The sequence below is a fragment of the uncultured Sanguibacteroides sp. genome (genome assembly GCF_900543425.1).
Lineage (GTDB): Bacteria > Bacteroidota > Bacteroidia > Bacteroidales > Marinifilaceae > Gabonibacter.
The window spans coordinates 1-57,671 of sequence record NZ_UQRQ01000009.1; the positions used below are offsets into that span (position 1 = coordinate 1).

Below are 57,671 nucleotides of genomic sequence, written 5' to 3' on the forward strand. Positions count from 1 at the left end.
AAAATAAAAATATTTATAAATAAATTAAGATGAAAAGGAATAGTTACCATTAAAATAGGAAAACTGAAAAATTCATAAACGCAATCAATAATCATTTCTTATTAAAATATAAATTGCATTCATAAATAAAGAACTCAACTTTTTATATACTCTTGGAATCTTTTTACCCGGTCATTTATTTATAATATAAGAGAGAAAAAGATTTTACTGCCTTTTTCTAAGCAAAAAAAGGACTGCCTAAAACTTGTTAGACAGTCCATTTACATTATTTTAAAATCAGACTCGGAAAGTTTTCTACTTTCCGAAATACGGATTAATATCTCCTGTTCGAGTTATAACCGCCGCGATTGGAATTATATCCGCCACCGTTATTACTTCTTTCAACACGAGGTTTTGCAACGGCCACATTAATCACTTTACCGTCATATTCGGCCTGATTCAGTTCGTCGATAGCTTTTTGTCCTTCCGTATCGTCGCTCATTTCCACGAAACCGAAGCCTCTTGAACGACCGGAATCGCGATCCATAATAACTTTTGCAGATGAAATGGTTCCGAATTCTGCGAATAATTGATTTAAATCGGCATCATTAACGCCATAGCTTAAATTTGAAATGTAAATGTTCATAGTAAAATAAACTTTAAGATTAATAATAAATAAATGAGGATGAAAAAAAATTGAAAGGAAGTCTACTTAACAATAACATCTACTGCCGGGCAGGAATTCGAATACAAAAACTATTTCTTCTCAAATACGTGCCAAAGGTAATACAATAAATTAAACTAACGCTATAATTGCTATTTTATTTCTATTTATTTTTCAATACTTTAGAAATATACTATCAGGTTATAGGCAGAAAAGTATCATAAATTCGTCTATCGTAATACCAATATCTAAATCTTTTTATTTTTCCACTTTCCTCTCTTTATATACCAGTAAGCCAGACTTCCCATGGACAGTAAGTACACATATTCCGTCGTCCAGCAGACAGCGATATTCGCCCGTAGATAGATAACGATGTAAACGACCGACGATATATAAAATACGAGAGAGAGCAGCTCCATATACAAAGCCGGACGCGTATTACCGGTACCCGAAACCATATTGAAAAGGATATTGGCCGGGACACTGAACAGATACACGAATATCATCACGTAAAAAGAAGGAACCGCCGCTTCAATCAGGGAAGAATTATCCGTATATATCCTCATGATCGGTGTCGGGAATAGAGCCATTAACAAGATCAGAGGAAGAATAAACATATAACAAAGTTTACTTACCTTCTTAAAAATTTCCATAACTCTACCCTGTTCTCCGGATCCCAGTAAATTACTGACCAACGAGGAAGCTGTCGTGGCAAAGGCACTGACAATAATAAAAAACAAAGCGGAAATATTGCGTAATACATTCGTAATAGCCAAAGGACGTTCCCCCAAATGCTCGACGGCAATAAAAAATAAAAACCAGGTACTTAGAGAGATAAATGCCTGCATCATCGTCCAAACCGAGATATTAAGAATCCGGCCCAGCAATTTCTTTTCAACGTGCCGGAAATGAAACAGATTATATTTATTCCTATCAACTCTAAACCCCGTATAAATAATAAAGAAAAGTAAAGAGACCAATTCGGCAATCACGGAAGCGATCGCAGCCCCTGCAATACCCAATGCCGGAAAACCGAATTTACCGAAGATCAGAACATAATTCAGCATAATATTGGTCCCGACCATCACCAAAGAGTTAGCCGTAAGCGTGCGAGTGTCCGCTATCCCGATATAAAAAGCTCTAAAAATGAGTGCCGCAAACGAGAAAAAAAAGCCATAAACCCTCCAATTCAAATAACTAAGCGTAGCTTCATATACTTTTGGAGAATCGATAATGGCATCGAGCACCCGAGCCGAAAAAAGTCTGGAAAGCCCAAAAATCAGCGTCGCCCAAAATAGCTGAAATACCAAACCCTGATTAAAAATAGACCCGATCGAAGCATAATTACCCTCTCCGTTTCGACGTCCGATCAGGATCTGCACTCCCGTACTAAACCCGAACCCGAGCATAAAAATAGCCAAGTAATAAACTCCGGCCAAAGCGGAAGCCCCTAACTCGACCTCTCCGACACGACCTAAAAAAGCCGTATCCGTCATACCGATCAGGTGTTCCATTAAAACACTGATCAATATCGGACCCGCAATGTGCAGAATTTGCCGGTTGGAGAATCGCATAATTGGTCAAAATATTTTTAGATTGGTCGGCAAAGATAACCGAAAAATTAGATGTTTTCACTCATTTATCACGAAGAGATCATTTCTACTTCAAAAGAAAATTTTTTCAATGAATTTTCAAAATAAAAAGGCATGATATTAAAGTCCCGGAAAAAATAAAGAAGCATACGTGAAAATATCTCCTAAACGGATTCGAAGAAAAGATTTTGCCCGTTGTTTCTGAGTCTTAATCGTATTCAGGCTGATTTGTAAAGACTCGGCAATCTCCTTATCCGGCAACTCTTTAATATAAGACAAGGTAAAGATTTCTTTGCATTTTTCCGGTAATTCGTTAATGGCATCGAAAATTTCAGCCACGACTTCGGCCCGAATTTGCTGACAAAGGATATAATCTTCATCCGACTCAGGCGATTCTAATTTTTTATAATTCCGTTCTTGGATTTCCTTATCCCGAAGATAATTTAAACAACGGTTCTGTACGCTATTGTATAAAAAGATCCGTATCGTTTTTAAGTTCGGAAACTTTACAATATCCGTTTTCCAAAAAGCCAAAAAAACATCTTGGACGATATCTTCTGCCTCACAGGAATCTTTCACGATTTTCAAGGCAAAAAGACACAAGCGTTTATGAAAAAATTCAAACAAACACCGGAAAGAAGACGGTTCCCTATGGACTAATTCTTTTACAAATTCTTCGGATTGAATATTAACATCAGACATATTCCAGGTCATTATCTTTCCTTACGCACAACTATTGCTCACAAATATATTTATAATATATTATTTTTACAAAGAAGTACAAATAATAAACAAACATTTGAACACTTAAACAGACTTATCCTCCATTAGCGGATCAGAGATCAAATCATGCGATTACGGCAACAGGAATCACCAAAATACGGTATAGATAACCGCCAGTAAAATAAAAATCACGTAAGCGGCAACATTAAACGTCTTGTCTGTTTTAAACATATCCGCCGTAAGGACTATCGCCTTCGGATCATCGTCATCTTTATTCGTACTCAAACTCACCATGCCGATCGTTACCATGGTGATCAAAAAAGTATACAACATTTGATCCATAAAAGGCATCTCTATAGGCAAAAATTTCAGCAGCAAAGCTACTGGAATAGAGACCAAGGCTCCCCATATCGCCCCTTTGTTCGTCGTTTTTTTCCAAAACAACCCCATCATGAATACAGCCAATATTCCGGGACTCACCAAACCGGTGTATTCCTGTATGTAAATAAACATCTGGTCGAAGCTGGCCATAGCCGGAGCCACACATCCCGCAACGACCAAAGCGATTGCGGCTGTCAGACGCCCCACGTTCACCAGTTTCCGGGAAGAAGCATCCCGGTTTACATATTGCCGATAAATATCCATCGTGAATATAGTCGAGGTCGAGTTAAGCATAGAAGCCAACGAAGAGACGATGGCTGCCGCCAGAGCCGCCAATACCAATCCCTTTAATCCCGTCGGAATAAAAGTACTGATCAGCCACGGATATGCCTTATCGTTTCCCCCCGTCATTTCAAACATCCCCCGTACGGCCGGATCGGTAGATTCCGTGTACATCACGAAAGCGACAATTCCCGGAATCACCACGATCAACGGAACTATCAGTTTCAAAAAAGCTGCAAAGGCTATTCCCTTCTGGGACTCTTCCAAAGATTTAGCCGCCAGCGTACGTTGGATAATATATTGGTTAAAGCCCCAGTAATAAAGATTGGCCACCCATAATCCTCCTATTAACACGGCAATACCCGGCAAATTCATGAATTGGGGATTATCTTTCGATATAATCATATGGAATTTACTTTCCGCTACCTCCATAACATGGTTAAGCCCGTCAATGACGCCACCCCCGGGTAACACATTATCCAAAGCGATGATAGTTGTTATAACTCCCCCGACAATCAACAACGCAACCTGGATCACATCCGTCCAAGCTACAGCCGACAAACCTCCGTATATAGAATAGGCGGCCGCAACCACAGCCAAACCGACAATCGCCGGAATAAAAAGATCGCCGGTTCCGGTTCCGATGATCGTATCAATGGCCTTTGCTCCTAAAAACAAAACAGAAGTCAAATTCACGAACACAAATAACGCAATCCAAAAAACAGCCAGTATGGTTCTTAAATGGGTAGAAAAACGTTTCTCCACGAATTCCGGGATCGTATATATCCCCTGTTTAATGAACACCGGCAAAAAATACTTTCCAACAATAATCAATGTCAGTGCAGCCATAAATTCATAGGAAGCAATAGCTATTCCGACGGCAAAACCGGAACCCGACATCCCGATAAATTGTTCCGCAGATATATTGGCCGCTATCAATGAAGCACCTATCGCCCACCATGGCAAGGATTTACTGGCAAGAAAATAATCCTCCGTCGTCTTTTCGGTTCCCTTTTTCGTTCGGGAAACCCATAAACCGACGGCAACGATCATCACGGCATAGACGCCAAAAACCAAATAATCCCAGAATTCGAAACTCGCATTAAACATGACTCCTGTTTTTAATTTGATAATCAATACAGTTGATAAGCACCCTCTCCTATATCCACTATATAAAATTCCGGTTCCAAACCGATTTTATTTTTATAAATTACGGACAATCGTTCGACAAAAGAGGCGACAGCCTCCGTACTAACCAAGTTAACCGTGCAACCGCCGAAACCACCTCCGGTCATCCGTGCCCCCAGCACCCCCTCCAATTTCTGTCCCTCTTCGGCCATCGTATCCAACTCTTTACCGGTCACTTCATAATCCTCCTTTAACGAGCGATGAGAGGCATTCATCAATCGGCCGAAATAAGGCAAATTTCCCTCCTTTAAAGCTCTGATCGCTTCATTTACCCGTTCGTTTTCAGTCACCGCATGACGAGCCCTCCGACGTACTTTTTCATTTTTTATAAGATCGGCATATTTTTCAAACTCCTCCCGGTTTAACTCGCATAAATGATGAATCGGTAATTTTTGTTTTAAACAATTCAACGCCTCCTCACTCTCTTGCCGCCGTTCGTTATATTTTGAATCCACCAGACCGTGTTTCTTGTTCGTGTTAGCTATGACCAACTTATATCCGTCCATATGCAAGGGAACCCACTCGTAATCCAATGTAGCACAGTCCAACGCAATAGCATAATCCTGTTTCCCCATTCCGGACGCAAATTGATCCATGATACCGCAATTCATGCCTACAAAAATATTCTCCGCCCGTTGCGACATCTTTACCAACGCTACCCGGTCCAATCCGGCCTTCAATCGGTCATTCAGCATGATAGCCGTAACGACTTCAATGGATGCCGAAGAAGAGAGTCCTGCTCCACCGGGGATATCACCGTAATACAACAGATCGTATCCCCATACATCATACTCCTTATCGGTAAACTCCTTCATCACCCCCAGCGGATACCGTACCCACTCTTCCGGTTTGTTTGCATACGCATCTACTCCCAGTACTGCCCTGTATTCCTGATTCAAACTGATAAACTCCGTCTGATGATCCTCGCGTTTAGCTATTAAAAGATAAGTGCCAAAACTCAATGCACAAGGAAAAACACGACCACCGTTATAATCGATATGCTCCCCGATTAAATTCACCCGTCCCGGTGCAAAATAAGCATGTTCCGGTTTTTGACCGTAGATCTCTTCAAATTTCCTATTCAATGAATCGACATCCATAGCAAGTATTTTAAAAGTTGCAGCCTAACAAAGATAGACTATTTTTCAGATCCTAATTCATTTTTATTAACAATCTAAGAAATAAATCTCTTATTATTCCGCAAAAACAACGGTTCAATAAATATGTCTAATTTTGCGTTCCGCATCGACAGGGCTATCCGATACTCAATCGTTTCCAATAGGATCGATACCGATATTCTCTATCATCAGTACAATCGCCTTGTTCTTTGCTATCGGCCGATGCATAATTCCCTTGGGCACACATACCCCCTCAAACCGTCCCAGCTCAAAATTACCCTTCTCCGTTTCCAGGACAATGCTACCGTCAATGACAAAAAACAACTCATCATCGTGATCATGCTTATGCATATGGAATTCCCCCTCAAAGATACCCAATCTAAATACGGAAGAATTTACATTACATAAAGATTGGTTAAACCATTTGTCGGTACAACTCTTCACGATCTCCGGGACATTAATCTTTTCCAGGTAATTGTACTTAATGTCCATCTGCATTTTATAATCCATTTTCTGATCCATACGACTACTTTTTATTTATAACACGAAAGATATTAAAAATGTCCATTCATAACAACAAAAAACTATTTTCTTTAATTTTACCACAACAAAACAAAACGGCTATGCAAATCAGAGAATATATTTTAAAGAACGAAAGTCTGGAGGTTCATATCTGCAATTACGGTGGAATCATTAAAAATATATATACCCGTGACTGTGACTGGAAGCCGGTTGATATCGTATTGGGATTTGACGATCCGGAACAATACCGGTCTCCCGGATACCTGAATGCTTACCCTTGCCTTGGAGCTACAATCGGCCGTTACGCGAATCGGATCCACAGAGGAGAAATCGCATTAAACGGACAAAATTTTTCTTTGGAAAAAAACGATCATGGAAATTGCCTGCATAGCGGATCAACGGGTTTCGACCGTCAGTATTGGGAGGGAGAACAAATTGACGACCATCACTTAATTCTACGTTATACCAGTAACGACGGAGAAGGAGGTTTTCCCGGTAAATTGGAGGTCACCGTTCAGTATATACTGGTCAACAACACGTTGAAAATAACGTATGATGCCACGACCGACCGGGACACGTTTGTAAATATCACCCACCATCCCTATTTCAACCTGAATCCGGAGCAGGAAACCATTGCGGGACTGGAACTTCAATTATACTCCAATCGCTTACTGGAGACCAACCCGGAACTCATCCCTACGGGAAATATTCTAACCGCAGATACAGATCACACGTTTCATTTTCCGAAACGCCTCTCGGGGATTATTGAAAAAAGCGGTTTAGACGATTGTTATCTATTTCCCGATTTAGGTTCTATCCAACTGATGGCGGAACTCAGCTCTCCCCAGACAGGTATCTTACTTACTATTCTTTCGGATTATCCGGGTTTACAGGTATACACGGGCAAATTTCTGCAAGTCGAAAATGGTAAACAAGGTAAACATTACGGACCGTTTTCCGGTATTGCTTTGGAAGCCCAAATGTTCCCGGACAGTCCGCACCACCCCTCTTTCCCCTCTACTCTTTTACGACCGGGAGAAAAATACCATCACACGACTATTTATTCCTTAAATTGTTTCAGCAAGGAAGAAACCGATGATATTTGGTAAAAACGGGGAGTTTTCCCCGTTTTCGATTCAATTAAACCGATAAGCAGCCTTTCTCATCTCCGTATGAGACTTAAAAGGGTGTTCCGGTTTTAAATATTTCGCCAAAAACTGGTATATCGAATACCGAATTTCAGTAGATTGTTTCGTATCGATACGATCAAAAGAGTGTCCGCCGGGAATCTCTTCGAATATTCGATACTCGAATTTCTTTCCCTCGGCTTTCAGAGCCCGGATCATATGTTCCACTTCCAGCACACTCACATCGTCGTCGTTTGTATTCGTGTGAATCAACAAAGGTGTTTTTAATTTTTCGGCATGCCATACGGGAGAACGACGCTTGTATTCCTCCAAATTTTCTTTGGCCGTTTTTCCGATATGGTTCTTATCGGAAAAGATTTTTCGGTAGCTATCACTGGCATACCCCATCCTCATGACAATATCAGAGACCGGAACCCCTGCAAATCCACACACGTAAGCATCCGGATGCTGAAACAGATTCATCAGAGTAATCATCCCTCCGTGACTCCAACCGATTATCCCGATCCGGTTTTTATCCACGAAACTGTAATTCTCAATCATATGATTCCGGCTTTCGTACACATCTTCATTCTCTAATCCGCCGTAATCGATATTATCGTAGGTCTGTTTCCCATACCCGGTACTTCCCCTGTATTCGGCAGCAACCACAATATATCCCTGCGCCATTAATTCCCGTATGATATGGGCATAATAGGTCGAAAAATCCGAATGTACGCCACTATGGGCAAAAACGATTAAAGGATATTTTTTATCCGTATTTATCGTTTTGGGTATAAACACATAAGCCCAAAATTTCAACGGATTTTTAGCTCCCATCTCAGTCGGATTCCGTACGTTTGCACGGGGAGGACCACACACGAAGACCTTATCGATATAGGCTACATCCCCCACCTTGTTATACCACAGAACATCATCCATTTTTTTCATCAACTTATCGTTTTCGTGACGCAGGTTCCCGTTCTCCGTCCTCAACGCCTTCAACTCTTGCCGAAGCTCATCTTTTTCCTGAGCGTACAAAGTACACCCCACGAGGCACAATAATGCCCCCGTTACATACCTCATTATTTTCATAATCCACATCGTTAAGTTAAACATTGAAAACAAAGATATAAAATTAAACTAATATCGTACAAAAATGTTCCTCTACACTCTAAGCAGAATCGCTAACATAAAACAAGAAGTCCACCTTTAACTTCCCAAAATCCCCGATCTGTTCCGGCGTCGAAGAGGTCCGTGAGGCAACTAAAATGTAGAGCAGTATATCGATATAACGCAAAGCCCATCGAGTTCATTACCCAGCAACAAATTACGGGTAGGATTTTTCGTCCTACCCGTATAAACCACAACATAGACTTTCCCGCCACGTGATTCCCTGTCACTTATTGTCCGGAGAATCATCTTCGCGAGGAAAACAAACTAATAATAATACAAAGACACTACGCCACCATCAAATCTTTTATTATACCAATATTTTTTCTGAATTTCTCCGGGTTTCTGAGGATCGGCATACAGCTTGATGACCCGGCAATCGCCGTTATCAAAAGCAGCTGCAAATACCTGACCGTTAAAATAGCGTTGAGCGGCATTATATCCCTCTCCTCTCCAGGTTGCGGTAATAACAAAATCCGTCATGTTTCCCTCCTCTTCAAAAGCATAGATCTGCTTTATGGATGTACCTTCCATGCTCATCGAGTAGAGCGCTTTACCGGCTCCGACATACAAAAAGTCATTATACGAATCATCCATAGCCAGTTTCAAAAGCCCTTTGCCCTGTTCGATCAACCCGGCAGCATCCGCGGGTAGTTTAACATTAGAAACGGCCGTGTAAGTAATCCGATGAACGGATCCGTACACATCGGTTTTTATTCCTGCAGCCTGGATATAATAATCGCCTCCGTCTTTATACAAGACATAAACGTTATCATTCCAAAAACTTTCATGAAAAAGAATCGCTATCACCTCCTTGTCAAAATTATTCATATCGATATACCCTTTCGGAAGATTCCCGGCATTGGAGGGCCGAGACAAATCATAGATAACAGAATAATCGATACTTTGGTAAGATCCCGTGGAAGCCGTCATCGCCAGAAAGCGTTTTTTCTCTTTTTCATAAATAACAGCCAATTGATCCTTGGCCTCAATATACTGAGCTTTAATCACCTCGGACCCCTTATCGGGAACATCGTAAGGATCGTCAAACACCAACGGTTCCGTGATAAAACGTCCGGTATTGGGATTTCCATCGTCATAATTCACCCGGGTATAAATTTTCCCCGATTCATCCAACAACAAAGAAGTAGCTCCGACACGTACAAAATCCACAGGTTTCAAATTACCGGGATCTCCCACGAACTCGTCTTTCATGGAAACGATTTTTTTCATATCACTCGAATTAATTGCAACCGAACTCCGCCAGTCTTTATCCAATATCTGCAAAGCATAATATTGTTTTCCGTATCGGGTAATCATAATAGGATTCGCTCCCAGTTCTTCGTTATCATTGTATAACGGGTAGACGTTTTCATGAGGTATATACTCCGTTACCGAGAAATTATTATACACTCTTCCATCCAGTTCCACCGTTTTTTTCTCCCAATAGCGTTCAATGAAATCCAATTCGGTTTTTCCATCCTTTTTCCCAAGTACCACGACCCCGGTATTAAAAGGAGCCCGGATATTTACCATAAATTGATAAACAGTAGCATTCCCGGCCCTTTTCCGGTATATCAACAACATGGCCTGTGCCTCTTCGGTACATACATAGCGCAGGTTTTGTTCTCTCGATACCACTTTCCCGTCGAATCGCCACTCGTAAGTCAACTCATCATCCCCCCGGTACTTCACCTCTACATCCAGTTGTAACTCTTCGCCGGAAGTCACCTTAAAAGTCTTTGCGGACTCTTCGTCGAAGTAAAATTTTTGCTGGTTAGCCACATTCGTTACAATAACGGAATCCGGCAAAATAATATCTTTATAATCCAAATTCGTTTTATCATCCAGACAACCGACGAAAGACAAAACACTTAAGACCGATATAATTAAAATTCTATTTTTCATAATCTTAGATTTTTCTGCATAACTTAAAAATTCTCCCATCCGACACAGATCATCCCGTAATGGTCACATTCATCATACTACCATCCTCGTCCTGACGGGGATTCTTCTCCAATGCTCTTTTAAACAGAATTGCATAATACCTTTTTTCGGAAGGGTCCAATATGCCAAAATCCCGAATTCCCGTCTCTTTCACAAATTCTTCGTATTTGGTCTTCGAATATTTTCCCAAATAGGATTGTTCCACATTAAAATTCCACCATTCAAGCGTCATAAAAATATCTCCCACGGTAATCTCGACAAATAGAGAATCAGGCATATAAGTTTTAAAATCTTCATTGGAAACCAATTGTAATCTCAAGATTTTACTCCCCTCTTTCAAAACGGGTTTTCGCAACAATTGCACACGCATTGTATCGACACAACCGGAATCTGCCTGAAAAAGTTGTTCGCTTTCCAACAGATAACAATCTTCGGGTAAGGTCGTCTTTTCTTTATCCACGGCAACGGCAAAATGCAAAGCTTTTGTCAAATTGTATCCCCGAAATTCGACAGGTACTTTGATGATTTTATCTATCACATTATCCCCCTCGAAAGCAAAAGTATAATCGATCTCATAGTACACCTTCCCCGGAATATTCTCGAACTTAAATTTGATGTATCTTTCCCGAGTAAACATCTCGGGCTCTTCGGTTTGACAACCAAACAAACCTAATACGCTTAATAATATTGATAAATAGATAATCCGCATAATATTAAAATTAAAGTATTTCACGTCAGTTTATTGTAAACCGGCTTCCGAATCCGGTATAGGCATCACTAACTTCCCGTTATGAGGAACAGTCGTACCGTTCTCACGTAAAGGCAGGTTCAATCTCTTGTACACATACACCATTTGTCCTTCCCCTAAAAACTCCCGGCGATACTCCCGCACGATCGCTTCCATAAAATCGGCCTTATCCACGTTCATATCCAAGTCATAAACAGCATTATTCCGGGCTTCCACCACCTTATTGAACAACTCGATGGCTCTCGCCTTGTCTTTGTCAAAAATACTTTCAGCCGCTATATAATAGCATTCGGGAAATCGCAGTACGGGAATTAAGGATTTGGCCGCGACCATATTATCCTGCACCTTACCGTCCAAAGAGTATTTGGTTATGATATCCCGAGGTATTGCAGCCAACCTGACATCATTCGGATTCGTACTGAAAATATTCACCTTATCGTTTACTTTCAATGTATAATTCCCGGCTTTGGACCCGAAATACTTTTCCGTCAAATCCGACAATTTAGCATTGTAAGCCCCGAAAAGCATCTCTGTCTGTAACCGGGGTTCCACCGTTGTTAACGTCATCGGATCTCCGATATATCCCGGAGCGACAAAATTATAGGTCGTTTTTCGTTCCGCCATGGTTACAATCTCATTTGCATTTTCGTATGCTTTATCTTTCTCTCCGGCGTACAAACACACCCGGGCCAACAATTGTGTAATGGGAAAATAGCTTAATCGGTTGGCTCTATACCTGAAAAATTCATCATCTGCCTGAGGAGAATAACCCACACCATCGTCTAATTTTATTCTTACCCCCAAGGTCCCGTATTGGTAAGAAATATACCCGGGATATTCCGGATCCGTATCAAATGGTTTTACCCATTCCTTGGCTTTCTCCAAATCTGCAATCAAGTGCTGTAACAACTCTTTTGTCGGAATGGGGGGATTCAAACGGGAAGGATACTCTGTCACGTAAGGAACAAAAGAAGAGACTCCTCCCTCATCGTCGATCGGAGCCTTGGCGTAAATCCGAACCAGTTCAAAATGCATCATTGCCCGGATAGCGTATGCTTCAGCCAGAATCATGTTTTTCGTCGCATCGCCATATTTAAATTTTATCTCCTTATCCTGTTCCAAGTTTTGAATCAAGTTATTAGCTTCAGCGATCACCTTATAGCAACTCAACCAGATAGAGGCTCCGATTGATTTAGCTTCCGATTGGTCGTACTCAAATTTCATAATCTGGTTATAACCTTTATGGCCTGTTTCATGTAAGGTATAACTACGTCCCCAAGCTTCAATCGCTCCCCAGGACAACTCTTGCCCGTATAATTCGGCTTGCGCTATATCGATATACAAACCATTCAAAGCAACGTAATAGCCCTGTGTCTTTTCGAATAATGTCTCCTCGTATATATCTAACTCCGGCTTTACATCCAACCATTTATCACATGATACGGATACAAATGCCAGTAAAATCATACTTAGTATATATCTCTTTTTCATACTCTTATATTTTGTTAGAAACCTACATTGATTGAAAAACTATAATTTCTGGCAAACGGGTACGACAACCCTCTTTCCTGCTTTATCGATGACACCCTGAATACATCGTTCATATTAAAAGTAAACCTTACCCGAGTGAAACGGAATTTTTGGGTAATCCGATCGGGTAACTCGTAGCCGAAAGACAAAGACTGCAAGGTCAACGTATTGTCATCCTGCACAAAACGACTGGTAGGATTAGTCGGAACATTCCAATCTTTTAAACTCTTGAAACCCGCAACATCCCCCTCTTCCTTCCACCGATCGGTAAACACCCGTTTATCCACATTATTGGCGATATTTGCGTTTTCAATTTTTGTCTGTAACGTCTGATTATACTGTTGCCCTCCATAAGTATAGGTAAAGTACAGATCGAGCGTAAAACCATAAAGAAAAAGATTGGACGAGAAAGTTCCGTTGAGCTTAGGTTCCGTATTACCACAAGCCACATTTTCAGCCGCAATCCAAGCCGTTCCCGTGCTCCCGTCTTTATAGCGAAACATCTCTTCACCCGTCTGAGGATCGATCCCCAATGACTGCATGGCATAAATGGATGTTGTAGAAGCTCCTTCCACGTATTTCAAAAGAGGCTTCTTCGCTTCGCTATAATTTACACGGTCCTGGTATTTCTCCTCTATTTTTTGATTGTAGGACTTTAAAGATTCCGATATTTTCTTTATCTCGTTTTTATTGGATGCCATATTACCGGAAAAATAGAGTTGTGCATTTTTCTTTCCTAAAGCTTTCACTCGCAGACTCAACTCGTACCCGTTGTTGGTGATCTCCCCGATATTCTCTTTATAGGATAAAAAACCCGAAGAAGAAGGAATATACATATCGGCAATCAAATCTACCGTTTTTCTAAAATAGTAAGTTCCCGTGAAAACAATCGTTCCGTCGAACAAATTAATTGTTCCCCCCAAATCGGTAATTTTCGTTTTTTCCCACTTTAAATTTTTATTTCCCATGGCTGTAATGTTACCGCCGGCTCCCGTGGGATAGACGTATTCTCCATTGATCTTATAAACGGTTCTGGCCGTATTGGCCGGGAAATTTGCCTTTCCGGTCACGCCATACGAACCGCGGATCTTTAGTTCAGATAGCCAATCCACACCTTTCATAAAAGAATAGTTGTGAATATTCAATCCCAATCCTCCGGACCAAAAAGGAGCGAAACGTGTTTCACTTCCAAAAGCCGAATTTCCATCCAAACGCCAAGTCGCATCTGCCAAATAAATATTATTATAGGTATAGTTCATCGAAACCATGGCTCCGAAAAGTCTGGTTTTCTGCTGATAAACAGTAGGAGCATTCGGAAACTCACGGGCAAATTGCGGATTGGAAAAACCACCTGTCGGAATATCTCTTAAATAAACACTACGACTTTCATCCGAACTCTCTTTGACATTTATTCCGGCAACCAGATTAATATTATGAAATCCGATCATATCATTGTAATACCCGAAAACCCCACCGTCAATCGTCGTGGCGGAAGTATTTCCCAACGTTATCTCACCCTTATAACTTTTAGAGACGTATTTTCCGGACTCCGGAGAGGTATAGGCATCGGAGGTTCCCGTGGTATAGGTTAGGGCAATGTTTCCCTTAAAATGAATCTTATTGGTCAAATAGTATTGGATCGAAAAATTATCCAAAAACTCTTTCGTTTTGGTCTTATCATAACTCCCGTTATAGGCATCATATAAAGGATTAACAATGGTTCCGCCATTCCGTTCCCTGATCACCTTGGAAATAGTTCCGTCTTCATCTAAATAAGGGTAATAAGGATTCATTCCGGTGTATTGGGAAAAGGCCCCGAAAGGAGATTCTTCCGAATTCACAGCGGTGTAACCTGCCATATTTTTAAACATCAATTTACCGGTATTATACTGTACCTCAAAACTAATTCCAAACCTTTTTCTTTCAGAACCTTTCATTACCCCGTTATTCCCCTGATAATTTACATCGATACCATAACGTAATTCTTTCGTTCCTCCCTCCATTCTTAAGTAGTGTTTGCTACTTGTCGTGTTGCGTAAAGGCTGAAACAACCAATCCGTCTCGATTCCCTTTTCTATCAGCCTGAGTTTGTACTGATAATAAGCCTCCTCCCAAAAATTCTGATCAAAAAGTCCTGCCGCCTTCTCCGCTTGTACCTTTTCTCTCGCGTTCATTAAATTATAATCCCTCAAATCCGGAGTTTGTATGTTCAGGTCATAATTATAAGTAAACAAAACCTGTCCCTCCCGGGGAGCAACGGTAGTGATCACGACAACTCCGTTAGCGGCCCGAGAACCGTAAATAGCCGTAGCGGCAGCATCTTTCAGCAAGGTAATGGATTCAATTCGGTTAATATCCATATCGTAAACCTTACTTACATTCACCTCAAACCCATCCATAATAAAGGTCGGCAAGTTCGGATTATTCTGTAATGCCGTCTTAGAGACATTCGCCTCATCCAATTCCGTAATACCAATGCCCGAAGCTCCCCGAATACTGATTTCCGGTAAAACGTTCGGATTAGATCCCATGTCATTGTTCACCGCTATACGAAAAGAAGGATCTAATACTTGAATAGATTTCAGAATATTTGTCGGGGAAATCTTTTTCAATTCCGCTGCTGTCATCGTACGGGCATTTCCCGTAAAAGATTGCCTGGAGATATTGGCGTAACCCGTGATAACAACATCTTCCAATTTTACCTTCTCCTCTTTCATGACCACATGTATCTCTTCCCGATTTTTCAACGCAATTTCCTGAGACTCCATCCCGATAAAGGTGAACACGAGTATTAGGGTCGAATCCTTTTTAGACAAACTAAGCTTGAATCGTCCGTCATTATCTGTTGATACCCCTAAGGTCGAACCTTTTATACGAACCGTTACGCCAGGGAGGGGTAACCCCGCCTCATCTTTCACGGAGCCTTTTATAATAACACTCTTGACACTATCCTGTGCCGGAGCTCTCATCTTACGAACGATCACTACATTATTACTCAGCTCGTAAGTCAAACCGGTTCCTTCCAAACATTTATTCAAAATAGCCACGACATCCGCATTTTTCATTCGGATATCTTTCCTTTCTACATTTTTCACATCATCGTTACTAAACATAAAGCTGATACCGGATTTTTGTTTGATCTGTTCAAACACCTCCCGAAGGGATGCTTTTTTCAAATCGATATCCAACTTCACATTCTGGGCGAACGTACTCGCACTCAACTGACTGACTACGAGAAACAAGAATAAACATGTAATCTTCATAATTCGTAGAATTGGATAAAATCTCAGGTCTATAAACCTGAAACAGACTCTTTTTTTTCTCATAACATTTGTTTTTAGTTTTTACATTAGCACTACTTATCTTTGTTTGCGGCAAAGACAAAATCTCATCTGTTTCGAAACATTTTCATAGATTGATCTTTTTCATCATGTTATACTTTTATTTATCGACTAATCAAGGATAGATTCCTTCTCCTGTATCACAGTTTTTCAACAACTATTGTTTTGTTTTTTATCCGGAAGAAAATCTTATTCATCTTTTCCATTAACGATATAAACTCATCCAGATTACTGTATTTCTTTATGTCCATTGTAAACCGTAAATCCTTTAAATCCGGACTGCAATAAGAGACATTTACATCATACCAACGACTTAACTCATCCATAATCGTTTCAAGCCGCTCATTTTCAAAAACCATTCGCCCTTCCTTCCAAGCCAGATATCGATACACGTCCACCTGCCTTACCCCTATTTTCCCATCTTTACTTATTCGAGCCTGATAATCGGGAAATAACCGACAACTATCATGAACCCCGATAACATCAACAACACCTTTCACCAATGTCGTAACCATTTCCTTTTCATAACGATATGAACGGAGCACGAACTCCGTACCTAACACCCTAATATCCAATCCATTCACATGAACAATAAAAGGTCTGTTCGAATCCTGAGCTACCGAGAAATAACCTTCTCCACTAAAATAGACTTCTCTCGAGTCTGCATCAAAAACAGACGGAACACGAAGTTCCGATTCCGCATTCAGACAGACTACGGTACCTTCACTCAGCTTTGCCACATACTCCCCTCCGCGGGGAATCCGAATGGTATGATACTCGATAATGCTATTCTGTACAGATTCCCCGGATATATCCAAGGTATCCCTCCGGTTAACCATAACGGAACCAGCCGCCTCCAAACGAAAAACAGTATCGTTATTTAAAACGATCTTACGCCCTCCGGCCAGTTCGAGAATGGCCATGGATTTACCGGGCAATATCTTTTCTTCCGTTAATAAAGGAGCTTGTTTGGAGATGTCCTTCCGCATCATGTAATAGAAACCGACACCAAGAAATATTAAGACAACAGCCGCAACGCGAATAAGATGACGATACATTAAGATGCTTCTTTTTTTTGAAATTTGACGATCTATTTTCCGCCAAACATCACGTTTTATCGTCACATTATCATCCGTAATAGCCTGATTAATAAATTCTCCAAACGTTATTTTTTCAAAAAGCTTTTCATGTTCCTCCGATTGAAGCAGCCAAGTATCCAACTCCTGTTTTTCTACCTCACTGATACTCCCGATGATCTGTTTTACAATGATTTTCTTTATCTTATCTATCTTGCAAACTCTCATAATACCAACGTTTATTGAGAAACCAAACGTCAGCATATTTTAAGAAAAATGTTTTTATCAACATATTGATAATGAGCAAAAATAGCTCGCTAAAGGGGAAAGTATTTTTAATATAAATAAACGTTCATTTAATAAGCATACTATATTAGAGACGCCAAAAAGTTATTTTGGTGTTATAAGAAAATTATTTTTTTTAAGAAAAACGAAGAAAAGTTTAAATAGAAAGCGATTTTTCTCCCCAAAATATTTATTAAAAAATCAGACTTTTCACCATATCGAAATATCGTTGTATATCAAAGGCAGACTCTCTACCTCTATATATAAAATACGGGTAGAACAAAATGTCCTACCCGTAACCCATTACACAGGTCTTATTTACTCCTGTTTACTCTATTTATCTTGCGCATCCCGCACACACCTGACACTCATTCTTTTTATTTTTAATGTCGTCCCCCTGTAAACCTGAGGCGAATTATAAACAATTTTCCGATAAACAGCTTTTTCCGAATTTTCGTCGGCAGAGGCAGCCCAAAAGAAACCGTATACTCCTAAATAATCGCACTTCCCACGAGATTCGCTAAACCACCCGTAATAACCACCCAATTGCATATGTAATCCGGTCCCATCCGCTCCTTGTTGCATTAACTCACCTTGAATACTTCCACGAAATCCCAATTGATCCAACTCATTATCTTTCATTCCCAATGCTTTTTCCAATTGTTGCCAATCCTCGTCGGTCGCTACGCGCCATCCTTCGGGAGCTGCGGCCAATGCTTTTTCGTAAGTATACAGAAAACCGTATTTTTCCATATTCCCCATAATATCCTCCAACTGTTTATCATCCGACTCGTCCGTATTGTAATAAGGCTCCACGAAACCTAATTCAATATCATCAAAAGTTCCGCTCAGGTTCTGTACCATCCAGTCCAAATTACCGATACGGACCCAACTATACTCGATCCCGGTTCTATTATCCACGAAGACACCTTCCGCCTTCGGTTTCACGGTAAGTTCTTTCTCATCTTTCTCACAAGCAAACAGTAGCGTGAGAAATACAATACTTATCATAAAGGTCTTTATTCGCATCATATTCGTTTTATTTTACCGTACAACATTAAAACCTATTTTCTTTATAGCCTCTTTCAAAGCCCTATATTTTTCCTGCACTACCGGGTAATCTTTATTTTCAAGCATAAATTCCTCCTCTGTTTGGGAAAAAAAGGCATTCAAGTAAGCCTCCAGATCCACGGACTTCTTAGGAAATGTATATGTCGGCGAACTCAGGAAGCCGATTGTTTTCACGTCCGAGATACTCGGGAATTTACTTCTGGAAACCTCATAATAATTCTCACCGGGCTTATAAAATTCTGTCAGATAATTATTACCGAGAGCGTTCACTTTTTGGCGAACAATACCCTCCACGATTCTATCGGCAAGCACAGCTTGTTGTTTTTCCGTCATATTTTCAATTCCGGATAAAGCAATTGCCAAAGTCCTCATCCCCCAATAAAAATCGATATTACTGGTAGTCCACTCTCCATACTTTTGTACCGATTCTTTTACCAATTGGGTTACCAATACGGAGTAAGGACGAAGAGCTTCCGTGATAACCGGCATAATCCGATTTTCAAGAAATGTTACTGCTATTTTTTTCTCATCTATCGTTTTCAGGTAGTCATAGGCATAACGATTGGAAGAGATACTTGTCATCCCGTAACCGATATCCAAAAGTTCATAGGTATAAAGCGGATTTCCTTCTTCATCCGTCCCCTTTAATTCCCGATGAAGAGTATCGTTAAAAATCAAATAAGAACCGTTCTTCGTGAAAAACTCCCTTCTCAAAACCGATTCCGCATCGGTTGCATCCCCAGGTGCTTCAAAATAATTCTTATCCAGCCCGCTGGGTAACAGATGATCCTCCGATCCACAAGACAAACACAACAACCCTAAAACGAGTGTGCCAAATATTGTATGTATATAATCCATAATCTAAAAATTAAAATTTAATAATTGATTACCTCAACAACCGTCCGGTCTTCCCGCGGATTGTCCTTTACTCCGTCGAATTCGACAACTTCGGTCGGAATAGGCAATGTGTAAGCGGAGTCATTCTCCTTCAACTCGTATACCGTGCTTCTAATCGGAACTGTTCCGTCCCAATCCTCTTCAAAATAGGTAAACGTGTGACGAATGGTTTTCGTATAGGGTAATTTCTCGTTTACCGTGTAACGACGCAAGTCGAACCACCGATGTCCTTCGAAACACAACTCCCGAAAACGTTCATTTCGAATAAAGGTAATCAGTTCGTTTCCACTCAACGCAATTTTCACGTATCCCTCTCTTTTCATCCGCTTCTCCCGTAACGTATTTAATGCGGTCAATGCGGTCGCTTCATCTCCCCCACAAGCTGCCGCTTCTGCAAGGTTCAGATAAGCTTCTGAAGTTCTGAAAAGGAAATTATCCGAAACATCTATCCTGTCCGTTCTTCCGGGTTTTACTTTTCTGCTAATATAATTACCACCTTTTCGTTCCAAAAATACCGTTTGTCTCAGGTCTTCATTCTCTTTATAAGGTTCAAACTCCTTATACAATTCTTCCGAGATAATAAAATCCCGGGTATAACCGGTTACCGTATTCGGAATAACATTCGATCCCATAGAAAATATGGTTTCTACCGATTTCGAAGAGAGGAAGTAATTATCCGTCGAATTAAACGTATTTAAATTCACCAGGTCACTTTTCCGGTCTATCACTTTTTGAGCATAGATTTTAGCATTCTTATAGTCTTGCATATACAAGTATACCCGACTTTGCAACAAATTTGTAGCGGAGATATCTGCCCTGTAAATACTTTTTGTCGGAATCCCTTCCAAACAGGTTTCTGCTATTTCCAAATCGGCAATGACTTGGCGATATACACTTTCAACGCTATTTCTTTGATTAAATTTTACATCCTCCACGTAATCTGTCAACTTTAAGGGAACTCCCGGGTCTGAGGATGCCGTCGATTTAGAATAAGGTTTCCCGTACAGATTCACCAGGGTGAAGTAATAGGCAGCCCTCAGAAAATGGGCTTCTCCCTTTATACGCTGTATCGCCTGACGCCCCGCATCGGAGTCTGCCCCTTCTTTATCTATCGCCTTAATGACCATATTTGCGATATTAATATGCTTGTAGAGGCGATCCCAATCCCGGTCCTCCGCATTTCGGGCCGTTCCTTCCACATTCATTCCGACCCTCCGTTGCCAGGTATAATACCCGAAAATAGCCTCGCGACTGGTCCTGCCGTAGTCTAAAGTCGCCCAAATACACTCCTGTGTCTCATCCGACATGAAATGAATATACGGATAATAAAAACTATTTACTCTCTCGTCTCCTAACTGGCTGGAAGCGACAACCTCCATATAGCCATCACCCAAGAGCAGTTGATCCAAATCCTCGTATCCCCGGACATACGCCGTATCCTGTGAATACTCTTCCAAAAAATCAGAACATGAAGTTGTGATTAACAGCAATATCCCAATTATATATCGTACTTTCATCGTTTAAGCTTTAAAATGAAACATTAATACCCAAAGAATAAGTCGGACGGTCTGATAACTGAATTTCAGCAAAACCGCTTTGTGTCGGAGTCTGCCCTTTTAATTCGGAAGAACAAATCGTAAACAAATTAGTCGTAGCCAACGTAACCTCGAGACGACTCAAGCCCCACTTTTGTAACAAGTGGTCTGCAATAGCATACGTAAAACTCAGATTCGTACATTTCAAATAATTGGCACTTACGACCCGTTGGTTGCCATAATTATACATGTCCCAATAATTACGGGCAATCAATTGTCCCTCGTAGCCGTCTTTAGCCGACCAATGATCATTATAATAAGTATACGCGGCTGAAGTCGTATTGATAATAGCTGGAATATTAGTATGAGCCTCGTCTCCGGGCTGTCGCCAACGTCTACTGAACTCCCGGTTCACGTTTTTTTCCGGATCCCAGGTTGTCGTGTTATTGTATAATTTGAACAAACGAACTTTAGCCCCCAAGCTATAAGCTAAATTACAACTCAAACGCATGTTTTTATATTTCAATGTATTGGTAATACCGCCGGACATGGTCGGTTCGCGTGAACCGGAAGCCGTCAACACCTGAGTATAAGTATCGTATTTACTCAAATTTTTCAAATCTTCACTATGCTCCTGCATATCATCGAACACGGGCCCCCCGTCTATAGGATTCAAGCCGATGAATTTATAAGAATAGAATGTTCCCACGGATTTCCCTTTTACTAAAGCCGTACCATTCAAGAAATTGGAAAGTTCGTATTGCTCCGCTCCGGGTTTGGTTTTCAACTTATTGAAAGAATCGGAAAAATAGGTGGACAACGTCCATTTGAAATCCGACGTTTTGACCGGAGAGAGAGTTACCGCGATACTATACCCCTGATTCTCCACGTTACCGGAATTAACCACGTATTGATTCAATCCGTTCACCGAAGATATCGGTTTCGACAAGAAAGCATCTACCGTACGCTTATAGTAATAATCCACGCTCATCATCAAACGATTCCGAAACAAAGAAAACTCCAAACCGGCATTAAACGAACTTGTTTTTTCCCATTTTAACTTCGGATTGGGATAATTGACCACCTTAGAAACCAACTCATTGTAATAAGGATCGGTCGGTTTCTTATTGATAGTCATCACGGGAGATTGCCCCTCGAGCATATTTCCTTGGTAACCGTAAGACAATTTCAATGATAAATTATTGACAATATCCGACTCGCCTTGCCAATGTTCCGAAATATTATACACCCCGGAGACCGACCAAACAGGCAGCAACTTGTCATTACTCTGATCCCCGAATTTATTTGATCCGTCGATACGGGCATTGGCATTTAACGTGAAATAGGTAAAATAACTATAAGATACCGTCAGGAAACCGGCAAGCAGATTCGTAATATTATCTGTCAGCACCGGATAAGCATTGTTTTCCAGCCAACTTCTATAAGCAGAATACTCTTCCAAAGAGGTTCCTTGTGCAAATTGTTTTCCCCGATCCGGATAATATCCTCTCGTGGTGCTCATGTATCCGTTGTATTTTGAAGAATTCATCTCATAACCGAGAACCGCATTCAAATTATGCTGGTCTTCACTACCGAAATACTTATTAAAGTTAAGTTGCAATCGCAATGTATAATCATTATTACGAGTATAATCCTTGTTTAACTCTCCTCCAAACGGCAATTCCGATGTTGCCTTAACCGGTTCGACGCCATATTCCGACTTACGTAAATTCGCCACGTAATTGGTTTGTTCGTCATAATACCCCTCGATCTCCGTATTCGACGTGGAATAAGAGAACAACACTTGGGCATTCAGGTAGTTCGTAAACGTAAAGTTCAAGCGGGCATCAAACATTATATTCGAATTATTCTGTTTATAACCGCTATGTTCCAATTCATTCAGTATATTAAATTTATACGGAACCACCCCGTTGTATTTACCATAAAAGAAGTAACTGCCGTCCCCGGCATAAGCAGGTATAGTCCTACTCGTGTTATAAGCATAATCCATCGGAGCCAGCGAAGATTGATTATACTTCCGTTCCCCTACATTTCCTTTTATACTGAAGGAAGCCGCCAAGTACTTCGTTAAATTGGCATCCATATTCAACACCACGGTGTAACGTTCGTTCCGGTTTCCCTTTATCACGTCATTATCCCTGGCATATCCCACGGAAGAGTAGTAACGCAAATCCTTCGTTCCTCCCGTCAAACTCAGGGTATGCTGATGCGAAAAGGAGTCTTCCGTCAACAAATCGAACCAATCCGTATTCTCCGTCTCTAACTGGTCTACTCCCTCCTTGAACTGTTTATAACCGATCTCCCGGTCGTATAGCCGTTTTGCTAATCCTTCAAAACCGACCTCCGTCATATTGTTACTATATTTATAACGAGAGTTAAACAAATCCCGCGAAAAATCCATCCGCTCTTTCGAATTCATCACGTTGATTTTATTGTCGGAATACCGGGGACGGCGTTTCATGGTCGTAGTCATATTGTAACTCACCAACATTTTACCCTCATGCCCTTTCTTGGTCGTGATCAGGATAACCCCGTTAGCGGCTTTGGCCCCATATAGAGCAGTTGCCGAAGCATCCTTCAACACGTTTATGTTTTCAATATCCTGAGGATTCAGCCCGGCAATAGCGTTACCGATACGATTTACATAGTCAGGATCGTTCAGTTCATCGGGACTCACCGGAACAGGATCTTTCACCACAACACCGTCCACCACCCACAAGGGTTCGCGGTTACCGATCAAGGTAGAGGTCCCACGGATCCTGATCTTAGGCACAACCCCGACCTCTCCGGAATTCACCATAAACATCATATCCGGAATATGTCCTTCCAGCATTTGATCTATGGAAGACAAGCCCGAAACAATAATATCTTCGGCCTTAATACTCGTGATGGCACTCGTCAATCTCTTTTTCTTAATAGTTTCATATCCCGTTACCACGACCACCTCATCCATCTCCGTGGCTCTCTCCTTCAATACCACATTGATCTCTTTTTGTCCCGTGTACTTTCGTTCCACGGTCTGCATGCCTATAAACGTGAAAACAACCGTAGCCGTATCCTTGGGAAGCAATAATTTATAAACTCCGTTCTGATCCGTGGTTACCCCGATTGTTGTACCTTTTATTCTAATCGTTACCCCGGGTAAAGGAGAACCGGCTTCATCCTTCACGACACCTTTTAATATTAAATCTTTTACGCTATCTTTTTCAAAAGATTTTATTTTACGAATAATAGCCACATTATCCATTAATTCATAAGTCAGTCCCGTACCCTCCAGACACTTATTCAAAATAGCCTCAACATCCGCATTCTTCATTTGAATACTCTTACGCCCCACATGTTTTACATCGTCATTACTAAACATAAAACTAATACCGGATTTTTGTTTGATCTGCTCAAACACGTCCCGAAGCGATGCATTCTTCACATCAATATCCAACCGCACATTTTGAGCAAACGTACCTGCATTCAATTGACCGACAAACAACAATAAGAATAAGCATATAATCTTCATAATTCGTAAAATTGGGAGAAGCCTCAGGCCCAACGGCCTGAAACAGACATTTGTTTTTCTCATAACATTTGTTTTTAGTTTTTACATTAGCACCATTACCTCTGTTTGCGGCAGAGACAGAATTTCATTTGTTTCAAAGGATTTTCATTTGTTGATCTTTTTCCATAACTTTGTTTTTTAGTTTTTACTTAGCCCGTTACGGCTAATCGAGGATAGTATTTGCGGTACTATCCTCTTCTTTTTATTGTTTGCTCACGACCACAGTTCTATCTTTAATCCGGAAAGAAACCTTATCCGTTTTTTCCATCAAAGCCGTAAACTTATCCAGATCGCTATATTTCTTTACATCCATTGTAAATCGCAAATTCTTTAAGTCCTGACTGCTATAAAACACGTCCACATCATACCAACGGCTCAACTCATCCATAATCGTTTCAAGGCGTTCGTTTTCAAAAACCATACGACCTGTCGTCCAAGCCATATAGCGATACACGTCAACCTCTTTTACCGACATCTGTCCATCCCTATTCACCCGGGCCTGATGATTGGGTAGCAACCGGCAACTATCCCGGCCGTCGGTCACTTCTACCGCTCCCTTTACCAAGGTGGTGATAATCTCCTCCTCATTCCGATAAGAACGAAGCACAAATTCCGTCCCCAACACTTTAATACTCAAACCACCCGTATGAATAATAAAAGGTCTACCCGCATCTTTCGCCACAGAGAAATACCCCTCTCCATTGAAATACACTTCCCTTGTATTTGTATCGAAAACAACCGGAACCCGAAGTTCCGACTCCGCGTTCAAACAGACGACCGTACCCTCGCTCAGTCGGGCTACATATTCACCACCCCGGGGAATCCGTATCGTGTGATATTCGCCGGAGGTCTTATTCTCTCCCCCTTCCGCCATATCCAATGTATCGCTCCGATTAACCATAACAAGCCCCTCCTCCCCGAATCGGAATGTCGTATCGTTCTCCAAAACAATCTTATTTCCATTAGCCAACTCGAGTATAGCCTTGGATTTACCCGAAACTATTTTGTCTTTTACCAATACGGTACCCGGACATTCCTTTTTATCGGCCACCATATAATACAAGCCTACACCTATAAGTACCAAAACGACAGCAGCAACCCGGATAAGATTACGATATTTTCCACTCCATCGCCGACAAACCGTTTGACGTTCTATTTTCCGCCATACCTTCTGCCTATCGACCGTATGATCATCCGTAATCGCATGGCCGACAAACTCCCCGGAAGTCACCCTTTCAAAAAGTTTTCTATTTTCCTCCGACCGAAGCAACCACTCGTCCAACAAGCGTTTCTCGGGTTCGCTGATCTCCCCGATCAACTGTTTTACGATTATTTTTCTTATCCTTTTTATATGTATAATATCCATAACATCCGTTCATTAAATTCGGCACGCCACCGTTTTCACCCCATAAGGTTCTATTTCGTTTACAAATCTCCATTTTATAAACAGTATTATATAGACACCAGAATACATTCCAGGTGTCATAAAAAAATCATCTTTTTGACAAAAAAATCAGGAAAGGCTTAAAACGAGACTCAATATTTTCTCCAAACGTTCTCTTAAATAGTGATTTGCATTATTTTTATGACGTTTGATCGTATTAATAGCAATATGTAACTCTTCGGAAATTTCCTGGTGACTCTTACCTTCCAGGCTACGGGAATATACTTTTTTACAGGCGTCGGGCAACTCCTCAAATATTTCATTTATCAAAGCGTAAACCTCCGCTTCCATCACTTTAGTGACAAAAGACTCTTCCGTATCTTCTTCCTGGTGACCTTCCAGTCGTTTCTCCATACGTCTTTTGTCGCGTATATAGGTCAGGCAATTATTCCTTACCGCTCTGTACAAATAGGTTTTCAATACCTGATCGTTCTCGAAACTCTCTTTTCTCTCCCATAATTTCACAAACATGTCCTGAATCAAATCACAGGCCACCTCCTCGTCTCCCACGTAGCGCATAGCGAAAAACTTTAACGCGGTAAAATGAATCTCATACTGCGTCTTAAAATTTTGAGAGTTTCCTAAATATACACGGGCAAGTTCAACCATTGACACTAAAATCACTATACTACTGCAAACAAAGATATATTTTTATTTTAAATTTTAATCCGAACAAACAAACTGTTTATTTTTAATCATCGACAGAACTCCCGACCCGAGAAAACAAGCAAGAAAAGATCAAAAACGATCGTACCTATCCAAAGATTTTTGAATAAAAAGTAACAATACCTCAAGATCGATTTCCGATGTATTCTCTCTCAGTCTTTTTAATGAATTAACCAGCAATGTCTTAACCGTAGCAACAGATATATTCAATTCTTCTGCCGTCTCCTTATAACGCATCCCTTTTAAATAAATACATTTAACCACATTTCGACTTCGCGGAGGCAAATTCTCAATCTCCTGTTCGATCTTACAAAGCATCTTTTCATTCAGGTCATTATATTCCAGACTCGGAACATCTATTTTAGAAACATCATAAACCCCCTTTAGAGGATCGATCTTTTCTAACACATTTAACGATAGATTTTTTACTGCCGTAAAAAGATAAGATTTCAAAGTACGAGGATACAACTTACTCTCCACTTTTCGTTCCCACAATTTAATGAAGAAATCCTGTATTAAATCTTCTGCCTGACTCATGTTATTCAGAAAGGTGTCAGCCCATAAAACCAAAGGCCTGTAATATTCCTTGAAAAGAAGTTCCATTCCCTTTACATCCCGGTTTTTCAGTAATAGACATATATCATTATCAGAATCTTGCATAACGACACACACTCACGCTACGAATATTAAATCACCTTCTATTTACAACAAAAGTAATTAAAAGAGAGCAACAAAAAAATAATAAATCTTAATTTCCTCACGAATTAACATACTGACCTCAAATTTAGTTCTGCCTATAAAAAAAGCCTGACAGGCAATACACCTCTTACAACAAATTTTTATTTTATGTTTTTGTTATCATTATTAAGCAGATATTCAATTAATTAAAATTCACAGAACACCATAAACCACAACACCGGCATGTTACAAATAAAAGAAAGCAGGTCCGATAAACCGTAACCTGCTTCTTTTTTACACTGTTAAAACCACTTATTCGTACATCGCATCACCGATCTTCTGTATATCGAAATCATACTCCTTCAAAAAATAGTCCCGTAATATATTGTATTTCTTTTTCACTAAAGGATACTGAAGATCGGACTCCCACTGTTCCGAACTTTTCGATACCATACTTGTCAAGAACGCCCTCAAGTCATCCGTTTTCTCCAATACTTTGGTTTGCCAATTCACCCATCCGCACCATTCACCTCCATCGCTATTGGCAACAAATCCTCTTACCCTTGCATAATCCGGAGAAGAAGGATCATACAAGTCCGCTTCTTTCGAATAATCGCTTACGGTATAAAACTCCCTCGGAATATCGAACACCCCTCGGTCCACCCAATCTTTCCACAAGCTGATTTGTAAATCATTCTTATATTCCAACTTCATCTTTCCCGTCATTGCAAGCAAGGCTTTCGAACAGTAACCGACTGCAATCTGATTGGATATCTGGCGCAAGTAGCACTCCTTTCCGTCTTTGTTATTGATTAGCACGCTCGTTAAAAATACCCGGTAAGGCATATAACGCTGATGAAACTCTTTCGAGTAAAAACCGAACCAGATCTCATCCAACAAGTCTAACATATCACCCACATATTGCGGGTCACCTTCCGTGTAACTATACGCTTCTTTCGTCGAGCCGTCCGATGTCAATGTCCAAACGAAATCCCTTTCCGTAAACTCGTATAAAAAATAAGAACTATATTGATTATACAATGCCACGATACGGTCGTCTGCCGATGATTTTCCTTGCGGTAATTTGTAATCGGTAGATATCGGAACAATATCCGTGATCTCTTTATCCTTGCTACAAGAGACCAAAAGCAAGAGACTTATCAATATCAAATATATTTTCATAGTTAACTGTATTAAATGATTAATTTACTCTATACCCTTGTCGAATCGGCTCCAGAGCCGAGGCATTTTGTTCGAGTTTCCCGTTTCGCACGAATACTGTTCTCGGAAGCGGTATGGTATAAAGGGGATCCTTTTCCGTTAGAGTGTATTTCAGCCACGGGTCACTCTTGCGAGATTTATAAAGATGGGATATGGAAGGCATCCCATACCGTCGTAAGTCAAACCAACGTTGCTCGTCAAAACATAATTCCAAACGCCGTTCCAGACGCACTTCATCCAACAAAAGAGCCTGATTCGAAATATTTACACCTTGATACCCTCTGATCCGGTGCCGGCGTAATTCATTTAAATCAGCCAAAGCTTTTTCATGTTCTCCTTTTTGAATATAAGCTTCCGCCCGATTCAGATAGGCCTCTGAAATTCGAATCGTGTTGACAGGACCAGGGCCGATCTGATTTTTCTTATATATTCCTATTTTATCCGCCGCAAACCACATTTCCAAACGCACATCCCTTTCATGAAATTTAGAGATTAAATCCGTGGAAGGACGACACTCGTTCTGAATTGTAGCGGCATAATTAGCACGTCCGGCACCGTATAACCACTCCACCTCCTGATTTCCATAGCTCAAATAAGCGAAATCATCTGTAATTTTAGTATAGTCCGTTAATCCTTCGGCATATGCAATGGCTCTATCCGATCGCACGATCGCACTATCCCATTGTTCCATGTACAGATAAACCCGGGACAAAAGGATGTTTACCGCCGGACCGTTTATCCGATAATTTCCCCTTCGTTTGGGATACTTCTCGAACAGTTCCGACGAAGCTCTTAGATCCGTTACGATCTGATTGTAAACCTCTTCCACCGTATTACGCTTCAGACCGTTTTCCTTCAGGTCGGAAACGAGTTTCAACGGGACTCCCAAAGCTTTCTTATTATAATTATACGGCTCTCCGTACAAATTCACCAACATATAATACAGGTAACCCCTTAAACCTAAAGCTTCGGCTTTCACCTGATCTCTTTCCTCCGCGTCCCCGATCGCATCGTCAATATAATCCAGCGTTGCATTTATACCCATCAGATAGGCGTACATTTTCGAATAGGTTTCCGTTAATAACGAAGTTCTCTCCCACATATCCGGTTGCCACGTGAAGTGCCCGAAACGTTTCACGATAGAGGTATTCTCAGTTTCTCCCCTGAATACACTTTCATTAATCTCCACGTCATCATCCAGCAAATACAATTCGCTGGCCATGTAACTATAACTTTTAGGATAACCCGATCCTAACAACAGTTCGCTAAAATCCGTCACGGTCCGAACGATCACCTCGTCCTGTGATTCTTCTTCCAAGTAATCGGAACACGCACCTGTAACAAGCAAACCGACTATTATTATTAATTTAATTCTTTTCATAACTCATCATTAAATTAAATTTCTTATTTTCAATTTTTCTCGCTTAAAACGCCACTTGTAAAGACAAGGAGGTTACGCGACGGGCTGGCCAATTTCCCGTCTCCGGATCTAAACCGTCCCATTTCTTATCTGATACCCACATAAACGGATTCGTCATACTCAATTTTAATTGTACTCTCTTCACAAATAGAGACTTTAACAACTCGTCCCCGAATTCATACGCTAATGATAAAGAACGACAACGGATAAAATCGGTATTCGCCACACGCAGATCGGACTGATCATACATAACATAAGTATATTCACGGCCCTGGTATTTCTCGTTTACATACGGTAATGTCACGGATGTTTTCCCTCTTCCCGGCAAAGAAGGAATATTCGTATGCTTTTCATCTCCGGATTTCCGCCATCGGTTGGCCCATTTTCTGGAAACATTCGTCTCCGGAGTAGGAAGACCGGCCCAGGCATACGTAACCGCATTAGGATACAATTTCGGTAAACGATCATGTCCTCCCCACTGTACGGCAAACAAAGCATACAACGTAAAAGCTCTATACTTAAACATCATACTTAATCCTCCGGAGAAATCAGGAGTAAATTTACCGGACTCTTTCAAAAATTCAATGACATCTTTTGCTCCCTCCAAATCCATCTTTTTAAATTCAGGACTCCCGTCATCCGGATTGAGACCTCCAAACTCATAAGAGTAGAAAGTCGAATAAGGACGTCCGTCCACCACGGCACTACCATTCAAATATTCCCCCAGCGTGTTAAGACGGTTATTTTTCGTCACCTCGTTACGGGTAACAGAAGTATTTACCGAGAGTTGCCACGTAAAATCTTTTGTCCGTACCGGAATCACATTCACGACAAAATCATAACCGTGATTTTTTATCGTGGAACCGCTCACCACAGCATTCGCCATTCCGTTCTCGTATGGAATATCTCTGGAAGAAAGTACATCGCTTATTTTGTTAAAATAATTGAACGTGAAGTTCAATCGCCCGTTTAAAAAGGCCGCATCGACACCCCAATTATATGTTTTTGTCTTTTCCCATCCCAAATCCGAATAAGGTAACGATTGAATGTGTAACACGTAGGCACGAAAATCATCATCTACCCCCCCATCCCGGGCTATCAGGTAAGGAGAGACTGAAGTCACCGCATTTCCCTGATAACCGTAAGAAGCGTACAGGTCCAGATTGTTTAACCACCATGTATTTTGAGCAAAATGTTCGTTAGAAACCCGCCATTTTCCCCCCACCGACCAGGTCGGTTCAAAACGTTTGTTTTTATCCTGCCCGAAACGATTCGAAGCATCATATCGACCGCTGAAATTCAACACGTAACGGTCATCGTAAATATACACGGCAGTAGCATACTCGCTTAATTTATTATCCGTACAGTTCACCACGGAAACATTTCCCCTGGCATAGGCGTTATCTATATTCCACGTACCATTACTGTAAGTCATCGGAGGTGTCGCAAAAGTTTCTCCCCGTTCACGTAAATACCCGTACTGACAAAGAGTTTCTCCTTTTGTTTTTATAGAATTCGTTTCGATTCCCAATTGCAAAGTCAACCTATGCTTTTTAGCAAACAATCGATCATAGACCAAACTATTTCGAACCACGATCGTCGATGTATTCGTTAAATCGGTTTCAAGCACACCACCATTTGGCAAAGGGGTTGAAGCCGCCTCTTTGCTGTCTGCAGTGACACTACCATACTCGTAACCGCGAAATTGCGTAATATAAAACGAATGCTCCGTGGCATATTCCTTCGAATCGGAAGAAGAGGACGTATAAGAAAACATCCCCTGATACTCTAAACCGGGCAGTAAACGCCATTTCACATCGAAAGTAGACCCCCATGTTCTTGTATTATTATTACTACCCGTATTCTCCAGTTCATTTAAGATATTGTAATTACATATACTTTCCACGTAAGTATCGGGATTCATCTCTCCTAATTTCCTGTTGTAATAATAAGATCCGTCTTCATTATAGGCCGGAATAGCCCTGGAGGTATTGTAAGCGTAATTAAACGGATCCACTCCATACGCAAAACCTTTCACATTCCGGACAGATCCTTTCAGTAACATATTGACGGTCAATTGAGGAGAAAAATTCACCGTTGTGTTCGAAGTCGCTGTGAACGATGTCGAACTATTTCCTTTTGCTTCTCCATTTTCCTGCGTAAATCCGAAAGAGGTCCGATTCTGTATCTTGTCGGAACCGCCACTGATACTTAGATTATGAGAGTGATTGAAAGAATTTCTAAATAATAACTTAAACCAATCCGTATTCAGTTCTGACATTCGCTTGTATTCCCGGTTCATTTCGTCCAGCGTGATCTCTTTATTAATCATTTGCCGAACTAATTCCGAGTACCCCATCAGAATCGCATCGTCAGGATAACTCACCCGTTCGTCATAAATATCCTTAGACAATGTCATCAACTCCTGTGAGTTCATCTGATCGTACAAGCCATAGCGAGGACGCTGACCGATAGAAAAATCGCCGCTATAATTTACGGCCAGTTGACCGGATTTAGCTTTTTTTGTCGTAATCACAATAACACCATTCGCTGCTTTTGAACCGTAAATAGCCGTGGCGGAAGCATCCTTCAGAACGGTTATTGATTCTATATCATGGGGATTTAACCAAGAGATGGCATTTCCAGCCAATTGCTTGATATCATCCGCATCCATCGAGAATTTAGTATTATCCTCCGAATTAAAAGGCTGCGGATCCTGCTGGATTACCCCATCGACTACCCAAACGGGCTCCTGACTTCCCAAAAGCGTGGAAGTCCCCCGTACGCGTATTTTAGGAGAAGCACCTACTAAACCGGTCTTATTCATCACCAACATTCCCGGTACTACACCCTGTAACATCTGGTCAATAGAAGATACTCCCGCCATCATAATATCCTCGGCCTTTATCGTCGTTGCGGCCCCCGTGTAATTCCCCCTTGTCACATTACCGTAACCGGTTACAATGACCTCTTCCACAGCCTTCACATCTTCCTTCATCACCACATTAATCGTATCTTTCCCCACATACTTTACCTCCACGGTCTTCATGCCGATAAAAGAGAATGTGATGACAGGACTTTCAATTTTCGGAAAAACCAATTCATATTTTCCTTCTTTATCCGTGGCCGTACCCAAATTAACACCTTTCACCAGAACCGTTACTCCCGGTAAAGGAAGTTTTCTTTCGTCCTGTACCCATCCCCTAATCGTAATGGTTTGCTTCCCTGTTTTCTGATTCTCTTTAATTACATACACTCCTTCTATCTTCGTATACACGAAGACGGTTCCTCTCAACACCCGTTGCAATGCTTCCTCTACCGACACGGATTTCAAATCAATGTTCTTACAAATTACTCCACGTAATCCATCCACATTGTAAAGGAGCCTTACTCCCGTCTGATCCTTAATCAGAGCCAGCACTTCTGCTAAAGTGGACGATTCCACCTCCAGTGTCACTCTTGCATCTTGCGAATAAACGGATGCCGATACCGAAAAAGTCATCCACAACGTTAAAACAATACTTAGTTTCATCACCAGAAAAGTTTTTTTCCACTTTACCGACCACAATCTCCGGTCCGGTAATTTTTTTTTCATAAATTTGTCCATCATATTACATGTTTTTTTAGATATGTATAAAAGAGGATGCGAACCAGAGCTACCAACCTTGTATCGCATCCTTTATTTATTTCCACCCGATTTTTATGATATTCCCGTCCAATTCGAACCTCACGTCAATCCCCGCCTCAAAAACCCGAAAGAACTTTTCGATATGACTGTACTTATCCAAATTACCCGTAAACGACAACTTCTTTAAATCCGTATCTTCAAATACAACCTCTACATCATACCAACGGGACAATACTTTCATAATATTCTCCAAAGATTCGTTCTCAAACGATAAAATATTTTTCCTCCAGGAAACATAGTTCCGCACTTTCACCTTTTCCACCTTCACCTTTTGCTCCCCCTCTCTATATACCAACTGCTGATCAGGAATCAACGATGTCTCTCCGACCCAATCATTTACAAAAGCAACATTTCCCTCCACCAAGGTAGTCGCTATCTCCCCGTCTCCCGAATAACATTTCACATTAAACTGCGTCCCGTAAACCCGCACGTCACCTAACCCTGTTTTCACGACGAACGGACGTTCCCGGTTGGCTGTCACGTCAAAATAAGCCTCTCCCGTCAACTCCACTTCCCGTTTGGGGCCAATAAAATTCACGGGGTAACGAAGACGGGAATCCGCATTCATCCATACCTGAGTTCCGTCTGCTAATACAAGAAAATACTCTCCCCCCCGAGGTACCGATAAGGTATTATAAATAACGGTATCATTGGAAGAAACAGTATCGCTTGTTTCATAAACGATTCCCATGGAATCAATAGCTATCCCCGCTCCATTTTTTTCATGTAACTGATACAATTTTCCACCCAATGGAATATCAATCCCCCCATCCAGTGTCAACACGGCTTTTCTCTCTCCCGGTTTTATTGAAAAAGACTTTTGTTGCACCACCCGTAAAGATTGTTTTTCCTTGTTCGGATAAAACAATATAATACCCGTGACGAATAAACAGGCTGCGGCACACGCGACCATCGTCCTCCGTATAAGATTCCTCCTTTTGGCACGTTTTTTCAGCTTTTGATAAGCCGTTAAGTAATCATAACGTTCCCGAACTTGTCGTTCCTCTTCCAAACGTTCTCGAACTCTCGTTTTGGATATGATATCCTCCTTGGCTTTATCTTCTTGTAACGAACACACCCAATAACGAATAATTCGTCTTGAATCGTCATGTAAATTTTCCCATTTCATCTTGATCGGCTTAAAATGTACAAACAAACCCACCGATCTCAAAAACGGGTGACAAATTTTTCAAAAAAAATTATAAATTATTTCACTCCCTCGTGAAAAGTAAGAATAGTATAAATTTGAATAGCCCATCCAAACGCTCCCTCATCATCTGATAAGCCCTTTTCTTTTGTGTTTTTACCGTATTTTCACTAATAGACAACTTTTCAGCAATCTCCTTCACGGTCGCCCCCTCCAAACAACTCAAAAGGATTTCCCGCTGTTGAGCGGATAACTCCGACATGATATCATAAAAACGAGCTATCGTTTCTTCTTCCAAAGCCATCTCCACTCCTCTCTCCTCGTTCATCTGCTGATGAGCGGTCCATACCTGATGAATCGCACGAGAAGATTTTTTATCCCGGATAAAATTCAGGGCTCCGTTATAAGCAAACCGATACATATACGTCGTAATAGCCCTCATATTTGTGAATCGAGAAGAAGAATTCCACAACCGGACGAAACCGTTCTGAACGATATCCTCTGCTGCATCCTGATCCTTTGTAATCCTCGCCGCATAAGAACATAATGGGGCATAATAATACCTATACAACTCCTCCCAAGCCGTATCTTCTTTACGATTCACGCCGTCCAGAAATTGAGAATTATCAATCATTATATTCCATATTCAACCACAGCTGCAAAACTAAATAAAAAAGATGGCTCTACCAATAACATAGACTTTTCTTATCTTTCCTTCATATATCCCTTCGTGTTGATTTTAACAACAAACGATCGAACATACCATAAAGCACTCTATCAGCGAGTAACAAGAATAACGCAATCGGAAAAAATGCGATCACGGCACGATACGGTTTCATTTGTGTTTTATTTCTTAAATATTGATTATTTCTGTTTTAAATACAGAAACATAATGATCTGAAAGATATGCGTTTCTACTTTCGTTATATTTACGAATACTCCAAGTCAAGAAAAATCGCTTGTATACAGGAGATTATTATCGTAAAAAAATCGTGATACATAAAAATATCACGATTTTTCCTTAAAACACCCACGAAAGGTTATATCCCTCGTAAAAAACTCTTTCTACTCTTCCACCTTCGTGAAAAGATACCTCATTCGATAGAAATAGGCGATATCCTCTCCCCAGTCGGCATAAGTATCCTGCATAAAATCAACGGGTTCGAAATCCACGATATGTACTTCGAGCGTTTTACCGTTATCGAGCACGCGGAAACCGACTCTGGCAGGACGTATGTCCGTCTGATTATCGGAGAAAGTAACATTTACGTTGCTCAATTCCATGTAAGGTAATAAAATGGTCTCTTCCAAATCACTTACCTCATCCTCTATCTCCCCGAGGAAGGTCACCTCACTATCCCGGAAATACTTCCGCAGATCTCCGGTCATATGTACTTTTAACTCGTCTTTCTCTCCGGATATAAATTCCAGGATATCATCCGGACGGTTATCCAACGGCATATTATCCAAATCGTTCGGATATTCACACCATCCGACGATAAACTCGTAGCTGGCAAACTCCTTGAAAGCCCATTTTCCCAACATCCGCTCATAGAAAGAAGGACCTACGATTTTAATCGTCAATTTATTATAGTCTCCGACAAAAAAGCGGGCATCCGGGTCCAGCTCCAGTTCAATGACATCTTTTCCGGCTTCCAAAGCCAAAAACTCAATGCTGATTTTAGCTTTCTTCTGACCTGCAGGAATAACAAATTCATTCGCACCTCCTTCAATAGAAAAATGTTTTCCCAACTCGGCTGTTGTCGCTTCGGTAAATGTAAACGGCAAATGTAAGTCCACGGAAGGCACACTACTGCTATTCAATTCTCCACTAATTTGTACCTCCACATCTAATTTTTGCGTCAATTCGGCCTTTGCTTTCATAAAAGAACAACTAAACCGCTCCTTCAATTCTATCGGGATCATGGCAATTTTGTTATTCCACAGCCGGTATCCGGATACCGGTTTCAAGGTCAATTTGATCTCACGCCCTTCGTTGAGATTGTCTTTAGGTGTAATCACTATTTTCGCACTCGACTCCCCCGGTTTAAATTCAAATTGATTGGCTGAGATCGTGTAATCGTCATCCAACACGGCAGTTCCCGCAATATCAAAAGGAACAGAAAAAGCCTCGTTCGCCGGAACCGACGCTAAAAGGGTAACCTCTAACGGGGCTTCCGCTTGCAAAATATACACGGCCCGGTCAAAAGATAGGGTCGAATCTTTATCATCATCATCATTACACCCTGCCACCAAACAACCGAAAGTGAACAGAGCGAGTAGAAACAATATATTTTTCATATGCTTTCATTTTAATTATTAGAAGATTATTCGAACTACTCCACTTCCGTAGCCGCGGCATACTCGTCCCGTTCCGCCTGAATCGCATCCCGCTCCTCCTGGGTCAACACTTTTGCTTTAGGCAACACATAAGGATCCACATTTTTATAATCATCGGACTTTTTAGGATAATCCCCGACATCGCCACAACCGACAAAAGAGAACATCCCACCCATAACCAAAATATATATTAGCTTTTTCATAATTTCATCTGTTTTGTTTCGTTTGACACTCTTATTCATATCCTTTATTTTGAACCAATCCCGGCAACAAGGCTATATCATTTTTAGGCAGAGGGGCCGTGTACAAATAAGCACTTGTCTCGTACTTCAGACCGTTTCTTGCGACCCAGAATTCCGGTCGTCCGTTACGTTTTAGCTCAAACCAACGGTCTCCTTCCATATACAACTCTTTCCGGCGTTCGTCGAAAATGGCTGACATCAATTTAGTCAAAGAAGTCCCGGTAGCATCCACCCTGATTCGGGCATTCGGATTTACTTCCGGTAAAGTTTCAAGGGTATAAGGTACATAATCACTAATCCGTTTTTCCCGTAACTGGTTCAAATACGATAAGGCCTCCGATGCCCCATTACTTTGGTGAGCGTAGGATTCGGCCAGTATCAAGCACATCTCCGCACTACGTACTCCGGAAAAAATATTTTTCATATTCAACCTTTTATCATCAAAAGAAATAGCATAACGCACGTCTTTCCCTTTCTCGACAAACAGATCCACAAGCTCTTTTCTTACCGGACGATATTTGGCATCTCTCTTCGCGTCCGCGTAATCCGAATCGGAATAAAAATCCCCGGAAATCACATAAGATCTTAACAAAATATTTCCTTTCCGGGTATTCTGGCTCTGAATCATATCCGTATACTCTTGCCCTGATAACAAAGGATATTTTTCCAGAATCTCTTTCGCTACCGGAATAGCATTTCCCCAATCCTGACACCAGAAATAAAGCCGGGCTAAATAAGCCTTCGCTACATCTGCCGTAAAACGGTACATCTCTTCCCGTACATTATAGGCTATCGCCTTTTTCAAATCCTCTTCGATAAATTTAGCCGTAGTTTTCAAATCGGAACGTATGGGTTTTGCCTCCATATCGAAGGTACTGACAATCGGTAAACCTAACCTATCTTCAGCTGTTTGCGGGTCATAAGGTTCGCAAAAATTACGCATCAGGTTATAATAACAAACGGCTCTCAAAGCATAAGCTGTTCCTAAAACATTCTTTCCCAATTCAGACTCCCGTTGTTCCATGTTATCCAAAATCAGGTTGCAATCCCGGATTACAGCATATAACTCCTCGTAATCCGACTGGAAATCATTGATTTTTGAACCGACATAAATAGGTAATGAAATTCCTGCCGTTGATAAATTAGTATTCTGATTATCTCCATAACATTCATAGTTCAGAATGGTCCTCGCGTTTCCCAGAACAACCTCCTCGCTCCCGTAATCCATATCATTCAATCGGGCGTGAAGGATAGCCGAAAACTCTTCGGCACTTTTGGGAATAGCAACACCCTGCTCTTTTACATCCAAATAATCGTTACAAGAGCAACAAAGGCTAAATACCAATATTATATATAATTTCAAATTTTTCATATCCTGTCATTTTTAGAATCCAATGGTTACACCTAAAGTCACAGAGCGGGTTTTCGGATAGGTAGCTCCCGGTGTTTCCGGATCAAGCCCCGAATAATTCGTGATGGTAAAGAAATTATTCATCGTCAACATGAACCCCATAGAAGACAACTTCAATTTATTCAATGTCTCTGTTCCCAAATTATAAGCAATCGAGATATTCTGGATACGCAGGTAAGAGACATTTTCCAGCATAACTCCCCGCGTAATCACCGTTTCTGTCGGATTATAATAATCCAAATACAACCGGTCGCCGAAACTATCGATAATACGTCCGTACTTCACGCCCGTCGTGCGAGTCGGTGTCCACCGGTTCGTACGGTCACGCTGCACGTTCAGATGATTGGTATACAAATCGTTATAATCTGACTGAACAGGCTCATAATCTCCGGAAGAAGAACCTACCCGACTATAACTGGCCGGAGAGGCAAGATTGTTTATCACCTTCGCCCCGGACGAATAAGATCCACCTACATTCAAACTGATATTTTTATAAGAAAAATTCACATTAAATCCTCCGGTAACGGGAGCAACATTAGTTCCCAAATAAAAACGGTAGTTATCGCCTTTATGCAAATCCGTGGCCTGATTGATTTCAGCATCCGGACGCAATTCGAACAAATACATTCCGTTTTGCGGATCAATACCCGTTACCCTTCCGCCGAATATTCCGTTCAGAGGGAATCCCTCGTAAGAGTAATAAGTTGAGGCCGGAGGATTATATTTTTTCAGCTTATTTTGGTTCCAGGCCACATTTGCCGAAACTTTCAATTTAAAATCTTTTCCGTCCAGCACCTTTACATTCAATGTCCCTTCGACACCCTTGTTCTCGATCTCGGAAGTATTATATCCCTGATGATTAAATCCGGTTGTCGTCAATACTTTTACATCGGTTGCCACATCGGAACTCAATCGATAATACCATTCTACCAAACCGGAAATCCGGTCGTTCCATAAACCGAAATCCAACGCCAGTTTCATATCTTTTGTTTTCTCCCATCTTAAATTCGGATTAGGGGCATTGTAAATGGTAGCCATCCGCAAACCATTACCGAATTTACGATTTACCTTATCGTAGTTCATAATCAATTCCGGACTATAAGAAGTATTCACGTTACCCGTGTAACCGAAAGCAGCCCGTATGGCCACCCGGTTTAATACCGGCTTCAAGGAGGCCATAAAGCTCTCGTCGCCTAAATGCCATACGGCTCCCAATGACCAGGTCGGATTGAATTGTTCATCACTACCGAAATGATTCGAGCCGTCTGTCCTGAACGAAAAACTAAGGATATAACGCTCCATCAGATAGTAGTCTAACGAAGCATAGAAAGAGGCAAAACGATTTTCTATTACATTTTCTCCCGAAAGCTGATCCACGATTGCCGCAAAAGATTCCAGATCGGAATAACTGATATTATCTCCGCTTGCCGGTTTAGAAGGGATGGGGATAGATGAATTACCCGTTACCGGATCGTATCCATACCGTTTGGCATATATACTCTTAGCCTTCGTCCCCCGAATTTCGGCTCCGGCCAATACGGACAAACGATGAATTTCCCCGTACAGGTCGTCATACATGAAATGTCCTCTCAGGAAATAACTACTATTGTTCCCGGAAGTCTGTGTGATCGAACCGTATACCCTATCCGGATTTTTACGATCGAAACTAAACCGGTCGGCATAAGCGGCATAGGTATTGATCCCATTGATATTATCCGTTTTATTATTAGTAAAAGTGTATGAAGCCAAGCCTGCAAATTTCAATTTTTCGATAAAACGATACTCTACTCCCATTCTCAAGGTTGTTGAAAAATTATTTACCTTACTGGAAGTTTCATCGATCTCCCGCATAATATTAAATCCGTTGGGCGGTAACAAGGTCGTACTGGAAGCATCATTCATTTTAGGTAACGAATAGTAGGTCATATCCGCACGGTAGCTGCCGTCCTCATTATAGGGACGCTCATAAGGATTAGCAAAATAAGCATATTTAAACGGATCCACATTCAAAGAAGAACCTCCGGATTTTTGCTGGGCCAGATCAAAACCAAAATCCAACTTCAATTGGTCTATCGGCATCAGATTAACCTTAGCATTGAAATTATATCGGTCATAATCTGTCTTTTTCAACACCCCATTATCTTTTGAATATCCTAATGCAATATAATAAGTAGAACGCTCAGCACCTCCGGAAAGAGATAGGTGATGACTGGTCGAAACGGTGGTACGGAACAACTCGTCAAACCAATTCGTCGTATGCCCGCCCAACTCCCGGATATAAGCATCCTGTTCTTCCGCACTCATAGGCTCGTAACCGTCATCTCCTTTGAACTTTCCGTCCTTTCCCAACCGACCGGAACGTAACATACCGACAATACCCACGACCGGATAACGAAGGCCCTCATTGTACTTTTCTGCAGAGAACTCATCCCACAACTCCTGTTCCCAAGCCAGTTTTTCGGATGAATTCATTAAATTCCCATCCCGTTGCGGTTTTCCCACAATGGTAACATTACCCGCGTAATTAACCCGCATTTTTCCGGCTTTCCCTTTTTTGGTAGTCACGACAATAACACCTCCAGCAGCACGAGAACCGTAAATAGCTGCAGCCGCAGCATCTTTCAACACCGTCACATTCTCTATATCATTCGGGTTTACTCCCCCGATTCCGTTCAAAAAAAGTGTACTGAAATCACCGGATTTAATTTGGGTTGTCGAAATATTAGGAAAGGTTTGCTGCAACGGTACTCCGTCTATAACCCATAACGGATCGGCATCCCCGCTAAAGGTACTGGTTCCCCGTATCCGTATCCTGGCCGACTCTCCCGGACGTCCGGATATGGCCTGCACGCTCACGCCCGCAATCTGTCCCTGAAGCAAATTATCTACCGTCGGCTGGGCCTTATTGGCAAAACTCTCTCTGGTTAAAACAGCCACAGAGCCTGTAGCCTTTTGTCTTGTCGTTTGTCGAAATCCGGTAATAACCACATCGTCCAATGCCACCTGATCGTCCTTCATTACCACGTTGTACTCCGTTTTATTCGGATCGAATTTTACCTCTACGGTCTTCATCCCCACGAACGAGAAAACAAGTATTACCGTGTCTCTCACCGGAATATTTAAGGTAAACTTACCGTCGTTGCTCGTGGCAACACCGACCAATGTACCCTTTATCATAACCGAAACCCCAGGTAAAAGCAAACCGCCTTCATCGCGCACCGTTCCCTTTATATTCACCATCTTTACCGAATCCTGTGCAGGCTTGGCAGGCTCGTAATAAATAATTACATGTTCATTAACGATTTCGTACTTTAACGGCTTATTCGCTAATGCCCAATCCAGAATCTCAGAAACGGTTTTTTCCTTGACCTCTCCCTTCAATTGATATCCTTTTACATCAGCATGGTTAAAAACAAATCTGAAACTGGTCTGTTTCTGAATCTTTTCAAATAATTGAACAAGATCCCCATTCATCGTTAAACTCAATTTTTCCTGCTGTGACCAGACTTTTGCATTCACTCCCGAAATGCCCAAAGCCATGACGAGGCAAAACAATTTAAATTTAATCATAATCCAAATGAGTTTTTCTCTTAGATTTTTCATAGTTTTGTTGTTAATGATTAGACTTTAAAATTCCTTGTCTGAGGAATTTTACCGATCGGGAGATATTGACGTATCTCCCGATTTTTCAATTTTGACAATTTTTCGTAATTTTTAGTGTTTTTCCTTTTAGTTCGACTTTTATATTTTTTGTTTTTTCTAAAATAGATATGACTTCGTTTACCGGAGTACTGCGTTTAAAAGAAGCCGTGAAAACATACTCCTTCACTTCCGGATTTACAAAGAACAAGTTGAGATCGTACCATCTGGCTAACTCTTCGAACAACTCCGCCAGTCGACATTGCTTAAAGTTAAATTCCCCGTACCGCCAGGCAGCATAATCCATTGGATCCACTTCCCGGATGATCATAGAATCTTTCTCCCAAGAGACTTGTTGCCCGGGAGCCAGCCTCACCGTCTGTTTATCGTCCTTAACTTCAACGGAACCCTTCACCAGAGTGGTATGTTGATTCTCTTCAGGATACACCCTCATATTGAATTGAGTCCCCAATACCCGAACGTTCATCTTTTCCGAATTCACGATAAAAGGCTTTCCGTCTGCTTTTTTTACATCGAAAAAGCCCTCCCCCGTCAAAGTGACTTCACGCGTATCTCCCGTAAAAACGATCGGATAATAAAGCGAACTCTCCGAATTCAACCACACGACGGAACCATCGGATAAGGTCAGCACGTATTCGCCTCCTCGGGGTACCGTAATCCGATTATAGGTTCGTTTCGCCTCCCCTTCTACAATATCATACGCCAACATATTCCCGGAAAGTCCCCGAATAACCACCCCTTTCTCTTCCGTAACAGGCATAATTAAAGAGTCGCCAAGTACTATCTTTTTACCGTTGGACAACGTCAAAACAGCCTGTTTCTTACCGGGTACGACTACCGTATTATCCGAAGCCAGCTCCCTTCTTTCCTGATGATTCCACCATAAGATCCCCACCCCGAACAGAAGAATAAACACGGCAACGTATCGCAATCCTAACGAAACAGTTTGCTTTTTGCCTATTTTTTGATGAATCTTTTTCCACTCTTTCGCCAGAACAATTTTTCGTTCGCTCCCCACGGCATATATGGCGGATTTTATTCGTTCCAATTCATGATATTGTTTCTGATGTCCGGGTAAGGCATACCACTCCACGAACAAATTCTCCTCTTCCACGGAAAGAAGTTCGCCACACAACTTATCGTAAATAATTTCTTCTATTTCCTTTTTGGTTGTCATCTTCTATAAATCTGTTTCACATTTTTATATAGATGACAGGAATCTCTCCATATGGAGGGGCTCTAAAATGTTAAAATTTTATTTTTTTTTGAAGTAAGAAAAATAATATGGATTTCAATTTTTCTCCTGAGGTATTTTCCCTAATAAAAGCATAAGCTTTACGAATATGATCTTTAACCGTATTCACCATAACTCCTTGTTCTTGAGCAATCTCCGCGTAAGATTTAGACTCGACAATACTCAATTCCAGAATTTTCCGTCTTTTTTCAGGCAAACGTTCCAATAAGCGTTTTACGTTTTGAATCAGCTCCTCCGACTCTTCTTCACTCTCTTCTTCCACGTATGAACGCTGGTATTTATCCACGACCAAACTATGTTCCCGGTAATTCAGACAACGATTTCGCGTACTATTTCTTAAATATCCCTGCTCATTCTCCACTTTCTGCAAGGCTTTCCGATTTTCCCACAATTTAGTATAAAGCTCCTGTACAATATCCTTAGCGACCTCAAGATCACGCACGTAGTAGACAGCTACTCGCAATAAATCCCGATAATACAGATCAAAAAGAGTCTTAAACGCCACACGATCGCCCGCTTTTATTCTTTCAAACAAATCCATATTACTCTTTTTTTGATATTCTGTACACAAAAATTCATGCTTATTATCCTAAATCTACTCCAAAAGCCTTATTGGAGCGAACAAATATTTAATCCTAACAAACAAGTATTTAGGATCTCTCATTTATTGCGCTCGTGCCTGGAATCACTCTATTCTCCAACGGAGAATAAACATAATTTTATTGTATTCAAAAATAAGAATTTTTTATTACTATAAAAATCTTTATTTATTTTCTATCCGAAAGCTTTTTTACAGGCAACCTCAATACAGGCTATACTCCTGAATATTCCGCCCGATAGCCTGCATCAATTGATAATAGGTCACTTGATAATTCATCTTTTCCTGTTCGAATTGCAATTGAATGGCTGAAAGATTGGTCGCACTGGTCAATAACTCCAGATTTGTAATTGCCCCGGCAATATAATTGGTTTCAGCCTGCAAAAAGGCCTCCCGGGCTACTTGTATTTGCAATCGGGCCAGCTCCATTCTGGAGAGGGAAGCCTTTAATGTGTGGTAGAATGTAGTAATCTGATTTTTAATTTCGATCTCCATCAGACGGATCGCAGCCTCTTCCTGCACCAAACGAGAATGACTCAAAGCCTTTTCTCGTTTTCGGTTGCCTCCTTCATAAATCGGAATGCTTAACGTAGCCCCAACAGAATAATTTAATTTTAAACGATCCAAATGAGGATGAAAACCGTTTTTTCCTCCGGCCGTAGCTTTCAAGTCTAAAGACGGATTTGTAACCCTGCTACTGATTTTTTCTTCCTGAAAAGCGATCTCATACCGTTTTCGAGCCTCTCTGATTTCCGGTCGATTTTCCAGCCCTGTTGAGATCAATTCATCCAAAGACTCCGGGGGAAATGGAGAAATTTTCACCTCTTCCAGCACGACCCGGTCATCAATCAGCGTGTCCGCCAATAGAGAGAGATTCATATTTTGTGTGTATTTATTAGCCCGCAATGTAGCTAACTCCGATTCCGTTGAAGAGTATTTCACCTGAGTATTTAATACATCAAAATCCGTTACGGCTCCGGAAGCTTTTTTTACTTTTGTCTCATTCAAAAGACGGAGAATATCGGAAAGTTCATCCTGCTTTATCTGAATTGCTTTTCGAGCATAGCCTGTCAGGTAATAGGCCTGAATGGTCTGTAATGCCAAAGCTTGATACAATCCGTCCAACTGCAAACGGGCAAGCTCTTCCTGCAAACGAGCTGACTCGATTTTAGGACGATTCTTTCCAAAATCATACAAGACCTGAGAAAAGGAGAGACCGGCCTGATAACTATTTTTCATATCCAAATCAACCTCATGGCCGTCAAATTTCATCTTTGAAACCGGTGCTGTCCAAAGATACGAAGCCGAACCGGAAACCTGAGGCAAAAATACGGAACGGGCTTGTTCCACCTTCACTCTTGTACTCTTTAATACCTCCCAAGCCTGTTCCGTTGTCGGATAAGAAGCCAACACTCTTTGTACGACAAGAGTCAATTGCAATGTATCGTTTGGCTGTGCTTTCAAGGACAATACGCCTGCCCAAAAAATAAGAAGAGAGAATAAGCATTTCATATGATCCAGATTTTTAATTTTTCACTTTAAGAAGAAACACGGGGATAATCGCCAATAGAGTAATAACGAAGGCGATATAAAAAACATCGTTGATCCCGCTAATATAAGCTTCCATATCTATATGTTCCAATAAATACTGTTTGGCGTACGAAACGGCATTCGAATGGTTCAAACCTCCGGCAGAAGAAAAAAAACGAGTTAACCCGTCGATGACATCCGTGTACAATTGTCCCGTGTAAGCAATTGCTTCATGATAGCGCTCCGTATGGTAGGTCTGGCGTTGGCTCAACAAATGGCTGAACATGGCTACCCCAAAACTTCCTCCGATCTGCCGGATAATATTCGTAATACTCGATGCCTGTGCCATCTGTTCGTTTCGCATCATCTTTAGGGAAAGATTCAATAGAGGAGGATATAATATTCCTAAACCGACACCCCGAAGATAAAGGCTACTCATAATATACCATTTATCCGTTAAAAAAGAGAAAGAGTAATTCATGTAAAAACTGGCACACAGCAGAAGAAGCCCCAACACAATAATAATTTTCGGGTTAAACCGACGACTCAGGGCCCCGGCACTCGGAGAGGCTACCGCCTGAAGAAAGCCGACGGGCATGAAAAACATTCCGGTTTGATAAGCAGAATAGCCTAAGGAATTCTGCATATAAAGAGGTATTAAAAAAGTACTCCCGAACATCCCTATGCCAAAAATAAAAATAATCAGATTCGCAAATGAAAAATTGTGATCCCGAAATATCCGTAAGTTAACCAAGGGATGTTTTACGGTCAATTCCACGTAAAGAAAAAGGATAAAACTTACGACCGCGGTCCACATACAACCCAGGACCACGGGACTCGACCAGCCCTTCGTATTGGTACTCGATGTGACTTGAGAAAGTCCGTAAAGAAATACGGGCAGAAAAATTGCCGAGGTCAGGAAACCCCAAAAATCGAATTTCTCATGCGCTACGGTGTTACTCGGTTTTTGCACGATAAGAGTGAATATAATACTGAATATTCCGATCGGAACATTCACGTAAAAAATATAATTCCAATTCAAATTATCCACAAGATATCCTCCGATCAGAGGTCCGAAAGACACGGATGCCGCCGATGCTATCGCCCAGAATCCCAGGGCCATGCCCCGTTGATTCACGGGAAAAGCCGTCGTTACGATCGCCATGCCCGCCGGCATAAGCAATCCCCCGCCTATTCCCTGAAATACCCGCCAGAAAACCAACTCTTCTATTGCAGAAGAGTTTCCGCACATAAAAGACCCGAGAGTAAATACGATCAATGAAAAAATAAAAATATTTTTATACCCGAACCGATCGGATAACCAACCGGCAGCCGGCAAAATCGTCGCCATCGAAAGCATATATCCGGTTAATATCCATTCGGCCGAATTCATGGAAGCTCCTAAAGTTCCCATAATAACAGGCAAACCGGTATTTACCACCGTAGAGTCCAAAACAGCCATAAATGTAGTCAACATCACGTTGAACAACACAAGCCATTTATACCCCGAAGCATCCGCCACCCGATCCGTATCCATACATCTACTCTTTTATGATTTTTACCGTGGCAGACATGCCGGATACCAATTTTATCTGTTTTTTCTGAGCCTCATCCCCTTTTATCTTATCTATAGAGATTTTCAAAGGAATACGTTGTGTCACTTTCGTAAAATTACCGGAAGCATTGTTGGGTGGAACCAAAGCGAATTCAGAAGCGGTATTGTCACCGATGTAATAAATCTTTCCCTCAAAAGTCAACCCATCGTATGCATCCAACGTAAAAATTGCCGATTGTCCCACACGAATCTGTTTAAACTTGGTCTCTTCCAGGTAAACGGCCACCCATATCTCGTTTCCCCGGTTCAAGGTAAAAATAGTCTGTCCCGCCTCTATCATATCTCCGGGCAGGCTCCACCTTTTCCCGATAACCCCATCGGCTGGAGCTACGATCCGATAATATCCTAACTCAACCCGGGCCGACCGCAGAGCAGCATCCGTAGCCCGGATCGCCGACTCCACCGCCTTTATATCCGCCTTTATTCCGGCAAGACGATTCTGTGCGATCTCGGTTTGTAAATGTGCTGTTTTCCAATTCTGCTCTACCTCCTGAAATTTTTCCAACGGAATTACCCGGTTCTCATACTGCAATTTTGCCCGATTATAATTTTCGGTATTCCATTGCTCCGTAAGGCTTGCAACCTCCTCTTGTTTCTCCGCCGTTGCTAAATTTATCCGATCAGCCTCCAATTGAGCAAGCTGTTGTTCCCGCTGGGCTATCGTTTGTTGCAAACGGGCCTCCGCAATACTATCGTCCAACAAAGCCAAAAGCATTCCCGCCTTTACGGTATCCCCTTCCATCACATAAAGCTGACGAATCTCTCCCGATACCTGCGTGGATACATTTACCCGATAGGTATCCAGATTCGCATCGTCGGTACTGATATATTTACGGTAGTTAAGCCACCAGAGCAAAACGACAACGATAGCAATAACAATGAAAATAATTAAAAACACAATTTTCTTCCGCTCATTCTTGTGAATCGTAGATTGTAATGGCTCTGTCATAATCAAAATCTTTAAATTACAAATAAATAACCCGTCTGTCTCTATAAACGAAACAAACTTATTTCCGGTTTCGGAAGAAAGAATTTTTATAGAAGAAGAAAAAAATAACAACTACGACAAGGCCATCCCTTCTATCCTGTCCGGTTAATCTTTAATCTTTGTTACATACTTGACTTTCGCTTCGTTTTTTCGTAACTTAGCGGCGGATTAAATTAAAATAATATGTTCCCAAAAGATGAATTTAGAAAATATGCCACGAAACATAAAGGCATCAGCAGTTTGAATCTGGAACGGTTCGAATCTGCCACGGCAAGCTATATATCTCCGACCATCATCGAAGAGCGTCAATTAAATATCGCCACGATGGACGTTTTTTCCCGTTTGATGATGGACCGGATTATCTTTTTAGGTACACCTATCGATGACGATGTGGCTAATATCATTATGGCTCAACTTCTTTTTCTGGAATCCACGGATCCCGGAAAAGACATCCAGATCTATTTCAATACACCGGGAGGTTCCGTGTATGCCGGTTTGGGAATATACGACACCATGCAATATATAAAATGTGACGTGGCTACCATTTGTACCGGTATGGCCGCTTCCATGGGAGCGGTTCTTTTGACAGCCGGAACAAAAGGGAAACGTTCTGCATTACAACACTCGCGAGTGATGATCCATCAACCCATGGGAGGAGCCTCAGGACAGGCATCCGACATCGAAATTACAGCACGCGAAATTATTAAGTTGAAAAAAGAACTCTACACGATTATTGCCGACCATTCCGGAAATCCGTTTAAAAAAGTGGAAAAAGATTCCGATCGGGATTACTGGATGACCGCCGAAGAAGCTAAAAACTACGGTATGATCGATGTAGTATTAACCAGAGAAAAATAAATGATACAGGACAAATGTTCTTTTTGCGGAAGATCCAGGGATGAAGTGGATCTTCTTATATCAGGTGTGGACGGTTTTATCTGTGATATGTGTGCGACGCAAGCGTATGATATCGTACAGGAAGAACAAAAAAGCCATCCATCCTCGTTAAATCTGGATCAGATCGAGGTAAAAAAGCCGATCGAGATCAAAGAATTTATGGATCAATACGTGATCGGCCAGGATGAAGCTAAAAAGCACCTGGCAGTAGCCGTATATAATCATTACAAACGTCTGGCCCAAAAAGAGAACCAGGATGACGTCGAAATCGAAAAGTCGAACATCATTATGGTCGGCAGGACAGGAACGGGAAAAACCCTGTTAGCACGCACCATCGCTAAAATGCTACACGTGCCTTTCACCATCGTGGATGCCACGGTTCTGACGGAAGCCGGTTACGTGGGAGAAGATATCGAATCTATCCTGACCCGACTGTTGCAAGCTGCCGATTACGACGTGGAAGCCGCCGAAAAAGGGATCGTGTTTATTGACGAGATCGATAAAATTGCCCGTAAGGGAGATAATCCTTCCATCACCCGGGATGTTAGCGGAGAGGGAGTACAACAAGGGCTGTTAAAACTACTGGAAGGCTCGATCGTAAATGTCCCGCCCCAAGGAGGACGCAAACACCCGGAACAAAAATTGATACCGGTAAATACGAAAAATATTCTATTTATCTGCGGTGGGGCATTCGATGGTATTGAGAAAAAAATTGCCCAACGGATGAACACCCAGGTGGTAGGCTTTACTGCCAGCAAAGAGACGGAAACCATCGACCGGGACAATATGCTTCAATACATTGCCCCTCAAGATTTAAAATCATTCGGACTTATTCCGGAAATCATCGGGCGTCTACCGGTATTAACTTATTTGGAACCGTTAGACAGACAAGCTCTAAGGAATATCCTCACGGAACCCAAGAATGCCATTATCCGCCAATACGTGAAATTATTCGATCTGGATCATATACAATTGAATTTCGATGAAGAGGTATTTGAATACATTGTCGATAAAGCGATCGAATTCAAATTAGGAGCCCGCGGACTCCGTTCCATTTGTGAAGCGATTATGACAGACTTAATGTTCGAGATTCCTTCGCAGAAATGTGAAACCATCACGATCACCAAGGAGTATGCCGAAAGCAGGTTACAAAAATTAAGCGCCCAGAAACTTCGGGCTTAATCATAAAAAAACGGTCATTGACCGTTTTTTTACCTTCCTATCAGATCACGGATCACCACCGAGGCACAAAAACAACCGAAAGCAGGCGGCATATAAGAGATCGTTCCTACATTAGATTTTTTATTTTCACCCTCGCTTAGAACCACCGCTTCTGGATCGACCTCCTCCGGGGAAAACACGACCTTCACTCCTTTATATACGCCTAATTTATGTAATCTCTTTCTCAACATCCTCGCCAGATTACAATTATAGGATTTAGAAATATCCGCAATTCGTATTTGCGCAGGATCAAATTTTCCCCCGGCTCCCATCGAACTCACGATAGAATAACCGTTCTGCAAACTATGATATATCAAGAAAATTTTGGGTGCTAACGTGTCTATTGCATCCACAATATAATCATAGGGAGCCATCTTCAACACCTCTATCATCCGGTCGTCCCGAATATAATCATTAATAACATGTAATCGTATATCCGGGTTTATATCCCGAAAACGAGCTGCCATAACTTCGGCCTTAGGCTTACCCATATTACAATCTAAAGCGGGTAATTGACGATTCTTGTTGGTCTCTTCCACACAATCTCCATCAATAATAGTCATCTCCCCTATTCCCGCACGACATAACTGCTCCGCCGCATAGGCACCTACACCTCCTAACCCCGCGACCAAGACGTGAGCTTCCTGTAATCTTTTTAACGCCTCTTTTCCGACTAACAATTCCGTCCGGCTTAACCACTCTGTCATCATACCTTATATCTTAATCACTCTTTGATAATTATCCCAAATAACTCGTTTTAACTCTTCCTCCCCGATTCCTAATACAGAAGCCGCAGCTTCGTATATGGTCTCTATCCGTATCTCCCGATCATCACTCTCCAAAAAAAGCGCATATAACGGAATCTTCCTTAACAAACGAAATATGTTAGAATAAGGATTCAAAACCTGGGGACCCGCCGAAATATAAAAACCATGTTCTAATAATTGATTAAGAATCTGTTCATTATTATTAAAACCATGAATAATCCAAGGAATCGTTGTCTTCACCCCTTTATGTATTCTGATCAAATCGGAATAAGCCTTAACGCAATGAATAATTAAAGGTTTTTGTACACATTCCGCCAACTCGACCTGTCCCAACAACAGCGGAATTTGTTCCGAAAATAACACGGTAGACCTCCGATCCAAGCCACACTCTCCCATCGCAACCACCTCTTTTAACGCAATCATCCGCTTCAACTCCTCCAAAATTTCCTCCCGCTTTCTCGTGAGTTCTTTCATCGGATGCCAGCCCGCAGAATAGAAAAACTCGGTTCCCTCCGAACGGCTTTTCTCCAGTTCGGCTTTCAAATCGGCATAACACTCTCCGACGTCCAATATATTGACCCCGCCTCCTCCGCAATGCGTATGTATATTTACACAGGAAATCATTTTTCTTTGCTTGCAAGACAAACTCCTTTACACAAAGATATGAAAAAGGGAGACTACTTTGTCCCCTTATGACACATAATATTCAATATCGTCTTATCCGTCTCTTCCATTCCGGCCGTTCCGATCAACCCGACATTTCGAATCGTCTTTTCTATATCATCTTCTATGATTCCATCGTCATTGGTTCGGATTCCCCGCATAGCCAACAAAGCAGCCTGTACGGCTGCCGAAACTCCGGAATACACTTTTAAAGCGCATCCTTGCTTTGCCCCGTCACACATCATTCCCGTCAAATTGGAACACATCGTTTTTATAGCGTTCACTACCTGATCGTAATTTCCTCCCATCAGATAGGTTATGGCTGATGCCGCCCCGGTCCCGGCAATTAAAATACCGCAAAGAGCCGATAAATGCCCCATATAGGAGTGAATATGGGCTGCAATCAAATTACTCATAGCCAAAGCCCGCACCAACTGATCTCTGGAAGACCCGAATTTTTCAGCCGCAACAATGACCGGCATATATACCGTGATCCCCTGATTTCCGCTGCCGGAATTAGTCATCACGGGTTTCGGACACCCGTCCATACGAGCATCGGAAGCTGCTGTCGCCTGAATCAAGGCATTATTCAACAAATCATTTTCTAATAGCCCCCTATCGATATTTTCCTGCAAAGTTTTACCAATTTGCAGTCCGTACTCTTTTCTCAATCCCTCCGAGGCAATCTCCTTATTCATCTCGGCACCTTCCAATACAAATTCGATATCTTTCAACTCCACCTCATGGACAAAATCCCATATTCTTCTGACACTCAACTCAGGACAACTCTCTTTTGACAGTTTTGAAGCATCCACCCGATACTCTTTTTCAAAAATGACCTCCCCGTTTTTCTCCACATACACGATGTTCGTGTGGTCATTTACGATAATCACTTTTACCGTATCATCCCCTTTCCGGGCATCCACTTCCGCGTATAACTTATCGGGAGCATCTTCTTTCATGGAAACAATTACATTCGATACCAACTCCTTTGCAACTTGCAAATTATCTCCTTCGTTCACTTCTTTCAGTACCTCTAATCCATACCTACTTTTACCACAGACGGCACCTAAAGCGGCAGCTATCGACAAACCAACCATTCCCGTACCCGGAATTCCAACGCCCATTCCGTTCTTGTAAATATTCCCACTTACTTGCACCTCCAGATACTCGGGAATATCCCCTAAAACCTCTTTACATTTAGCACAAGCAAGAGCACAAGCCACGGGTTCCGTACATCCTAAGGCAGCTTTAGCTTCTTTTCTTAATATGTCAACAATTTGATTATTTGATACTTGAGTCATTCCATATAATTTTTACACGTGAACTTCAAACGATTCCCCCTATCCGTACAAAAATAATGTTATTTATCTATTTTTCTATCATTTCAATACAATTTATGCTATCTTTGTTCACTCCATGAAAGATCATGGTATCATGTTGTTACAACACGAACGATTAAATACATCTTATAAAAATGAGAGCACTTTTAGTCACAGTATTATTATTTATAGCGAATTACGGCTGGGGGCAAAACGACACGATCCCTTCTGTCGAAAAAGAGTTTGATTTCATACGTGAATTACTGGAACCCAATCGCTTGGGTGGAGTAAACATTCGAATTTCCGGCGATCCCAGGATCGAAAAATTAGTCAGGTTGAATATAACCAATAATAAAAAAGGATATTCGTTCAAAGGCTATCGAATTCAGATTCTATCTACAAGCTCCTCCAATTCGAACGTCGATAGTTTAAAAAAATACACGGAAAATTTCGAAAAGCTTTTTCCCGATATTCCGGCTTATTTACAATATTTTGATCCTGATTTCAAAATCAGAGTCGGCAACTTCCATTCCCGTCTGGAAGCAATCCCCGCGCTAAAACGTATCCGCAAAAAATACCCCAACAGTTATCCTGTAAAAACGGACATCTATTTAAAAGAATTGAATCGGGTACAAGAACAAGATACGATTTCCGCTCCTGATCCTTTGCTGCCGTTTAAACGGTAAGCAAAGCTTCAAGTTGTTTTATTTCGCTTGCAAAATTTATAGTAGGATGAATCCGGCTTACCTCTCGAATGGTAGCCAATAATTTTCGCACCATGGTTTGGTAATCGTCGGAAGCCACATCGAACGGACGGTGAGCCATTCCTTTATTTATTCGTCCTATCGTATTCATCACGCCCAAAACATCCGGACTAATATAGCTAAACAACAAACGCTCCCAAATATAATCGACGGTAAACGGCGTTAAATGAAGCATATCTTCCGCGTAAAAACGATAATCCCGCAACTCATCTAATACAATCTCGTAAGCGGGGAAATAATAAACCTGATCCACGGCTTCCCGTATCTGATCAATAGCCAGCAATAACGTCGCTTTACTCAACTGATTGCCGTCGGCTCCATCTTTCCAATGACGGATAGGACTAACGGTAAACATCACCCGCAAATCGGGATTCACCTCCCGTAACTGGTGGATCAACGAAACATACTCGTTCACGATATCCCCGATACCCAGTCGGTAACGCTCGAACTCCTTGGCGGGAATTTTATGACAATTCGACACTACCGTCCCTGTTTTTATATATTTATAGACCCAAGACGTACCCCATGTTATGACTAATAAATCCGTTCTTCTCAAGTTCTCACAAGCTTGTTCGAGCCTTCCGTTTATCCGGTCCAGAAGCGTCTGAAGTTCTTTATCCGAAAAACAACTATGATGACAAAGGCTTATCCATTTCCCATTCTCTTGTAACAAATCCTTTTCTTGAAATTTTTTCTTATCTAACATCAGGTGAAGTACATTGGCCACCGAATAGGGATTATACACGATACCACAAGGATTCACATCCACATCAAATTTATAATATGTAAACTTATTGCCCATATTCTCGGCAAAGCAAGATCCCAACAGCATCAGTTTAGAACGGTAGTCAATCAAAAAATCGGGAGGGGTAATATTCACCTTCGTCTGTAAATTCATATCCGTTTGTTTTAATTTTAAACTCTTTTAGCTTTCCTACAAAAATACGGAAGATTTACTTTTTTTGTACCGACAATCTCCATCTATTTTATATTTTTGTACAAAATATCTACGTATGGGAATCATCACCATGTTTATGATTGCCGTTGGTCTTGCGATGGATAGTCTCGCCGTAAGCATCAGCGGAGGGATTTTTATGAAGCCGTTTTGCCTGAAACAAACCATGAAGTTAGCCTTAACCATGGGGATCTTTCAAGGAGGAATGACCCTATTAGGTTGGGCCCTGGGGGTCAGTTTCAGTTCATACATTACAGCATACGACCATTGGGTCGCTTTTATTTTATTGTCTTTTTTGGGAGGCAAAATGATTTACGAATCTTTTCAGGAAGAGACCAGTTCTTTCGCCTCTTTGTCGAATAAAACATTATTAACCTTAGGAGTGGCAACCAGTATCGATGCACTTGCCGTCGGAATAAGTATGGCCTTTTTAAAAGTCAGTATATATCTCCCCTCGTTTATTATCGGTTTCACAACATTCATTTTATCCCTTGCCGGAGTTTGTTTCGGTTATCGCTTCGGCAAAATAAAAGGAATCAACGTGGAATTACTCGGGGGAATCATCCTGATTGCCATAGGGACAAAGATTCTTATCGAACATTGCTCCGAATAATTTTCTCTATACCTTTCAATATACCGCATATTTCTTTATCTTTGTAACCACATATCTATGGGGCAGACCTGGATTTGACAGCATGATGAATAGGTATGTAAGCATGTCGGGCGTAGTGAAGCCGGCCCGTTAATCCCGGACGCAAAATTTTAATTGGCGAAAGAAATTACGCTCTTGCTGCCTAATCGAATCACAGTAGATTGAGGCTTAATCTCCGCTCAAGGATAGTGGAGACAAGACATCCCGCCGGAGGATCCACCTTGTTCCAACCGGCATTCGGGGTGCAGGCAATACAAGGTTAGCCGATGTCACGCTTCGAGGCGTAGGTGAAATTCAGAAGCTAAGGTGCAGTTTGGGTGCTTTTTTCCGGGCTGCATTCGAAAACCAATAAAAAGCTAAGCATGTAGAAAGCATATTGATTCCGTGTTTGGACCAGGGTTCGATTCCCTGCTGCTCCACGAAGTTCTTTAAAATTATTGAAAATCAACAACTTACAACGGACACTTAATTTATTAAAATGTCCGTTGTCGAGTTCATTTAACGTTACGAGTTAAAAGCAAACACGTTACGAAGATTTTCAACGGACAAGTTGCGGACAAAATGGACAGTTGATTTCATACTACTCTGATTTTTAAGTTGGGGAATTTAAAACAGACAAAATGAAACAACGAGAAGTTATTGCAACAATACCCAAATTATGCGAAGGTAAGGAATGGTACGTTTACTTTTCTGTTCGTAATCCGCGAACCGGGCGCATGGAAAGGCAAAAGATTCGAAGAGGTTTTAACGAATTGAAAACCTATGCCCAAAAAAGAGAACATGGACAGAAATTAATCAATCAATATTCAGAATTACTGAAAAACGGCTGGACTCCCTGGTCTGATTCTGATAAAATTTATGAGGATCAGATCCAATACAAGAATGAATCGGAAATTTTTGGATATTTAAAAAGAAGTAATAACTGTACCCGGAAATTATCTTCAGAGTTCCTTTTATACAAACAGGGTGCCTTAAAAGAAAAAACATATTCTTCGTATCAAAGCAAAATGCGAATTTTCACTTTATGGTTAGAAAAAAACGGTTTTGGTAAATATGACATAACGGCAATTAATAATAAAATTATATTGAACTTCTTCGATTACATTATAAATACACGAAATCTTGATAAAGTAACAGTAACAACATACAAAATAAAAATTAAAGCTTTCTTCGATTTCTTAATCAGAAAAAAGTATATTAATAATAATCCCGTTTACGATATTCCAGCAGCAAGAAAAAAAGTGGATGCAGCTCCAAAACCCATCACTCCAGATGATTTAAAAAAACTACTCGTTTGTATACAAAAAGATGATCCTCAATTATATCTCGCTTGCATGATGCAGTACTACTGCGCAATTCGCCCCGGCACTGAGTTAAGATTACTAAAAATCAAACACATCGATTTTTATTCTGGAAAAATAACAATAAACATAATCGATAGTAAAGCTCCACGACAAGATGTTATCCAAATTCCACGACAATTACACGAACTAATAACAACGGTATATCAGCTACAAAATTTTAATAAAGAATTCTTCATTTTTGGACGTAAAGGCATACCGGGATATGAAGAACTCGGGAAAAACACATTGCGCAATCGGTTCAATAAATTTCGTGATAAACTAAAACTAAGCAAAGAATATAAATTTTACAGCTTTAAACACACCGGAGCGGGACTTCTACTTGATTCTGGAGTGACATTTAAGGACCTAATGGACCATCTTCGGCATCACGACATCGAAAGCACATACCATTACATCAGAAAATATAAGGGAAA

43 protein-coding genes and 1 other RNA gene (1 of these 44 running past the window's edge) are annotated in these 57,671 nt (G+C 41.2%); 7 read left to right on the forward strand and 37 right to left on the reverse strand.

Annotated features, from left to right (window positions below; all coding sequences use genetic code 11):
• Window positions 1–313 precede the first annotated feature (313 nt).
• The 6 genes from QZR76_RS06450 to QZR76_RS06475 form a co-directional block, all read right to left on the reverse strand.
• Entirely contained in the window at window positions 314–625 is a 312-nt protein-coding gene (locus tag QZR76_RS06450; protein ID WP_294141482.1) for an RNA-binding protein, read from the reverse strand.
• A gap of 266 nt (window positions 626–891) precedes the next feature.
• Window positions 892–2,217, reverse strand: coding sequence for an MATE family efflux transporter (locus QZR76_RS06455; RefSeq protein ID WP_294141484.1), 1,326 nt, complete (start codon window positions 2,215–2,217; stop codon window positions 892–894).
• Between the two features lie 138 nt (window positions 2,218–2,355).
• Entirely contained in the window at window positions 2,356–2,937 is a 582-nt protein-coding gene (locus QZR76_RS06460; RefSeq protein ID WP_294141486.1) for an RNA polymerase sigma-70 factor, read from the reverse strand.
• Between the two features lie 168 nt (window positions 2,938–3,105).
• Complete coding sequence (locus QZR76_RS06465) at window positions 3,106–4,731, reverse strand: sodium/sugar symporter (RefSeq protein ID WP_294141489.1); 1,626 nt, start codon at window positions 4,729–4,731, stop codon at window positions 3,106–3,108.
• Between the two features lie 23 nt (window positions 4,732–4,754).
• Window positions 4,755–5,909, reverse strand: a complete 1,155-nt coding sequence (locus QZR76_RS06470) for a galactokinase (protein ID WP_294141491.1) — start codon at window positions 5,907–5,909, stop codon at window positions 4,755–4,757.
• Between the two features lie 165 nt (window positions 5,910–6,074).
• On the reverse strand, window positions 6,075–6,449 hold the full coding sequence (locus QZR76_RS06475; protein WP_294141494.1) for a cupin domain-containing protein: 375 nt from the start codon (window positions 6,447–6,449) through the stop codon (window positions 6,075–6,077).
• A gap of 101 nt (window positions 6,450–6,550) precedes the next feature.
• Here QZR76_RS06475 and QZR76_RS06480 point away from each other — a divergent pair, with 101 nt between their 5' ends.
• A complete protein-coding gene (locus tag QZR76_RS06480) occupies window positions 6,551–7,558 on the forward strand; it encodes an aldose epimerase family protein (protein ID WP_294141495.1) in 1,008 nt (335 codons plus the stop codon).
• Between the two features lie 27 nt (window positions 7,559–7,585).
• On the opposite strand, the gene QZR76_RS06485 is transcribed toward QZR76_RS06480, so the two are convergent.
• From QZR76_RS06485 to QZR76_RS06615, 27 genes are all read right to left on the reverse strand, one after another.
• Window positions 7,586–8,524 (reverse strand): prolyl oligopeptidase family serine peptidase, encoded by a 939-nt coding sequence (locus tag QZR76_RS06485; protein ID WP_236684983.1) that lies wholly within the window; start codon window positions 8,522–8,524, stop codon window positions 7,586–7,588.
• A gap of 489 nt (window positions 8,525–9,013) precedes the next feature.
• On the reverse strand, window positions 9,014–10,654 hold the full coding sequence (locus QZR76_RS06490) for a PKD-like family lipoprotein (RefSeq protein ID WP_041502702.1): 1,641 nt from the start codon (window positions 10,652–10,654) through the stop codon (window positions 9,014–9,016).
• A 49-nt stretch (window positions 10,655–10,703) separates the two neighbouring features.
• Window positions 10,704–11,402, reverse strand: coding sequence for a DUF4843 domain-containing protein (locus QZR76_RS06495; RefSeq protein WP_294141496.1), 699 nt, complete (start codon window positions 11,400–11,402; stop codon window positions 10,704–10,706).
• Window positions 11,403–11,432: 30 nt separating this feature from the next.
• Window positions 11,433–12,932: a RagB/SusD family nutrient uptake outer membrane protein gene (locus QZR76_RS06500; protein ID WP_294141497.1), complete on the reverse strand. Its 1,500-nt coding sequence runs from the start codon at window positions 12,930–12,932 to the stop codon at window positions 11,433–11,435.
• Window positions 12,933–12,946: 14 nt separating this feature from the next.
• Window positions 12,947–16,234 carry a SusC/RagA family TonB-linked outer membrane protein gene (locus QZR76_RS06505; protein ID WP_294141498.1) on the reverse strand — a complete coding sequence of 1,096 codons (3,288 nt, stop codon included), beginning with the start codon at window positions 16,232–16,234 and terminating at the stop codon, window positions 12,947–12,949.
• Between the two features lie 218 nt (window positions 16,235–16,452).
• The gene (locus QZR76_RS06510) at window positions 16,453–17,616 is read right to left on the reverse strand and encodes a FecR domain-containing protein (RefSeq protein ID WP_294141499.1); all 1,164 of its coding nucleotides are present in this window, start codon (window positions 17,614–17,616) and stop codon (window positions 16,453–16,455) included.
• Between the two features lie 390 nt (window positions 17,617–18,006).
• Window positions 18,007–18,705, reverse strand: coding sequence for a fibrobacter succinogenes major paralogous domain-containing protein (locus QZR76_RS06515; protein WP_294141500.1), 699 nt, complete (start codon window positions 18,703–18,705; stop codon window positions 18,007–18,009).
• A 12-nt stretch (window positions 18,706–18,717) separates the two neighbouring features.
• Entirely contained in the window at window positions 18,718–19,602 is an 885-nt protein-coding gene (locus QZR76_RS06520) for a hypothetical protein (protein WP_294141501.1), read from the reverse strand.
• 17 nt (window positions 19,603–19,619) lie between these two features.
• A complete protein-coding gene (locus tag QZR76_RS06525; protein ID WP_294141503.1) occupies window positions 19,620–21,158 on the reverse strand; it encodes a RagB/SusD family nutrient uptake outer membrane protein in 1,539 nt (512 codons plus the stop codon).
• 10 nt (window positions 21,159–21,168) lie between these two features.
• Window positions 21,169–24,711 carry a SusC/RagA family TonB-linked outer membrane protein gene (locus tag QZR76_RS06530; protein WP_294141505.1) on the reverse strand — a complete coding sequence of 1,181 codons (3,543 nt, stop codon included), beginning with the start codon at window positions 24,709–24,711 and terminating at the stop codon, window positions 21,169–21,171.
• Window positions 24,712–24,952: 241 nt separating this feature from the next.
• Window positions 24,953–26,116 carry a FecR family protein gene (locus QZR76_RS06535; RefSeq protein WP_294141507.1) on the reverse strand — a complete coding sequence of 388 codons (1,164 nt, stop codon included), beginning with the start codon at window positions 26,114–26,116 and terminating at the stop codon, window positions 24,953–24,955.
• A gap of 147 nt (window positions 26,117–26,263) precedes the next feature.
• The gene (locus QZR76_RS06540; RefSeq protein ID WP_294141508.1) at window positions 26,264–26,803 is read right to left on the reverse strand and encodes an RNA polymerase sigma-70 factor; all 540 of its coding nucleotides are present in this window, start codon (window positions 26,801–26,803) and stop codon (window positions 26,264–26,266) included.
• A 129-nt stretch (window positions 26,804–26,932) separates the two neighbouring features.
• Window positions 26,933–27,520, reverse strand: coding sequence for a sigma-70 family RNA polymerase sigma factor (locus QZR76_RS06545; RefSeq protein WP_294141510.1), 588 nt, complete (start codon window positions 27,518–27,520; stop codon window positions 26,933–26,935).
• Window positions 27,521–27,850: 330 nt separating this feature from the next.
• Window positions 27,851–28,720: a hypothetical protein gene (locus tag QZR76_RS06550; RefSeq protein ID WP_294141512.1), complete on the reverse strand. Its 870-nt coding sequence runs from the start codon at window positions 28,718–28,720 to the stop codon at window positions 27,851–27,853.
• A gap of 19 nt (window positions 28,721–28,739) precedes the next feature.
• Window positions 28,740–30,140 carry a RagB/SusD family nutrient uptake outer membrane protein gene (locus tag QZR76_RS06555; RefSeq protein ID WP_294141516.1) on the reverse strand — a complete coding sequence of 467 codons (1,401 nt, stop codon included), beginning with the start codon at window positions 30,138–30,140 and terminating at the stop codon, window positions 28,740–28,742.
• Window positions 30,141–30,183: 43 nt separating this feature from the next.
• Window positions 30,184–33,789: a SusC/RagA family TonB-linked outer membrane protein gene (locus QZR76_RS06560; protein ID WP_294141519.1), complete on the reverse strand. Its 3,606-nt coding sequence runs from the start codon at window positions 33,787–33,789 to the stop codon at window positions 30,184–30,186.
• A 73-nt stretch (window positions 33,790–33,862) separates the two neighbouring features.
• Window positions 33,863–34,996 (reverse strand): FecR domain-containing protein, encoded by a 1,134-nt coding sequence (locus tag QZR76_RS06565; RefSeq protein ID WP_294141521.1) that lies wholly within the window; start codon window positions 34,994–34,996, stop codon window positions 33,863–33,865.
• 82 nt (window positions 34,997–35,078) lie between these two features.
• On the reverse strand, window positions 35,079–35,648 hold the full coding sequence (locus QZR76_RS06570; RefSeq protein WP_294141523.1) for a sigma-70 family RNA polymerase sigma factor: 570 nt from the start codon (window positions 35,646–35,648) through the stop codon (window positions 35,079–35,081).
• A gap of 431 nt (window positions 35,649–36,079) precedes the next feature.
• Window positions 36,080–37,315: a hypothetical protein gene (locus tag QZR76_RS06575; RefSeq protein ID WP_294141525.1), complete on the reverse strand. Its 1,236-nt coding sequence runs from the start codon at window positions 37,313–37,315 to the stop codon at window positions 36,080–36,082.
• Between the two features lie 35 nt (window positions 37,316–37,350).
• Complete coding sequence (locus QZR76_RS06580) at window positions 37,351–37,557, reverse strand: hypothetical protein (RefSeq protein ID WP_294141527.1); 207 nt, start codon at window positions 37,555–37,557, stop codon at window positions 37,351–37,353.
• A 31-nt stretch (window positions 37,558–37,588) separates the two neighbouring features.
• A complete protein-coding gene (locus QZR76_RS06585) occupies window positions 37,589–38,968 on the reverse strand; it encodes a RagB/SusD family nutrient uptake outer membrane protein (RefSeq protein WP_294141531.1) in 1,380 nt (459 codons plus the stop codon).
• Window positions 38,969–38,980: 12 nt separating this feature from the next.
• Window positions 38,981–42,577, reverse strand: a complete 3,597-nt coding sequence (locus QZR76_RS06590; protein ID WP_294141533.1) for a SusC/RagA family TonB-linked outer membrane protein — start codon at window positions 42,575–42,577, stop codon at window positions 38,981–38,983.
• A gap of 118 nt (window positions 42,578–42,695) precedes the next feature.
• The gene (locus QZR76_RS06595; protein ID WP_294141535.1) at window positions 42,696–43,844 is read right to left on the reverse strand and encodes a FecR domain-containing protein; all 1,149 of its coding nucleotides are present in this window, start codon (window positions 43,842–43,844) and stop codon (window positions 42,696–42,698) included.
• Between the two features lie 70 nt (window positions 43,845–43,914).
• A complete protein-coding gene (locus tag QZR76_RS06600; RefSeq protein ID WP_294141537.1) occupies window positions 43,915–44,463 on the reverse strand; it encodes an RNA polymerase sigma-70 factor in 549 nt (182 codons plus the stop codon).
• Between the two features lie 261 nt (window positions 44,464–44,724).
• Window positions 44,725–46,032, reverse strand: a complete 1,308-nt coding sequence (locus QZR76_RS06605) for a TolC family protein (protein ID WP_294141539.1) — start codon at window positions 46,030–46,032, stop codon at window positions 44,725–44,727.
• A gap of 13 nt (window positions 46,033–46,045) precedes the next feature.
• Entirely contained in the window at window positions 46,046–47,572 is a 1,527-nt protein-coding gene (locus tag QZR76_RS06610; protein WP_308572964.1) for a DHA2 family efflux MFS transporter permease subunit, read from the reverse strand.
• A gap of 19 nt (window positions 47,573–47,591) precedes the next feature.
• The gene (locus tag QZR76_RS06615) at window positions 47,592–48,614 is read right to left on the reverse strand and encodes an HlyD family secretion protein (protein WP_294141543.1); all 1,023 of its coding nucleotides are present in this window, start codon (window positions 48,612–48,614) and stop codon (window positions 47,592–47,594) included.
• Window positions 48,615–48,836: 222 nt separating this feature from the next.
• Here QZR76_RS06615 and clpP point away from each other — a divergent pair, with 222 nt between their 5' ends.
• Together clpP and clpX are read left to right on the forward strand one after the other, a co-directional pair.
• On the forward strand, window positions 48,837–49,511 hold the full coding sequence (clpP, locus tag QZR76_RS06620) for an ATP-dependent Clp endopeptidase proteolytic subunit ClpP (RefSeq protein ID WP_294141545.1): 675 nt from the start codon (window positions 48,837–48,839) through the stop codon (window positions 49,509–49,511).
• Window positions 49,512–50,732, forward strand: a complete 1,221-nt coding sequence (gene clpX / locus QZR76_RS06625) for an ATP-dependent Clp protease ATP-binding subunit ClpX (RefSeq protein WP_294141547.1) — start codon at window positions 49,512–49,514, stop codon at window positions 50,730–50,732. It abuts the gene before it with no gap.
• A gap of 29 nt (window positions 50,733–50,761) precedes the next feature.
• Here the strand turns inward: clpX and QZR76_RS06630 are convergent, their stop codons facing one another.
• Genes QZR76_RS06630 through QZR76_RS06640 form a run of 3 tightly spaced genes read right to left on the reverse strand, consistent with a single transcriptional unit; the run spans window position 50,762 to window position 53,505 of the window.
• Window positions 50,762–51,481 (reverse strand): tRNA threonylcarbamoyladenosine dehydratase, encoded by a 720-nt coding sequence (locus QZR76_RS06630; RefSeq protein ID WP_294141548.1) that lies wholly within the window; start codon window positions 51,479–51,481, stop codon window positions 50,762–50,764.
• Window positions 51,482–51,484: 3 nt separating this feature from the next.
• Window positions 51,485–52,162, reverse strand: coding sequence for a TatD family hydrolase (locus QZR76_RS06635; RefSeq protein ID WP_294141549.1), 678 nt, complete (start codon window positions 52,160–52,162; stop codon window positions 51,485–51,487).
• 53 nt (window positions 52,163–52,215) lie between these two features.
• Window positions 52,216–53,505, reverse strand: coding sequence for an L-serine ammonia-lyase, iron-sulfur-dependent, subunit alpha (locus tag QZR76_RS06640; RefSeq protein ID WP_294141550.1), 1,290 nt, complete (start codon window positions 53,503–53,505; stop codon window positions 52,216–52,218).
• Window positions 53,506–53,678: 173 nt separating this feature from the next.
• Here QZR76_RS06640 and QZR76_RS06645 point away from each other — a divergent pair, with 173 nt between their 5' ends.
• Window positions 53,679–54,209, forward strand: coding sequence for an SPOR domain-containing protein (locus QZR76_RS06645; protein ID WP_294141552.1), 531 nt, complete (start codon window positions 53,679–53,681; stop codon window positions 54,207–54,209).
• On the opposite strand, the gene QZR76_RS06650 is transcribed toward QZR76_RS06645, so the two are convergent.
• Window positions 54,199–55,185 carry a GSCFA domain-containing protein gene (locus QZR76_RS06650; RefSeq protein ID WP_294141554.1) on the reverse strand — a complete coding sequence of 329 codons (987 nt, stop codon included), beginning with the start codon at window positions 55,183–55,185 and terminating at the stop codon, window positions 54,199–54,201. The two genes, QZR76_RS06645 and QZR76_RS06650, sit on opposite strands and share 11 nt — an antisense overlap.
• Window positions 55,186–55,300: 115 nt before the next feature.
• On the opposite strand from QZR76_RS06650, the gene QZR76_RS06655 reads away from it, so the two are divergent.
• The 3 genes from QZR76_RS06655 to QZR76_RS06665 form a co-directional block, all read left to right on the forward strand.
• Window positions 55,301–55,855, forward strand: a complete 555-nt coding sequence (locus QZR76_RS06655; RefSeq protein ID WP_294141556.1) for a manganese efflux pump MntP family protein — start codon at window positions 55,301–55,303, stop codon at window positions 55,853–55,855.
• 59 nt (window positions 55,856–55,914) lie between these two features.
• Window positions 55,915–56,316: a transfer-messenger RNA gene (gene ssrA / locus QZR76_RS06660) on the forward strand.
• A gap of 198 nt (window positions 56,317–56,514) precedes the next feature.
• Window positions 56,515–57,671, forward strand: the 5' portion of a protein-coding gene (locus tag QZR76_RS06665; RefSeq protein ID WP_294141558.1) for a site-specific integrase. It continues 49 nt past the right edge of the window; only the first 1,157 of its 1,206 coding nucleotides appear in the window; it begins with the start codon at window positions 56,515–56,517; its stop codon lies beyond the right edge, outside the window.

Coding starts and splice junctions, on each gene's coding strand:
- QZR76_RS06645 (WP_294141552.1), top strand. CDS start 53,679: ATGAGAGCACTTTTAGTCACAGTATTATTATTTATAGCGAATTACGGC.
- QZR76_RS06630 (WP_294141548.1), bottom strand. CDS start 51,481: ATGATGACAGAGTGGTTAAGCCGGACGGAATTGTTAGTCGGAAAAGAG.
- QZR76_RS06500 (WP_294141497.1), bottom strand. CDS start 12,932: ATGAAAAAGAGATATATACTAAGTATGATTTTACTGGCATTTGTATCC.
- QZR76_RS06505 (WP_294141498.1), bottom strand. CDS start 16,234: ATGAAGATTACATGTTTATTCTTGTTTCTCGTAGTCAGTCAGTTGAGT.
- QZR76_RS06550 (WP_294141512.1), bottom strand. CDS start 28,720: ATGAAAATATATTTGATATTGATAAGTCTCTTGCTTTTGGTCTCTTGT.
- QZR76_RS06520 (WP_294141501.1), bottom strand. CDS start 19,602: ATGGATTATATACATACAATATTTGGCACACTCGTTTTAGGGTTGTTG.
- QZR76_RS06515 (WP_294141500.1), bottom strand. CDS start 18,705: ATGATGCGAATAAAGACCTTTATGATAAGTATTGTATTTCTCACGCTA.
- QZR76_RS06470 (WP_294141491.1), bottom strand. CDS start 5,909: ATGGATGTCGATTCATTGAATAGGAAATTTGAAGAGATCTACGGTCAA.
- QZR76_RS06565 (WP_294141521.1), bottom strand. CDS start 34,996: ATGAAATGGGAAAATTTACATGACGATTCAAGACGAATTATTCGTTAT.
- QZR76_RS06530 (WP_294141505.1), bottom strand. CDS start 24,711: ATGAAGATTATATGCTTATTCTTATTGTTGTTTGTCGGTCAATTGAAT.
- QZR76_RS06580 (WP_294141527.1), bottom strand. CDS start 37,557: ATGAAAAAGCTAATATATATTTTGGTTATGGGTGGGATGTTCTCTTTT.
- QZR76_RS06535 (WP_294141507.1), bottom strand. CDS start 26,116: ATGGATATTATACATATAAAAAGGATAAGAAAAATAATCGTAAAACAG.
- QZR76_RS06510 (WP_294141499.1), bottom strand. CDS start 17,616: ATGAGAGTTTGCAAGATAGATAAGATAAAGAAAATCATTGTAAAACAG.
- QZR76_RS06590 (WP_294141533.1), bottom strand. CDS start 42,577: ATGATTAAATTTAAATTGTTTTGCCTCGTCATGGCTTTGGGCATTTCG.
- QZR76_RS06460 (WP_294141486.1), bottom strand. CDS start 2,937: ATGTCTGATGTTAATATTCAATCCGAAGAATTTGTAAAAGAATTAGTC.
- QZR76_RS06650 (WP_294141554.1), bottom strand. CDS start 55,185: ATGAATTTACAGACGAAGGTGAATATTACCCCTCCCGATTTTTTGATT.
- QZR76_RS06555 (WP_294141516.1), bottom strand. CDS start 30,140: ATGAAAAGAATTAAATTAATAATAATAGTCGGTTTGCTTGTTACAGGT.
- QZR76_RS06560 (WP_294141519.1), bottom strand. CDS start 33,789: ATGATGGACAAATTTATGAAAAAAAAATTACCGGACCGGAGATTGTGG.
- QZR76_RS06485 (WP_236684983.1), bottom strand. CDS start 8,524: ATGAAAAAAATGGATGATGTTCTGTGGTATAACAAGGTGGGGGATGTA.
- QZR76_RS06490 (WP_041502702.1), bottom strand. CDS start 10,654: ATGAAAAATAGAATTTTAATTATATCGGTCTTAAGTGTTTTGTCTTTC.
- QZR76_RS06480 (WP_294141495.1), top strand. CDS start 6,551: ATGCAAATCAGAGAATATATTTTAAAGAACGAAAGTCTGGAGGTTCAT.
- QZR76_RS06545 (WP_294141510.1), bottom strand. CDS start 27,520: ATGCAAGATTCTGATAATGATATATGTCTATTACTGAAAAACCGGGAT.
- QZR76_RS06540 (WP_294141508.1), bottom strand. CDS start 26,803: ATGGTTGAACTTGCCCGTGTATATTTAGGAAACTCTCAAAATTTTAAG.
- QZR76_RS06635 (WP_294141549.1), bottom strand. CDS start 52,162: ATGATTTCCTGTGTAAATATACATACGCATTGCGGAGGAGGCGGGGTC.
- clpX (WP_294141547.1), top strand. CDS start 49,512: ATGATACAGGACAAATGTTCTTTTTGCGGAAGATCCAGGGATGAAGTG.
- QZR76_RS06495 (WP_294141496.1), bottom strand. CDS start 11,402: ATGCGGATTATCTATTTATCAATATTATTAAGCGTATTAGGTTTGTTT.
- QZR76_RS06605 (WP_294141539.1), bottom strand. CDS start 46,032: ATGAAATGCTTATTCTCTCTTCTTATTTTTTGGGCAGGCGTATTGTCC.
- clpP (WP_294141545.1), top strand. CDS start 48,837: ATGTTCCCAAAAGATGAATTTAGAAAATATGCCACGAAACATAAAGGC.
- QZR76_RS06450 (WP_294141482.1), bottom strand. CDS start 625: ATGAACATTTACATTTCAAATTTAAGCTATGGCGTTAATGATGCCGAT.
- QZR76_RS06525 (WP_294141503.1), bottom strand. CDS start 21,158: ATGAAAGTACGATATATAATTGGGATATTGCTGTTAATCACAACTTCA.
- QZR76_RS06575 (WP_294141525.1), bottom strand. CDS start 37,315: ATGAAAAATATATTGTTTCTACTCGCTCTGTTCACTTTCGGTTGTTTG.
- QZR76_RS06455 (WP_294141484.1), bottom strand. CDS start 2,217: ATGCGATTCTCCAACCGGCAAATTCTGCACATTGCGGGTCCGATATTG.
- QZR76_RS06615 (WP_294141543.1), bottom strand. CDS start 48,614: ATGACAGAGCCATTACAATCTACGATTCACAAGAATGAGCGGAAGAAA.
- QZR76_RS06475 (WP_294141494.1), bottom strand. CDS start 6,449: ATGGATCAGAAAATGGATTATAAAATGCAGATGGACATTAAGTACAAT.
- QZR76_RS06570 (WP_294141523.1), bottom strand. CDS start 35,648: ATGATTGATAATTCTCAATTTCTGGACGGCGTGAATCGTAAAGAAGAT.
- QZR76_RS06585 (WP_294141531.1), bottom strand. CDS start 38,968: ATGAAAAATTTGAAATTATATATAATATTGGTATTTAGCCTTTGTTGC.
- QZR76_RS06465 (WP_294141489.1), bottom strand. CDS start 4,731: ATGTTTAATGCGAGTTTCGAATTCTGGGATTATTTGGTTTTTGGCGTC.
- QZR76_RS06595 (WP_294141535.1), bottom strand. CDS start 43,844: ATGACAACCAAAAAGGAAATAGAAGAAATTATTTACGATAAGTTGTGT.
- QZR76_RS06655 (WP_294141556.1), top strand. CDS start 55,301: ATGGGAATCATCACCATGTTTATGATTGCCGTTGGTCTTGCGATGGAT.
- QZR76_RS06600 (WP_294141537.1), bottom strand. CDS start 44,463: ATGGATTTGTTTGAAAGAATAAAAGCGGGCGATCGTGTGGCGTTTAAG.
- QZR76_RS06640 (WP_294141550.1), bottom strand. CDS start 53,505: ATGACTCAAGTATCAAATAATCAAATTGTTGACATATTAAGAAAAGAA.